The organism is Cupriavidus sp. UGS-1, from assembly GCF_021213615.1.
In the GTDB taxonomy this organism is placed as follows: domain Bacteria; phylum Pseudomonadota; class Gammaproteobacteria; order Burkholderiales; family Burkholderiaceae; genus Cupriavidus.
The window spans coordinates 1-56,279 of record NZ_JAJQJF010000006.1; the positions used below are offsets into that span (position 1 = coordinate 1).

Consider the following 56,279-nt stretch of genomic DNA (forward strand, 5'->3'; position numbering starts at 1 on the left):
GACCGCCGCGGCGCGCGCCGCCGGATCGACCGTCTGCACCGTCATGCCTTCGCGCAGCCGGTCGGCGCCGTCGACCACGACGCGCTGGCCGGCCTGCACGCCGCGCAGCACCGCGGTCTGCTCGCCGTCGCTCGGTCCCAGCGCGACGGTCTGCACCTTGACCTTGTTCTGCTGGTCGACCACATAGACGAAGGTGCCCTGCTGACCGCGCTGGATCGCCGCGACCGGCACCACGGTGGCGCCGGCCAGCGTATCGACCCGCATCCGCACATTGACGAACTGGTTCGGGAACAGCATGCCGTCGTCGTTGCGGAACACCGCCTTGAGCCGCACGGTCCCGGTGGTGGTATCGATCTGGTTGTCGGTGGTCAGCAGCGTGCCGTCGGCCAGCTTGTTGCGCGCCTGCCGGTCCCAGGCCTGTACCGGCAGCGTCTGGCCGGCGTTCAGCTGCCTGAGCACGCTGGGCAGGTTGTCCTCCGGGATCGAGAACAGCACGGCGATCGGCTGGATCTGCGTGATCAGCGCGATGCCGTTGGCGTCCGAGGTGCTGACGATATTGCCCGGGTCGACCTGGCGCAGGCCGATGCGGCCCGAGGTCGGCGCCTTGATGCGCGTGTAGCCCAGCTGCAGGCGCGCGTTGTCGACGTTGGCCTGGTCGGTCTTGACCACGCCCTCGTACTGGCGCACCAGCGCGTCCTGCGTGTCGACCTGCTGCTTGGCGATCGAATCCTGCGCCAGCAGCGTGCGATAGCGCTGCTGGTCAATGCGCGCGTTCTGCAGCAGCGCCTGGTCGCGTGCCAGTTGCCCCAGCGCCTGGTCGAGCGCGGCCTGGAACGGACGCGGATCGATCTCGGCCAGCAGGTCGCCGGCCTTGACCATCTGGCCCTCCTTGAACAGCACGCGCAGCAGTGGGCCCGAAACCTGCGCGCGCACCGTGACGTTGGCGACCGGGGTCACGTTGCCCAGGCCATTGAGCACCACGTCCATATCGCGCTGCACGACCGGGCTGACCACCACCGGCGCGGCCGGGCCGCTCATGCCGCGGCCGCCCGGGCCGCCGGGTCCGCCCGGGATGCGTCCGCCAGGTCCGGGCTGGCCCGCCTGGCCGGCATCGGACGCACCGCGCTGGCTGTACCAGTACCAGCCGCCGCCGGCCAGCAGCAGCACCAGCAGGCCCGCGATCCAGGCGCCGCGCCGGCCTCGCGAAGGGGCGAGCGCGGCGGGCGGAATGGGGCCGGGGCGGCGGTCCGGGCCGGACTCTGGCCGGTCAGCGGGCCGGCCGGCGGGTGCCTCGGTGGAGGCATCGATCGGGTGATCCTCGCCGTGAGTCGTGGGTTTGGCGGGCGGATTGGAGTCGGGATTGGCCATGCAATGGGTCCTGATGCGGTCCTGATGCGGTCCGGAAACGGTCCTGGAGCGGGGCCTGCGCACGCAACGGGTGCGCGGCCCTTCTGTTCGATGGAAAGACGCAGAAGTATGCCGCAACGGTCAGGGCCGGCTCCGGATGCGGAGCGGGGCCCACCTGCGGCGACGTGGCAAGGATACGGCGTGAGGCGGGGCAGACCTATGTCGGCACGGAAAGGCTTTATTACAGATAATTACCAGCGCCCCCGGTGTAACTTGCCGAAACAACATTGCGGCGGCCCGGCCGGCGTGCCTGTTTATCATCCGGCTATGCGATCCAATCAGCCCACCCAGATCCTGGTCGTCGACGACGATCCCGACTTGCGCGACCTGCTGCGCGAATACCTGACCCAGCAAGGCTTCGCCGTTTCCGTGCTGCACGACGGCGACGGACTGCAGGCCCGCCTCGAGCGCGAGCGTCCCGCGCTGATCGTGCTCGACCTGATGATGCCCAAGGTCGATGGCCTGACCGCGCTGCGCAAGCTGCGCGCCCGCAACGACGATATCCCGGTGATCCTGCTGACCGCGCGCAGCGACGAGATCGACCGCATCGTCGGCCTCGAGATCGGCGCCGACGACTACCTGGGCAAGCCGTTCTCGCCGCGCGAGCTGCTGGCCCGCATCAACGCGGTGCTGCGCCGCAAGCTGGCGCGTCCGGCGGCGGCGCCCGAGGACCGTGACAGCGTGACCTTCGGCCCGTTCAAGGTCGATTTCCGCCAGCGCACGCTGGTGCGGTCCGGCCAGGCGCTGCCGATCAGCGACACCGAATTCGCGCTGCTGAAGCTGCTGCTGATGCATCCGCTCGAGGTGCTGTCGCGCGAGCGCATCGTCGAACTGATGTATGGCGCGGCCAGCGGCGTCAGCGACCGCGGCATCGACGTGCAGATCTGGCGCCTGCGCCGGCTGCTCGACGAGGACGCGCAGCGGCCGCGTTATATCCAGACGGTGCGCGGGCGCGGCTATACCTTCGTGCCGGACGAAGCGGTCCAGGCCGACCTGGACGCCTGATGAAGCTGCGCATCGACACCCTGTTCGGCCGCATGGCGCTGCTGATCGCCGCGGTGCTGGTGATCAGCCATTTCTCGTGGCTGGCGATCCTGCGCATGGACCGGCGCGAACAGCGCATGGAATATTCGGTCGAGCAGATGCTGTTCCAGCTCGACAGCATCCAGCGCGCGCTCGACGCCAGGCCGCCGGCGAAGCTGCCGAGCCTGGTCGAAGTCGCCGGCGAGGCCAGCGCCGAGGAACATGCGCGCGCGCCGACCGACCGCTCGCGCCGGCTGGTCGAGCGTTTCTCCGGCCGGCTGCCGCCCGGCACCCAGGTGCGCATCGAGGACGAGGACACGCCCCGCATCTGGATCAAGCTGCCGACGCGCCAGGACTGGATCGCGATGCCGATCCTGTGGGTCCATAACCCGCCGCTGGACAACCGCCTGATTCCCGGCGCGATGCTGGTGGTCAGCGTGGCAATCGTGTTCGCGCTGCTGATCGCCTGGCAGATCCAGCGGCCGGTGCGCGAGATGGCCAATGCGGCCGGGCAGCTGTCGCGCCAGCAGCCGGTGACGCCGCTGCGCGAGCGCGGCCCGCTGGAGCTGCGCCAGCTGATCGAGCGCTTCAACAAGATGGTGGCGGACCTGGCGCGCATCGACCAGGAGCGCAACACGATGCTGGCCGGCATCGCGCACGACCTGAAGACGCCGCTGGCGCGGCTGCGGCTGCGCGCCGAGATGCTGGCCGATCCGAAGGCGGCGGCGGGCGTCACCCGCGACGTGGAGTCGATGTCGGCGATCGTCGAGCAGTTCCTGGCGTTCGCGCAGAGCGCCGAGCCGACCGCGCGGCCGGTGCCGGTCGATCGCCGCATGGCGGAACTGGCGGCGTCGCTGGCCGAGCAGGAGCGGCCGGTCGACCTGTCTCTGGAGGCCGGCGAGGGCTTCCGGATGATCGCCACGCAGCTCGATCGCATCGTCGGCAACCTGGTCGACAATGCCTACCACTACGGCGCGCCGCCGGTCAGCATCCGCACCGCGCGCGTCGCGGACGGCTGGCAGCTGGTGGTCGAGGACGCGGGCAGCGGCATTCCGGAGGATGCCTTCGACAAGGTCACGCTGCCATTCGTGCGGCTGGACCCGGCGCGCGGCGGCAATGCGCATTCGGGCCTGGGGCTGGCGATCGTCGACCGGCTGGTGCGCCAGTCCGGTGGGCGCCTGACGCTGGGCAACCGGCCCGAGGGCGGTCTGCGCGTCGAGATGGTGTTCCCGTTCGCGCAGCTGGCCAAGGCGGCTTAAGACGTGCTGTCGGGCTGAATACCCCGTCGTCCCCGCCTGCGCGGGGGCGACAAGCAAAGGCCGCAGCTTACTGCTGCGGCTTTTTCTTTTCGCCGATGCGGCTTTCCTGGCCCGACAGCAGCTTGGCGATGTTCTGGCGATGGCGCAGGATCAGCAGCGCGCTGATCGCGACGATCGCGGCAGCCATCACGTCGGCGCCGAACATCAGCACGTAGAAGAACGGCGCGAAGATGGCCGACACCAGCGCGGCCAGCGACGAGTAGCGGAAGAAGAAGGCGATGATCAGCCAGGTCGCCAGCGTGCCCAGGCCCAGCCACGGATGGATCGCGAACAGGATGCCGGCCGCGGTCGCCACGCCCTTGCCGCCCGCGAAACGGTGGAACACCGGAAACAGGTGACCGAGGAATACCGCCACCGCGACCAGCGCGATGCCGGTCTGGTCGACGCCGTAGTCGGGCCCGAAGCGCTGCGCCAGCCAGACCGCCAGCCAGCCCTTGAGCCCGTCGCCGAGCAGCGTCAGCAGCGCCGCCTTCTTGTTGCCGGTGCGCAGCACGTTGGTCGCGCCCGGGTTGCCGGAGCCGTAGGAATGCGGATCGGGCAGCCCCATCGTCTTGCTGACCACGACAGCGAAGGAGACCGAACCGATCAGATAGGCGAGCAGGGCAAAGACGAGATTGGCGAGATTGGCCATGGGCGGGGTTCGAAAAGGCAGCGGAAAGGCGGGGAGAACCGGAACGGTCGCAAAAAACTGGCGCGATTGTAGCGCGCCGGCGTGACGCTCACGACCGTGATTACCCGGGGCATGAACCAGCGCACAGGCCAGGGCACAGGCCAGGGCACAGGCCAGGGCACGGAAGAGGGCACCGCGGTGTTCAGCCCTCCGCCAGCCCGCATTGCACCGGCCTGGCGCCCAGCAGCGCGGTCAGCACGGCCGGCTCGATGCTGACCAGATAGCCGCGCCGGCCGCCATTGATATAGATGCGCTCGAGCGCCAGCACGCCTTCCTCGACATAGACCGGCATGCGCTTGCGCGTGCCGAACGGCGAGGTGCCGCCGACCAGGTAGCCGCTGTGGCGCTGCGCAACCTCGGGCTTGCACGGCTGCACGCTCTTGCAGCCGATCTGCCGCGCCAGGTTCTTGGTCGACACGGTGCGGTCGCCATGCATCAGCACGATCAGCGGCTGTGCCTTGTCGTCTTCCATCACCAGCGTCTTGACCACGTGATGCTCGTCGACGCCGAGCTGCTTCGCCGATTCCTCGGTGCCGCCGTGCTCGACATAGTCGTATGGGTGCTCGCCGAAGGCGACGCCATGCTGGCGCAGCATCTGCGTGGCCGGCGTTTCGGAGATATGTCTGGTCTTTGCCATGGAGTTCGCTCGCGCGGTCAGCCGCGCGGATGATGCTGCTGATGCAGGACGCGCAGCCGTTCGCGCGCGACGTGCGTGTAGATCTGCGTGGTCGAGATGTCGGCATGGCCAAGCAGCAACTGCACCACGCGCAGGTCGGCGCCGTGGTTCAGCAGGTGCGTGGCAAACGCATGGCGCAGCGTATGCGGCGACAGCGGGGCGTGGATCTCGGCCTGCCGGGCATAGCGCTTGATCAGGTACCAGAAGGCCTGGCGCGTCATCGCCTCGCCGCGCTGCGTCACGAACAGCGCGTCGCTGCCGCGCTGGCCGAGCAGCGCGGGACGGGCGCTGGCCAGATAGCGGCGCAGCCAGACGCCGGCCTCGGCGCCGAACGGCACCAGCCGTTCCTTGTTGCCCTTGCCGCTGACCACGCGCGCCACGCCTTCGTTCAGGCCGATCTCGACGGTCTTCATCTGCGTCAGCTCGGACACGCGCAGGCCGCTGGCGTACATCAGCTCCAGCATCGTGCGGTCGCGCAGGCCGAGCGGCGTGTCGATGTCCGGCGCGCGCAGCAGCGCCTCGACCTGGGCCTCGCTCAACGTCTTCGGAAAGCGCGGCGGCTGCTTGGCGGCGCGCAGCAGCAGGCAGGGATCGGCCTGGATCAGATGCTCGCGCAACGCCCAGCGGTAAAAGCGCCGGAATACCGCCAGCCGCCGGTTCGCCGACGAGGCCCGCGTGTCCGGATGGCGCGCGGCGAAGTAGCCGGACAGCGCGCCATCGTCGGCCGCCAGCAGCGCCACGCCGCGCTCGCCGCGCAGCCAGCGCGCCAGCAGCGCGAGATCGCGGCGGTAGGCGTCGATGGTGTTGCGCGCGAGTCCATCCTCGAGCCACAGCGCGTCGCAGAAGCGGTCGACCAGTGTCAGGTCCGCGGCGATGGCGGCTTCGACCTGCGCATCGCGATCGCCGGTCGGCGCGGGCTGTTCCGCCAGCGCCGCGGTGCTGTCGTGCCGCGCGCTCACAGCAACATCACGCGCTCATGGCGCAGCAGCCAGCGTTTGACCTCGAGGTGGAAGCCGTCCTCGCCGTGATGGGCAAAGCCGCCCAGGCCCTTGGCGCCGACCACCCGATGGCAGGGCACCACCAGCGGGAAGGGATTGTCGCCGCAGGCCTGGCCCACGGCACGCGCGGTGCCGCCGATATTGGCCGCCAGTTCGCCATAGGTCGCGGTGCGCCCGCGGCGCACCGCGCGGATCGCCTGCCAGACACGGCGCTGGAAATCGGTGCCGGTGCCGGCCAGCGGCACGTCGAGCGGCGCGTCGGGATCGGCGTAGTAGGCCTCGAGCTGGACCGCCAGCAGCTGGATCGGAAGCAGGTCGGAGCCGCGCGGGGCGAAACGCTCGGGCAGGAAGTGGATCGCGTGGACGCACTGCGCGTCCGCCCGCACGCCGACGCGGCCGAACGGCGCGGCGAGGATGGCATCGAAGCGGGCGGCAAGCCTCGCGTCGCGATCGGGTTGGGGCGAGGCCGGTGGAGAATCCGTCGACGGATTCGGATGGGGATGCATGGGCGGGACAACGGTCGATCCGGATACCGGATTCTAGTGCGTCGGGCGCGCCGGGCGAAAAAAAACCGCGACGAGTGCGCGGCTGCGATTGCGGATGCTTTTTTGGGGTGCTCCCTCTCGCGCTGGCGGGAGAGGGCCGGGGAGAGGGTGAGGGCTCGCGGAAGCGGCGACGGCACATCGACGGCCTTGCCCTCTCCCCCAACCCCTCTCCCGCAAGCGGGAGAGGGGAGTACTAGGGCGACGGCAGATCGACCTCTCCCCCAACCCCTCTCCCGCAAGCGGGAGAAGGGAGTACTCCCAGAGGAAAACTACCGCACCATCACTGTTCGAGCTTGATGTTCTGCACCTTGACCAGGTTGCGCATCTTGTCGAACTCCTTCTTGATCTCGGCGGCGTGCTGCGCCGGCGAGTTGCCCGACGGCTCGGCGCCGGCGGCGATCAGGCGTTCGCGGAAGCCCTTGTCCTGCAGCGCCTTGACGGCGGCCTCGTTCAGCTTCTTGATGATGTCGTCGGGCGTGCCGGCCGGCGCCACCAGGCCGTACCAGGCCGGATCGTTCGGCTCCTTCAGGCCCATTTCGCCGAAGGTGGGCACGTTGGGCAGCGAGTCCAGGCGCTTCTCGGCGGCCACCACGATCGGGCGCAGCTTGCCGGCCTTGATGTGCGGCATCGACGAGGGCAGGTTGTCGACCATGATCGGCACCTGGCCGGCCAGCACGTCGTTCAGCGCCGGGCCCGCGCCGCGGTAGGGGATATGGACCATGAAGGTCTTGGTCGATACCTTGAACTGCTCGCCCAGCATGTGGCCGAAGCCGCAGGTGCCCGACGACGCGTACGAGTACTTGCCCGGGTTGGCCTTCAGCGTGGCCAGGAATTCCTTGTAGTCCTTGGCCGGGAAGTTCGGGTTGACCGCGATCACGTTGGCGACGTTGGCCAGGTTCGTGATGGGCTTGAAGTCCTTGATCGGGTCGTACGACAGCTTCGGATTGCAGGCCGGGTTGACCGCCATCGTCGACACCGTCGAGATGCCGATCGTGTAGCCGTCCGGCGCCGCCTTGGCGATCGCGTCGGCGCCGATCGAGCCGCCGCCACCGGCGCGGTTCTCGACCACCACCGGCTGGCCCAGGATCTTGCTCATCTGGTCGGCCGCGCCGCGGCCGACGATGTCGGTGGTGCCGCCCGGGGCGAACGGAATGATCAGCTTGATCGGCTTGGTCGGATAGTTGCTCTGTGCCTGTGCCAGCGAGGCGAAGGCGGCCAGACCCAGGGCCAGGGCAATGTGCTTGCGTTGCATGAGATCGTGTCTCCCGTCGTGAAGCCGGACGGAGAGTGTCCGTCCAGAACTGAAAATGCCGGCCAGGGACCCGGTAGGGCCCGCCGCGCCGGCGCGATGCATCGGCGGCCCGTCAGCCGCCGAGCAGGCCGCGCTTCAGATCGCGATCGACCGGGCGTTCGCCCAGGAAGATGCGCAGCACGGCCTGGTAGAAATCCTCGCCGGGGATCGGTTTGCCGCGCGGCGTGCCGTTGACGGCGATCACCGTGCCGCTGTCCGGCGTGTAGTCGAAGTCGATCACGTCGCCCTTGCGCGCGGTGCCGACCTGGTTCATCGCCTGTTCCAGCTGGTGCAGGCGATCGGCGAACTTCTCCAGCTGCGCCTCGTTGTGGTTCTCGCGCATGCCTTCGTTCAGCGCCTTGACGAAGGTGCTCGATTCCACCTCGCGCAGCGGCCGGATCTGCAGACGCTTCGGCCCCTTGGCGCCCAGCACCACGGCGGCGTTGCGCACCTTCTCGGGCAGGTACAGCGCGGCCACATAGCCCTTGACGATGAAGACCGAACGCAGGCCCGCGCCGTTCAGCTGCAGCTCCTTGCCGCCCAGGCGCGTCGCCTCGTCCAGCCGCACGCCCTCGATCTCCATCGCGCTCGCCGCCATCGGCAGCGCGCCGGCCACGGCCACGCAGCAGATCGCCAGCCACTGACGCAGGCGGCGTGCGGTCCGTGCGGTCCGGTCGAGCGGAGCGCGGGCGGAAGGGCGGCGGGGGGCAGGCATGGCGGGGCGGTACATCGAGGACGGAATGGGAAGCGGAATGAGATCGACGGAAATGCCGGAGCGTGCCATCTTCCGGGTTTTCTGAAACAATACCAATCCGTATCTGCCCTAGGGCGCACTCCGAGCCGCCTCGACACGCTGCTGGAACGCGGTCCGCGCGGGCTGTGGCCATCGTTCCTGCCACCTTCCTGACATCCTCCGACGCGCCCCCCGCGTCCCGACAACAACAAGACGCCGATGTCGCCTGCCCTGCTGATGGTGCCCGATTTCAGCCTGATCCTGATCGGCTGGCTGCTGGTGCGCTATACCTCGTTCGATCGCGGCTTCTGGTCCGGCGTCGAACGGCTGGTCTACTTCGTGCTGTTCCCCGCGCTGCTGCTGCAGGCGACCAACAGCGCGGTATTCGATTTCTCGACCACGTCGGCGATGCTCGGGCTGGCGGTGCTGACCACGGTGTTCGGCATGGCCGCCGGCTACGCGGTCAAATGGGTGCTGCGGCCCGATCCGGTCGATTTCGCCTCGGGCCTGCAGACCGCGTTCCGCTTCAATTCGTATATCGCGCTGGCGCTGGCATCGCGCCTCGGCGGCAGCGAAGGGTTGGCGATGATGGCGGTGATCGTCGGCTGCGTGGTGCCGATGTGCAATGTGGCCGCGGTGTGGGCGCTGGCGCGGCACGGCGAGGCGCGGCTGTGGCGCGAGCTGGCGCGCAATCCGCTGATCCTGGCCACCGCCGGCGGGCTGATCACCAACCTGCTCGGGCTGCATCCGCCCGAGGTCCTCGGCATGACGCTGGCCCGGCTGGGCTCGGCCTCGACCGCGCTGGGTTTGATGACCGTAGGCGCCGGCCTGCAGATGCGCGGCGCCGTCGGCACGGTCGGGCCGGTGGCCTGGTGGAGCGGGGTCAAGCTGCTGGCGATGCCGGCCTTCGCCTGGGCCGTCGGCAGGCATCTGCCGCTGTCGCCGCTGCAATTGCAGATCGCGGTGCTCTATGCCGCGATGCCGACCGCGTCGAGCGCCTATATCCTCGCGGTGCGCATGGGCGGCAACGGCCCGATGGTGGCCGCCGCGATTTCCGTGATGACGGTGGCGGCCATCTTCACCGCGCCGCTGTGGCTGGCGCTGGTCAGCTAGGTTGGCTGCTGCTGTTGTTACTGCTGCTGCTGCTGCTGCTGCTGCGCGAGCGCCCAGGCGACGTGCTCGCGCACCAGCGCCGACGGATGTTCGGCGCGCGCCAGCAAGGCCGCGCGGATGCGCTCGGCCTGCGCCGGCGCGCCGGCCCCGCGCAGCGCATTGCCCAGCCCCACGGCCAGATTGCGCAGCCAGCGCTCGTGGCCGATGCGCCGGATCGGGCTGCCTTCGAGACGCCGATTGAATTCTTCCTCGCTCCAGCCGAACAGCTCCACCATGTCGGGTGCGTCGAAGCCGTTGCGCACGGCGAAGTCGGGCAGCGTCGCGCGGTGCGCGAACTTGTTCCACGGGCAGGCCAGCTGGCAGTCGTCGCAGCCGTAGACCCGATTGCCCATCGGCGCGCGCAGTTCCTCGGGAATCGCGCCCTTGTGCTCGATGGTGAGGTACGAGATGCAGCGGCGCGCATCGAGCCGGTACGGGCCGACGATGGCCTGGGTCGGGCAGATGTCGATGCAGCGGCGGCACTGGCCGCAATGCGCGGAGGCGGGCGGGTCGACCGGCAGCGGCAGATCGACCAGGATCTCGCCGAGGAAGAACATCGAGCCGCCGTCGCGGTCCAGCAGCAGCGTGTGTTTGCCGCGCCAGCCCAGGCCGCCCTGGCCGGCCAGCGCGACTTCCATCACCGGCGCCGAGTCGGTGAAGACGCGATAGCCGAACGGGCCGATCGCGCTCTCGATGCGGCCTGCCAGCTGCTGCAGGCGCGTGCGCAGGACCTTGTGATAGTCGCGGCCGCGGGCGTACAGCGAGATCGTGGCCGCGGTGCCGCCGTCCTCGACCTGCGCCAGCCGCGCGAACTCGCGCTCGCGCCAGTCGTTGGCATCGCCATCTCCATCGCCGTCGTCTTCGTCATGGGTGGAAGCGGGCAGATAAGGCATGCGCGCGACGATCGCGCGCACCGTGCCGGGCACCAGTTCGGCCGGCCGCGCGCGCTTGAGCCCATGGTTCGCCATATAATCCATGTCGCCATGGCAACCCTGCGCCAGCCATTCGAGCAGACCCGCTTCGGCATGGCCCAGGTCCACGTCGGCGACGCGCACGTCGTCGAAGCCGAGCGCCGCGCCCCAGGCGCGAATCTGCGCGACCAGCGCATGCGGATCCGCGCCGGTGGCGTGCTGCGCCGCTGGCGTCCCGCTGAGAACGGCGTCAGGCGCCTGTGCTGCTCGGTCGATCATCCCTGAATTGTACGCAATGCCCCTGCTCGAACAACGCACCGTGATCCTGCCCGACGAAGCGGCCACCGACCGCCTCGGCGCGGCGCTCGCCGGCGCGGTGCGCGCCTTGCCGCCGCAGACGGTGCATGTTCAGCTGTCGGGCGATCTCGGCGCGGGCAAGACCACGCTGTCGCGCGCGGTGCTGCGCGCGCTCGGCCATGCGGGCAAGGTCCGCAGCCCGACCTACACGCTGTGCGAGCCGTACCAGGTCGCGCGCGCCGACGGTTCGCCGCTGACCGTCTATCACTTCGATCTCTATCGCTTCGCCGATCCCGAGGAATGGCTCGACGCGGGATTTCGCGACTGTTTTGCCGAGCCCGCCTTCAATCTGGTCGAGTGGCCGGAGAAGGCGGCGTCGCTGCTTGGGGAACCCGACCTGCACCTGTTGCTCCAATCGGACACCTCGCCCAGCGATGAGGCCGCCGATCGGCGAGTCGCGATCCTGCGGGCCTATACTCCAACCGGACTTCTCCTGCTGCACGCATGCTGATCAAGCGCCTCGCCACCGACCGCCCCGACGAACTGCTGCTCGCCCGCCGCAAATGGCTGGCGCAATGCCTCAAAGCCGGCGCCGGAACGGTCGTGCTGACGCTGGCGGGTCCGCAGATCGCGGCCGGCGCCGGCATCGTCGCGGTACGGGTCTGGCCGGCCGAGGACTATACGCGCGTGACCATCGAATCGGACGAGCGCCTCGCCGCGGTCCACACGATGGTGCGCAATCCCGATCGGCTGGTCGTCGATATCGATGGCCTGGACCTGTCGCCGACGCTGCGCGAGCTGGTCGCCAAGATTACGCCCAACGATCCCTATATCCAGTCGGTCCGCGTCGGCCAGAACCGGCCGCGCGTGGTCCGGCTGGTGTTCGACCTGAAGGAAGACATCTCGCCGCAGGTCTTCACGCTGGGGCCGATCGGCCAGTACCGCAACCGGCTGGTGTTCGACCTGTATCCGGTCAATCCGCCCGATCCGCTGTGGAAGCTGGTGCGCGAGACCGAGGACAAGCAGCGCCGCTTCGCGTCGACGCCGGCTACCGAGAGCGCCGACAGCGTGGCCGGCGCCCCGTCGAGCAGCGAAGAGGATGCGATCGCGGCGCTGGTGCGCCAGTTCGAGGACCAGGCGAAGACGCCGGCCACGCCGCCGCTGCCCGCCAATCCGCCGGTGGCCGCTGCCAAACCGAAGCCGCCCGCCGGCTCGCCGACAACCCAGCCGCCGCAGCCGCAGGCGCCGCTGGCGCAGGACAAGCCCGGCAAGAACGATCCGGCCGACGATCCCGCGCCGTCGCGCTTCAAGATGCGCCGGCTGCTGACGGTGGCGATCGATCCCGGCCATGGCGGCGAGGACCCGGGCGCGATCGGCGCCGCCGGTTCGCGCGAGAAGGACGTGGTGCTGCAGATCGCCAAGCGCCTGCGCGCCAAGATCGATGCGCAGCCCAATATGCGGGCGATGATGACGCGCGACGCCGACTTCTTCGTGCCGCTGAACGTGCGCGTGCAGAAGGCGCGCCGGGTCAAGGCCGACCTGTTCGTGTCGATCCACGCCGACGCCTTCGTCAAGCCGGAGGCGCGCGGCGCCTCGGTGTTCGCGCTGTCCGAGCGGGGCGCGTCGAGCTCGGCCGCGCGCTGGCTGGCCAACAAGGAGAACGCGGCCGACCTGATCGGCGGCGCCAACATGAACAACAAGGACGCGCAGGTCGCGCGCGTGCTGCTGGATCTGTCGACCACCGCGCAGATCAACGACAGCCTGCGTGTCGGCAAGGCGGTGCTGTCCGAGATCGGCGGCATGCACCAGCTGCACAAGGCCCATGTCGAGCAGGCCGGCTTCGCCGTGCTGAAGGCCCCCGACATCCCGTCGATCCTGATCGAGACCGCCTTCATCAGCAACCCGGAAGAGGAGCGCAAGCTCAACGACGAGGCGCACCAGGAGCAGCTGGCCAACGCGATCCTGCGCGGCATTCGCGGCTATTTCGCGCGCAATCCGCCGCTGTCGCGCAGCCCGTCGGTGTAACGGCCGGCAGTCAGCAACGAGAAAGGCCGGCAAATCGCCGGCCTTTTCTTCATCGGCGCGAGACCTGGATGCCAGGTCTCGCGGTCACGCCATCACGCGCGGGCGACCGCGCCTTCGATCTGCTCGCGGTTGGCATAGCGCGAGGCCATCACCGAGCAGACGATCAGCTGCAGCTGGTGGTAGACCATCAGCGGCAGCACCAGCAGGCCCAGCGCAGGATGGCCGGCGAACAGGATCTTGGCCATCGGGATGCCGTTGGCCAGGCTCTTCTTCGAGCCGCAGAACACCGCCGTGATCTCGTCCTCGATCGCGAAGCCCAGCCGCCGTGCGACGAAGGTCGTGGTGGCGAGGATCGCAAACAGCAGCACCGCGGCCAGCCCCATCACGGCGGCGATGGTCTGCCAGCTGTACTGGTGCCACAGGCCCTCGGCGGTGGCGTCGCAGAACGACGAGTAGACGATCAGCACGATCACGCCACGGTCGATCTTGCTGGTGATGGCCTTGTGCCGGCCCAGCCAGCCGCCGATCACCGGGCGCGCCAGCTGGCCCAGCGCGAACGGCAGCAGCAGCTGCAGCGCCACGCCGGTCAACGCCTTGCCCAGCGGCATCGATGCGCCGCTGGCGCTGATCACCAGGCCCATCAGCAGCGGGGTCAGCGCCATGCCGATCAGCCCGGAGATGGTCGCGTTGAAGATCGCGCCGGGCACGTTGCCGCGCGCCATCGACGTCATCGCCACCGACGACGAGACCGTCGACGGCAGCGCGCACAGGAAGAACACACCCAGCAGCAGGTCGGCCGGCAGCTGGTCGCGCAGCCCGAACATCAGCGCCGCGCCGATCAGCGGAAACACCACGTAGGTGAAGACCTGCACGAAGGTATGCAGGCGCCAGTGCTTCGCGCCGGCGACCAGCTTGTCGCGCGACAGCGCGGCACCGTGCAGGAAGAACACCAGCGCGACGCCGAGGCTGGTCACCAGCCCGAGATGCAGCGGACCGTCGCCGGTGCCGAGCTCCGGCGCGGCCAGCGCCACAGCGATCGCGGTCAGCATGATCAGCACGAAGCCGTCGATCAAATCGTAGAGTTTCTTGAAGGGATTCAGCAGGAAGGACATGACTGCGTGGACTGAAGCGCACCGGAGCGGCGCGCCGGGACGAATGGGTTAAAGAAAGGGGTTAAAAGAACAAGGAATAGCCAGAAAACGGTGGAATCAGGGTTAACGCTGGTATTGGACGATAGTCCTGTCTAGAATGCAAATTCATTTGTCGTATTCATTGATATGGTTGACGCATGAATTACACGTTGCGGCAGTTGCGGGTCTTCCTGGCGGTGGCCTCGCACGGCAGTTTCAGCCGCGCCGCCGACGCGGTCGGACTGACCCAGCCGGCGGTCAGCCGGGGCGTGGCCGAGCTGGAGGAGGCGCTCGGATTGCGGCTGCTGGACCGCACCACGCGCGAGGTGGTGCTGACCGATGCCGGTCAGGCACTGGTGCCCGCGCTGGAACGGCTGCTCGGCCAGCTTGACGACACGCTGGAGGAGACGCGGCAGCTGGGCGAGCGCTACCGCGGCAGGGTCGTGATCGCCAGCGCGCCGACGATTTCGGCGCGGCTGATGCCGCTCTATGTGGCCGCCTGCGCGCGGCAATATCCGGAGGTCCGGCTGTCGGTGCGCGACAACGTGCAGGCGGACGGGCTCGAGCAGATCCGCGCCGGCGCGGTCGATTTCGGCGTGCTGATCGACCCGCTGGCCAGCGAAGGGCTGGAAACGGTGCCGCTGGGCACCGATCCGTTCTGCTTTGTCTGCCGCGACGACGATCCGTTGGCAAAACGCGACACGGTGTCGTGGTCCGCGCTCGATGGCGTACCGCTGGTGCTGCTGGATTTCGCCTCCGGCAGCCGCCCGCTGATCGACCGCGTATTCGCGATGCACGGCGTGACGCCGCGCGTCGTGCAGGAGCTGGGCCACTCGGCCAGCGTGTTCGGCATGGTGCAGGCGGGCATCGGCGCGTCGGTGCTGCCGTCGTTCTCGCTGCCGCTGCCGGCCGCGTCGAACCTGGTGTGGCGGCCGCTGGTGCCGCAGGAGCAGCGGCGCATCGTGATGGTCCGCCGCGAGGACCGCTCGCTGTCGCCGGCGGCGGCGGCGGTGTGGGAGATGGTCAGGACGATGCCGATTCCGGTGGCTTGAGGTTTGCTGGCGGGCGGCGGGAAACCACCCCCTCTCCCCAGCCCTCTCCCCCCGAGGGGGAGAGGGAGAACACAATCGGGGACGGCTGGCGACGCTGGTTTTCTCCCCTCTCCCGCGTGCGGGAGAGGGGCGGGGGAGAGGGCAGCGGCGGCCGTCATGCCACCGCCGCCGCCATCGCCCTCAATCCTCCTCAATCCCCCATCGCGACCCCTTCTCGCCGCGGATCGGCGCCGCCGAACCACATCGGCTTGCCGTTGACGCGCACGCGCATGATGCCCTGCAGGCCCGAGGTCTGGTCCATCACGCGCACGTCATGCCCGCGCGCCTTCAGCCCTTCGACCAAGGCGTCCGACACGCGCCCCTTCTCCAGCTCGGTCGGGCCGTTGCGCGAACCGACGTTGGGCAGCGAGATCGCCTGCTGCACGTTCAGCCCCCAGTCGAGCGTGCCGACCAGCGTCTTGGCCACGTAGTTGATGATGGCCGAGCCGCCGGGCGAGCCGGCCGTCATCACGAGTTCGCGGGTTTGGCGATCGAACACCAGCGTCGGCGCCATCGAAGAGCGCGGCCGCTTGCCCGGCTGCACGCGGTTGGCCACCGGCTTGCCGTCCTCCTCGGCGGCGAAGGAAAAGTCGGTCAGCTGATTGTTCAGCAGGAAGCCGCGCACCATCTGGCGCGAGCCGAACTGGTCCTCGATCGTCGTCGTCATCGACAGCGCATTGCCGTAGCGGTCGACCACCGAGATGTGCGAGGTCGACGGAAACTCCGGCGCGCGCCCGCGGCCCAGCGCGACCGTGGCGCCGGCCGGCGTGCCCGCGCTGGCCTTGCCCATGCTTCGCTCGCCGATCTGCGCGGCGCGGCCGGCCAGATAGCGCGGATCGACCAGGCTGCGCCAGTCGCCGCCGGGCAGCGGCACGAAGTCGGTATCGGCGACGTACTGATTGCGGTCGGCGTAGGCCAGCCGGCCGGCCTCGGCGAACAGATGCGCGCCCTCGACCGACGGCTCCAGTCCGACGTCATTGCGCTGAGGCCTGGCCGCCGCGATCTGCCGCGCCGGCGGCAGCGCCTGCAGGATGCCCAGCATCTGCGCGACGGCGATGCCGCCCGACGACGGCGGCGGCATGCCGCAGACGGTCCATTGGCGATAGTCGGTGCAGATCGGTTGCCGCACCTTCGGGCGGTAGTTGGCGATGTCCCTGGCGGTCAGCACGCCGGGATTGGTCGGATGCGAGCGGACCTTGGCGGCGATATCGCGGGCGACATCGCCCTGGTAGAAGGCATCGGCACCGCGTGCCGCGACACTGCGCAGCACCGCCGCCAGCTCGGGATTGCGCAGCACGGTGCCGGCCGCCTTCGGCGTGCCGTCGGCGTTGTAGAAGTAGGCGCGCGCGGCCGGATCCTTCATCAGGTCCTGGTCCTGCGCGATGATCGTCGCCAGCCGCGGGCTGATCGCGAAGCCCTGTTCGGCCAGCCGGATCGCCGGCGCGAACAGCCGCCGCCAGGGCAGCTTGCCGTGCTGCCGATGCGCGAGCTCGAGCATCCGCAGCACGCCGGGCGCGCCGACCGAGCGCCCGCCGACCAGCCCCTGGCGGAACGGCATCACCTTGCCGTCCGGGCCGTAGAACAGCCGCTCGGTGGCGGCCGCGGGCGCGGTCTCGCGGCCGTCGTAGGCCTGCACCTGCTTGCCGTCGAAATGCATCAGGAAGGCGCCGCCGCCGATGCCGGAGGAATTCGGTTCCACCAGATTGAGCACCATCTGCGTGGCGATCGCCGCGTCGATCGCGGTGCCGCCGGCCTTCAGCATGTCGTAGCCGGCCTGGGTGGCGAGCGGATTGGCGGCGGCCACCATGAAGGAGCTGGCGGTCCAGCCCGGCTTGTCGGTCCAGCCGGAGGCGCCTTCGGGCGCCGGGGGCAGGGCGGCGGTGCTCGGGGCCGGGGCGCTGGCGGCGGGAATTGCCGGGGCCGGCGCCGCCGTGGCGGCGGCGTCCTTGCCGGCCTGCGGGGCAGCGCAGCCCGCCAGCAGCAGCGCGGCCAGCGTGCCGGCCAGCATGGCCGTCGGTGGCGGTCGCTTGACGGCGGCGGTGGAAAGGAACGGCGGAACCGGCGAACGTGGCGGCATGCTGCACTCCCTTTGAGGCCTATGAGGTACAGCGATTGTAGTCAGTGCGGCCCATCGCCGTGCCATGCACAGCACAATCGGCCTCGCAGCAGCGTTCCTCGGCGGCCGTCAACGGCCGCCACGCCGCCGTTCCGCGGAGAGTACCGGCTTACTTCGGCTGCATCCGGATCGCGCCATCCAGGCGGATCACCTCGCCGTTGAGCATGGTGTTGCCGATGATCGCCTGCACCAGTTGCGCGTACTCTGCCGGGCGGCCCAGCCGCGGCGGGAACGGCACCATCTTGCCGAGCGCGTCCTGCACCTCCTGCGGCATGCCCAGCAGCATCGGCGTCTCGAAGATGCCGGGGGCGATCGTCATGCAGCGCACGCCATCGCGTGACAGGTCGCGTGCCACCGCCAGCGTCATGCCCACCACGCCGCCCTTCGACGCGGCATAGGCGGCCTGGCCGATCTGGCCGTCGAAGGCGGCGACCGAGGCGGTGTTGACGATGATGCCGCGCTCGCCGCCGTCATCCGGGGTGTTCTGCACCATCGCCGCGGCGGCCAGCCGGATCATGTTGAAGGTGCCGATCAGGTTGATGCGGATGGTCTTCTCGAAGGCGTCCAGCGGGTGCGGACCGTTTTTGCCGACGGTCTTGTTGGCGGTCGCGATGCCGGCGCAGTTCATCAGCCCGGCCAGCCGTCCCAGCCCCACCGCGGCGTCGACGACGGCCTGGCCATCGGTTTCCGAGGTGACGTCGCAGCGGACGAAGCGGCCGCTCAGTTCTTCGGCCAGCGCGGTGCCGGCGGCCTCGTTCAGGTCGGCGATGACGACCTTGCCGCCCTGCTCGGCGAGCATGCGGGCCGTGCCCGCGCCCAGGCCGGAGGCGCCGCCGGTGACGATGAATACGTTGTCTCGGATCTGCATCGATTGTCTCCTCGGGGATTGGCAGCGCCGGCCGACACCGGGCCGGCGCCTGAAGATGAAGAACGAACGGCGAATATAACGTTTACGTAAACGTCAAGCATCGCGCCGTATTGTAAAGGCCCGCGCGGCGCGCCGATAGCGCTCACGAGAATCGTAAGCCCGCAACCATTCGCGCCAGATGTCAGGACCCCATCTGGCTAGAGTGCGCTCACGTCACACCTCGGGAGTCCCGCCGTGAGCGATTTCCATGCTGGCTGGATGCGCAGCCGCCCATCGACGCCAACGCTGGATTGGGCCGAGACTGGGCTCCAGTGTGGGCCCCACTACGGGCTCCACTGTGGGCCCCACCGCGGGCCCCACCGCGGGCTGCACTGCGCCCGGAAGGCGGCGCACTCGACGGCGGGCGCCGGTGCCATCCAACTTGATCTGGCCGAGCCGCAGGGAACATTCGGCGCCGTGCGGCAGTTCATCCGCGATCTGCGCGTGGGCCGGCCAACCTTGCGGCTGGATACGACGGGCATCTCGCTGATGTCGTCCGCCGTGCAGGAGGCCGAGCCGCTGTTCGAGGCGGCCGACGCGATTTCTCCGGACCTGGTCCAGGCCAGCGACGTACTGCCGGCGGGCGACGCGGTCCTTGGCGTGGTCGACCTGGTCAGGACGGCCGCTGGCAAGGTCCGGACCGCGCAACAGCTCCGCGCCTCGGAGCCGGGCTACCGCCGCGCGGTCGCCGCGCTGGCCCGAACGCGGCTGCCGGAACATGTCGAGCGGCGCAAGACCGCGCTGAAGGCGGCGCGCCATTGGATCAGCGCCTGCCTGACGACCCCGGCCCGGCACGATGGCACGCCGGCACCGGCCCTTGCCGCACACCGGCTGCCGCGGCACGGCGCCGCCTATCTTCCCGACACGTTCCGCCAGGCGCTGGCCACCGGCAACGGCGACGCCGCTGCGCTGGGCAAGGCGGCCATGGGCGTGATCGACCGCGAACTCGCCTTGATCGACGGGCAACGCGACGCCATGCTGCGGCAGCATGGCGCCGAACTTCTCGGCCACGACGCCGTCGCCCGCAACGATCGCCGGGCCACGCGGCGGCTGCGCGGCAGCGCCATTGCCTGCCTGCGAGACAGCAGCCTGCAGGCGCTGCGCGCCGGCTACGAAACCAGTCCGATCGCGGTGTCCGGATGGGACGCCCCGCTGGACCTCGGGCTGGTTCCCGGCGGCATGCTGTCGCTTGGCCTCGGCGCGGCGATTGGCCTGGCCCACGTCGGTTGCGGCATCGGCGAACTGGCAGAGGCCCGGCGGCATGAGGCAACGCTGCGCGAGGTCAACGAGGCGATCCGCGACAATCTGCGCCGGCTGTCGGCCGATCCCGCACGGCGCAGGCGGCTGCAATCGCCCGCCGCGACCGAGGGGCTGCATTGGTTCGCCGGCGGACAGCGCCGCTGGCGCGAGCGTGCCCGCGCGCTGGGGCGCTGGGCCACTGTCCGTATCGCCTATGGCGTCGGCACCGTGCTGATGTCGGGCGCCGGCATGGCAACGATGGTGCTAGCTGGCACGGCCGCACTGGCGACCCCGGCGGCCCCGCTGCTGGTGGCGGTCGGCGGTGTGCTCGGCGGCGCCTGGTTCCTGTTCACGTTGATCCGGATCGCGATGCGGTTCGCGCGCAGCCGTGCCGATACGCGCGAGCGCGAACAGCTGGCGCACGCGGTCCGCAGCGGCGCGGCGCGTGGCCTGTGCGCCGACACGCTGTCGCAATGCAGCCTGGCGCAGCTCGAGTCCTTGCGACACGAAAGCGCGGCGCTGTCCGGCAATCGTCATTGGCAGGCCGCGATGCTGACGCGACGGCTGCTGATCGACGATCCGGCCGACAAGAACGCCGGCAAGACCGCCCGGCTCGAGGCCTCGGCCCTGCTGCAGGCACTGGGCATGTCGAAGATGTCCACCACGCTGCTGAAACACGCCGGCTTCGAGCTCGCCTATCGGACGATCTTCCATCATCTGCATGGCGATGGCGCGCAGACCGCCTGGCATGACGGGACCTTCCATCGCGTGCCGGCGTCCGCCGCACCGCGCACGCCGGCGCACGGCGGCTAACCTCGCGCAACGGCAATGAAAAAGGCGGCCAACGGCCGCCTTCGCGCTTTCCCTGGGGCAGGGCTTCGGCGGCTTACTTCAGCGCCTCGAACACGCGTGCCGTGATCTCGTCGACCGAACCGACGCCGCTGATCTTGCGATACTGCGGCGGCGCGACGCTCGCGCCAGGCGCGCCGTTGGCGGCCCAGTCCGAGTAGTAGTCGACCAGCGGGCGGGTTTGCTGCGCGTAGACATCGAGACGTTTGCGCACGGTCTCTTCCTTGTCGTCGTCGCGCTGGATCAGCGGCTCGCCGGTTTCGTCGTCGACGCCGGCGGTCCTGGGCGGGTTGTACTTCAGATGGTAGGTGCGGCCCGAGGCGGCATGCACGCGGCGGCCGCTCATCCGTTCGATGATCGCGTCGAACGGCACGTCGATTTCCAGCACGTAGTCGATCGCCACGCCGGCTTCCTTCATCGCCTCGGCTTGCGGGATCGTGCGCGGAAAGCCGTCGAACAGATAGCCGTTGCGGCAATCGTCCTGCTTCAGGCGGTCCTTGACCAGGCCGATGATGATGTCGTCGGAGACCAGACCGCCCGCGTCCATCACCTTCTTCGCCTCGATGCCCAGCGGGGTGCCGGCCTTGACCGCGGCGCGCAGCATGTCGCCTGTGGAGATCTGCGGGATGCCGAACTTCTCGCAGATGAACTTGGCTTGCGTGCCTTTGCCGGCGCCGGGGGCGCCCAACAGGATCAAACGCATTTACGGGTCCTCAGAGTTTTGAATCCGGTATGGCGGGGAATGGAAGGAGGGTAACGCCGAAACTTGACGTGTGGCTTACCGCGCGATGGTCAGGCACGCAGGCGCAGCCATGGCTGGTGACCGGCGCGGTCCGCATGCGGTTGGCATGGGCGCAAGCCGGACGGCTCATTCTTCATCTCCCCACCGAGCCTGCGTCGTCGCCCGCATTGACGGCGACAGCGGCTCTTTATTGGCGTGCATTATGCCACGAGGCAGCCGGGAATCGGCCTGCCGCGGCGGTCAACGGTGTGTAAACCGGAGCGGGCGAATGGCCCGCCCCGTGCGGGATTGCGCCGGTTTGCGCTCAGCCGCCGATGGCTGCGGAGGCCTCGGACCACAGCGCGCGCACGCGCTCCAGATCGGCGGGGGTATCGACGCCGGGCGCCGGCGCGGCGTCGGTGGCAAGCACCGCGATGCGTTCGCCATGCCACATCGCACGCAGTTGTTCGAGCGCTTCGGTCTGCTCGAGCGGCGCGACGGGTAGCGTCGGAAAGCGGCGCAGGAAACCGGCGCGATAGGCGTACAGGCCGATGTGGCGCAGCACCGGCATGTCGGGCAGCGGCACCTGCGCGCTCGCGGCCGGGGCCGACGGCACGCCCGACCAGGCATCGCGGGCCCAGGGAATCGGCGCGCGCGAGAAGTACAGCGCGCGGCCGGCGCTGTCGCAGACCACCTTGACCACGTTCGGATTGAAGACCTCGCCGATCTCGTGCAACGGATGGGCGGCGGTGGCGATCGCGCAGTCGGGATGCGCGGCCAGATGCTCGGCCACTGCGTCGATCAGCGCCGGCGCGATCAGCGGCTCGTCGCCTTGCACATTGACCACGATCGCATCGTCGTCCAGCGACAGCAGCGTGGCGACCTCGGCCAGCCGGTCGGTGCCGGTGGCATGGTCGGCGCGCGTCAGTACCGCTTCGATGCCGTGCTCGGCGCAGGCGGCGCGCACGGTTTCCGCGTCGGTGGCGACCACGGTGCGGCCCGCCGACGAGGCGCGGGCGCGCTCGGCGACGCGCACGATCATCGGCTTGCCGGCAATATCGGCCAGCGGCTTGTTCGGCAGGCGCGTCGACGCGAGCCGAGCGGGAATGACGACGGTGAAATCGGCGAGCGACATCGAGCCAGGCCTCAGGTCGGATCGATGGCGCGGCCCGGTACCGACTGGCGGGCCTCGTCGGCCAGCATCACCGGAATGCCGTCGCGAATCGGATAGGCCAGCTTGTCGGCATGGCAGATCAGTTCCTGCGCGGCGCGGTCGTATTCGAGCTTGCCCTTGCACAGCGGGCAAACCAGGATTTCAAGCAGCCGGTTGTCCATCTTGGTGTTCCTTGGTGTGGCTGGCCGCGGCGGCGGCGGCGCCGGTGGCCGCGGTCGGCGCTGCCTGGCAGCGCGCGATGACCGTGCGGCGAATTCGATCGATCAGACCCGGATCGATCACGGGCCTGGTGGGGACGACCCAGATGCGTGGGTCGAGCGGCTCGCGAAGCCGGTCGCATTTTACGGCATCCTTCTCGGTGATCAGGATCGCCTCGGCGGCCTGCGCGGCCGGATGGTCGACGAACGGGTCCTCGGCGAAATCGTAGTGGTCCGGCAGCGGCAGCGTATCGGGCTGCAGGCCCGCGCCGCGCAGGCTGGCGAAGAAGCGCTCGGGGTTGCCGATGCCGGCCGCGGCCAGCACGCGCCGTCCCGCGAAGGTCGACAGCGGCCGCACCATGGTCGGATCGGCGAGCTGCCAGGCCTGCTCGAGCTCGAGCCGCATGCCGTAGACCTCGGGCCGGTCCGGCGTCGCGCGGAAATACGGATCGTTGATCAGCGTGGCATCGCGGCGGCGCGACAGCGGCTCGCGCAGCGGGCCGGCCGGCAGCAGCCAGCCGTTGCCGCCCATGCGGCCGTCGAACATCACGATCTCGAAGTCGCGCTGCAGCCGGTAGTGCTGCAGGCCATCGTCGAGCAACAGCACATTGATGCCCGGATGCGAGACCAGCATCGCCTGTGCGCAGGCGACGCGGTCGGGAAAGACCCAGACCGGCACGTCGGTCGAGCGCGCGATCAGCAGCGGTTCGTCGCCGACGTCCTCCGCCTTCGAGGTCGCCTTGACGCGGCGCGGCCGCTCCAGCTTGACGCCATAGCCGCGCGACACCACGCCGGGACGCAGGCCCGCCTCGCACAGCGCATCGGCCAGCGCGATCACTGCCGGCGTCTTGCCGGTGCCGCCGACGGTCACGTTGCCGACCACCACCACCGGCATCGGCAGCCGCGTCGACTTGAACCAGCCGCGCCGATACGCCAGCCGCCGCATGGCGCTGATCGCACCGAACAGGCCGGCGAACGGCAGCATCAGCCAGGCAAACCAGCCGCGGCGTTGCCACTGGCGGGTAACGAAGTCGGACAGCAGATGACGGGCAGCGGGCATGGGTAGAAGGAGAGCGATTTTCGCCAGAGTCTATCGTGTCGCGGTGGGGCGGCATGGTAGTGCTCCCCTGTCCCGCTTGCGGGACAGGGGTTGGGGGAGAGGGCAAGCGGCGTGCGCCATGTCGTCGCCGCTTGAAACCACCCCCTCTCCCCAACCCTCTCCCCTGAGGGGAAGAGGGAGAACAGAAGCGGCCAAGGAACCTTGGTGCAATGTCTGCGGCGAGCAACCCTACCGCGTCCCGCCGCTCTGCGTCGCGAACGTCAGCCGCGACAGCCCGGCGACCCGCGCGGCTTCCATCACGTTGACCACCGACTGGTGGCTGGCCTGCGCATCGGCGCTGACGATCAGCACCGGCGCCTGCGCCGCCGCGGTGCCGGCCAGCGCGCGCAGCCGCTCGGCCAGGCCTGCGACATCGCGCACGCCGATGCGCTCCTTGTCGAGCGCGTATTCGCCATTGGCCGACACCGACACCACGATCTCGCGCGGCCGCTGCTGGGCCGTTTCCGCCTCGGCGGTCGGCAACTGGATGCGCAGCTCGGTGTAGCGCGAATAGGTGGTCGTGATCATCAGGAAGATCAGGATCACGAGCAGCACGTCGATCAGCGGGATCAGATTGATCTCGGGCTCGTCGCGCCTGGCACGGGTACGGAATCGCATGGCCTACATCCGCCTCAAGCGCGCCGCTGCGGCAGGATCGCATCGAGGAAGGTGGCCGCGCGCGATTCCAGTTCGGCCACATAGTCGTCGACGCGCCGGCGGAAGTAGCGCCAGAAGATCAGCGCCGGGATCGCGACCATCAGGCCAAAGGCGGTGTTATACAGCGCCACCGAGATGCCGTGCGCCAGTTGTTCGGGATTCGCGCCGGTGCCGCCCTGGCTGCCGAAGATCTCGATCATGCCGATCACCGTGCCGAGCAGGCCCATCAGCGGCGCGACCGACGCGATCGTGCCCAGCGCGTTCAGGTAGCGCTCGAGCTCGTGCGCGACCGCGCGGCCGGCTTCCTCGACCGCATCCTTGGCCGCGTCGCGCGACGTGTCCGGCTGGGCGATCACGTGCCGCAGTCCGGCGGCCAGCACGCGGCCCAGCGGCGAATCGCGTTCGAGCGAGTCGACCACGTCCGGCGTCGCGCGCCGTTGCCGCGCGACCGTCAGCGCCTGGTCGTACAGCTTGGCCGGCAGCACCTTGCTGCGCTTCAGGCTCAGCGAACGTTCGACGATCAAGGCCAGCGCAATGACAGAGGCCAGCAGCAACGGCCAGATCGGCCAACCGGCCGCTTCAATGATGGAAAACACAAGGACACCCCGAGTCGCCGGCGCGAAGGGAAGGGACTGCGGCAGGCCGGCGTAAAAAAACAGGCGCCACTCTAACGCGCGGTCCCCGGCGGGGCAAGCCGCCAGGGCTGGTGCGATCCACTTTCAGACATGTCCACACCCGGCAGGGACAGTGCTGTGGATCGATTGTGGAAAGCGGGCGGACAGGCGCGCTAAGTCCTTGATCGTAAAGGGCGTCCACCGCTCTGCTTAAAAAATGGGCAGACGAGCCAGCAAGCCCGGCAGGGGGGGCGGGCGCCACGGTAACGGCGCATCGCCCCCATTGCGCCCTGCGGCTTTCCACACGGCAGCGGGACAGGATTGTGGAACAAGTGTGGACAGGCGCCTGACAAGCGTGCCAAGTCCTTGATCCATATGGGATTATGCGGGCTTGCTCAAAAATTGTGCAACCATGCCAAAAAGGCCCGCCGCGTCGACGATCGGCAACGGAAATCCAAAAGTCGACCTCTTTCCACATCCCAGCGGGACAGTGTTGTGGAGCGCCTGTGGATAAGCGCGGGAGAAGCCGGGCAAGGGCTTGATCGGTAAGGTATTTCTTCGGGTTGCCTAAAAAAGTGGCAATGCCGGGAGCCGGGAGCGGCGTCGCTTTCTTCTTCACGTGGTTTGCATATCGGTGCGCGAGCGACGTTTCATCCACCAGGCTCCGTGTGCGCCCGCACAGTCGGTGTTACCGCTCTGTAGTTGTCCAGAGTTCCTGTGGATAACTTTGTGAACAAGCTGGTGTGGACAAATGGTAAGTGATTGACGCGTAAGAGAAATTCTTACATTGCTTAAAAAGTGATGTCGTGGAAAGTCATTAAGAATCAATGGCTTGTGTCAAGCCCCTCGGAGCACGGGCCGTTTCAGGCACCCTACAGCGAAGGGCTTGACAGAGCGGTTATGCTGTGGACATGTCCATCTGACGCCGCTTCGGAGGCGATTTGCCATGTCTGAACCATTCTCGTTTCCGCCTTCGCCAGTCTCCCGGACGGCACCCGGCGGGCGCGAAGTGATCCCGGTCGGCGAACTGAACCATGCGATCGCATCGGTACTCGAACGCAACTTTCCGCTGGCCTGGGTGCGTGGAGAAATTTCCAATCTGACGCGGGCCTCGAGCGGACACTGGTATTTCTCGCTGAAGGATGCGCGTGCGCAGATCCGTTGCGTGATGTTTCGCGGACGAAACCAGCATGTCGACTTTCCGGTGCGCGAAGGCGAGGCTGTCGAAGTGCGCGCGCTGGTGTCGATGTACGAGGCGCGCGGCGAGTTGCAGCTCAATGTCGAAGCGATGCGGCGCGCGGGCGTCGGCAATCTGTACGAGGCCTTTCTGCGGCTGAAGGACAAGCTCGCGCGCGATGGTCTGTTCGATCCCGCACGCAAGCGCCCGATTCCGTCCCATCCGCACACGATCGGCGTGGTCACGTCGCTGCAGGCCGCCGCGCTGCGCGACGTGCTGACGACGCTGCGGCGGCGCGCGCCGCATATCCAGGTGCTGGTCTATCCGGTGCCGGTGCAGGGCGCGGGCGCCGCCGACAAGATCGCGGCGATGCTCGACACCGTCAGCGCGCGCGCCGAGTGCGACGTCGTGATCCTGTGCCGCGGCGGCGGTAGCATCGAGGACCTGTGGTCGTTCAACGAGGAGGTGGTCGCCCATGCGGTCGCGCGCTGCACGCTGCCGGTGGTCTGCGGCGTCGGCCACGAAACGGACTTCACCATCGCCGACTTCGTTGCCGATGTGCGGGCGCCGACGCCGACCGGCGCGGCGGAACTGGTCAGCCCGGATCGCGCGCATCTGCTGGCGCAGGCGGCGCGGGCGCGCGACGCGCTCGGGCAATGCATGCGGCGCCAGCTGGAGCGGCGCGCCCAACATCTGGACTGGCTCGCGCGCCGCGTGCGCAGCCCACAGTCGCAATTGCAGGAGCGGCGCGGACAGCTCGACAATCTCGCGCGGCATCTGCGCGCGGCATGGCGCGACAACCTGGTGGCGCGACGCCATCGGCTGCAGCTGTGGTCGATGCGCTGGCGCGCGCAACGTCCCGATGCCAGCGCGGGGCAAGCGGAACTCGCCCGACTGGTGGTCCGCATGCAGGCCGCCAGCGAGCGTCAGCAGGAACGCGCGGCGCAGCGCCTGCATCGCGCCGCCGGCGCGCTGGAACTGCTGGCGCCGCAGCGCACGCTCGAGCGCGGTTATGCGGTGCTGCTCGATCCGCGCGGCAAGGCCTTGCGGGCGCCGTCGGAGCTGCGCGCCGGCGGCCGCGTCGAGGTCCATCTGGCCGAGGGCGTGGCCGATGTCGGCATCGCCAGCGTGCAGGCCAAACTGCTCGATCTGTAGGGCTCTCGAGGGCTCTCGATGGGACCTGTCGATGGGCCCGCGGCCGCATACTGCCGCGCCCTGAAGGGGCTTTGCCGCTGGTTTGCGCCACTATGGCAAGTCACCTACAATCGGTGTCTCCCGTCCCACAACCCACAGAGACAGAACAATGGAACATACTCTCCCCCCGCTGCCGTACCCCCATGATGCGCTGGCCCCGCATATGTCCAAGGAGACCTTGGAGTTCCATCACGACAAGCATCATCAGACGTACGTCACCAATCTGAACAATCTGATCAAGGGTACGGAATTCGAGAACGCGACCCTCGAAGAGATCGTCAAGAAGTCCTCCGGCGGCATCTTCAACAACGCCGCCCAGGTGTGGAACCACACCTTCTTCTGGAACTGCCTGAAGCCGCAAGGCGGCGGTCAACCGACCGGTGCGCTGGCCGACGCGATCAACGCCAAGTGGGGCTCGTTCGACAAGTTCAAGGAAGAGTTCACCAAGACCGCGGTCGGTACCTTCGGTTCGGGCTGGGCCTGGCTGGTCAAGAAGGCCGACGGTTCGCTGGACCTGGTGTCGACCTCGAACGCCGCCACCCCGCTGACCACCGACGCCAAGCCGCTGCTGACCTGCGACGTGTGGGAACACGCCTACTACATCGACTACCGCAACGCCCGTCCGAAGTTCGTCGAGGCCTTCTGGAACGTCGTGAACTGGGACTTCGTCAGCAAGAACTTCGCTGGCTGATCGACGGCAGCGCGACTGTCCTTCGACGAAACAAGGCCCTCCAACTGGAGGGCCTTGTTTTTTTTGGCCGCCTTCGATGACCCTGCTGTCTTTCCCGCGAAAGCGGGAATCCAGCGTCTTCCAAAGCCACTGGGTCCCCGCCTTCGCGGGGACATCCGCGGGTCAGTTCAGGCTCGCGCCCGACTGCTTGACGATGCGCGCATGCTTGTCCAGCTCGCTCTGGAAGAACGGCGCGGCCTGTTCCGGCGTGCTGCCGACGATCACCAGGCCCTGCGCGGCCAGAGTCTGCTGCACCGGCTTTTCATCGAGCGCGGCCTTGATCTTCGTCTGCAGATCGGCGGCCTTGTCCTTGCCCAATCCGGCCGGGCCGACGATCGCCAGCCAGGCGTCGAAGCTGTAGCGCGGCAAGCCGGACTCGGCCAGCGACGGCACGTCGGGCAGCATCGGGATGCGTTTCGGCGTCGAGACCGCGATGGCCTTGAGCTTGCCGGCCTTCAGCTGCGGCAGCACGGCCGGCACCGTCAGGAAACCCATCTGCACCTGTCCGCCGAGCAGGTCGGTGGTGTAGTTGCCGGCGCCCTTGTACGGCACGTGGCGGACCTGGACCCTGGCCTCGCTGGCGAACAGTTCGGCGGCCAGATGCAGCACGGTGCCGTTGCCAGAGGAGCCGTAGTTCAGCTGGTCGGGCTTGCTCCTGAGCAGCGCGATCAGTTCCTGCACGTTGCTGGCCGGCACCGACGGATTGACCACCAGCACCAGCGGCAGCGTGCCGATCACCGTGATCGGCGTGATGTCGCGCAGCGAGTCGAACGGCATCGCGCGGTAGATCGCGGGATTGATCACGTGGTTCGACGACACCAGGCCCAGCGTCAGCCCGTCCTTGGGCGCGCGCACGATCTGCTGCGTGCCCGGGATGCCGCCGGCGCCGGCGATGTTCTCGATCACGATCGGATGGCCGACCTGGCGGCCCATCGATTCGCTGAGCGCACGCGCCACCGCGTCGGCCTGCGAGCCCGGCTGGGTCGGCACGATCAGCCGCAGCGGCTTGCCGTCGGTCGATTGCGCGTGGGCCGCGGGCGGGACCGCGAAGGCAGCGGCAACTGTCAGTGCAGAAGTCAGGGCAACCGTCAGCGCAGCGGCGCGGCGAAGGGGGCGAAGGGGGCGAAGGGCACGGCGCAGGCGGCCGACGGTGCAAAGGATGGGGGGCATGCTGTCTCCGTTGTCGCTTGGCGGGAACCTGTCGACGGTTCCTCTGCGCGCCAGTCTAGAGCGGTCAGCCTGCGGGAAAGAAATGCTGTTGCGTCGGACCGGCTATCGCGTTCCGCGATATCGGTCCACTGAACGTCATCGGTTTCGCCGGACGCGGACCTCAGCCGCTCTCGGACGGCCCCGCCGGCGGCTCTGCCCGCAACGCCGCGATCAGCGCTTCCACCGCCCGCAGCCGCGGCGTCTTGCGCGGCGCGTAGACGCGCAGTTCGCGTTGCTGCCACGGCTCGTCCAGCGGCACGCGCACGAACCGGCGCGTACCGGCGTAGGCCGTGGTCGCGCTGCGCGGGATCACGGCCAGGCCCAGCCCCGCCTCGACCATCCGGCAGGCGGCCTCGAAGCTCGACACCGCCACGCTTTGCCGCATCGGCAGGCCCGCTTTGGCGGCGCGATCGCGCAGCTCGGTATCGAGCGCGCCGCCTTGCTGCACGATCACCAGCGGATACTGCAGGACATCGGCGTAGCGCAGTCCCGTGCGCCCCGCCAGCACATGGCCGGCCGGCAGCAGCACCATCAGCGGGTCCTGCGCGAAGTGCCACGATTCCAGCCCACGCGCACCGTCGACCGCTACGCCCACGCCGACGTCGGCATGATCGTCGAGGCAGGCGCGCAGCGTCTCGCTGGTGGAGCGCTCGTGCAACGCGATATCGACGTGCGGATGGCTCGCGCGGAAGGCGTGCAGCCGCTCGGGCAGGAAGCCGACGATCGACGAGGGGCTGGCCGACAGCCGCACGGTGCCGGCCACCTGGTCGCCCAGGTCCTGCACCTCGCGGGCGAACGCGGCGATGTCCTCGTTCAGCTTGCGGCCCAGTTCGAGTGCACGCACGCCGGCCTCGGTCAGCGCCACGCCGGTCGGCGAGCGCACCAGCAGCGTCACGCCCAGGCTGCGCTCGAGGTCGGCGATCCGGCGGCTCAGCGCCGATTGCGCGATGTGTTCGGTTTCCGCGGCGCGCTTGATGGAGCCTTCCCGCGCGGCGGCGAGAAAGAGCTGGATGCTGACGGGATCGATGCGGTGCATGGGCGGTGTATGGAAGCGGGGCTTCGTATCGGACGGCCGGCGCAAGTGTCCCGCAAAACGGCCGCGTGGGACAAGGTCGCCCGACCGTGCAGGCCATGGACGCAGGACCGACCGCAGGTTTACCCGGATATCTCTGCCACAGATAGCCCCGATGCCGCATCGGCGCTTTGCCGTCGCACGGCGCCGCGCGTAGATTCGGTGATTTTCGGCACTACGTACTGTGCTGGTGCTTACCGACAAGACCGGAGAAGACCCCGATGGACCGCCTGCAGATCGATGGCCGCATTCTGTTTCTTGCCGATTGCCCGCGGACCATCGAACGGCAGTTGCGCGGCGAGGCGCTGACGCTGGAGCAGGCCGGCGCGCTGCGCGACGATGTCTCGACCGACGAGATCACGCCGGTACCGATCCTGACCCATTTCGACGACCAGCTCGGGCGCTATCCCTATACCGGCTTCCGCGCGGGCGGCGCCCAGCCGATCGGCGTCGACGCGATCCGGCAGGGCGGCTTTGCCGTGACCGTCGCCGGCAACCGCTACGGCAAGGGCTCGTCGCGCGAGCACAGCCCGGCGGCCGAGAAACTGGCCGGCATCCGGCTGGTGATTGCCCGCAGCTTCGAGCGGATCTACCGGCAGAACGCCGACAATATCGGCCTGCTGACGTCGACCGACTTCGGCCTGATTCCCCGGCTGCTGGCGGGCGAGGCGATTCCCCTCGAGGAACTGCTGGCCGGCCGCGATGCACTGGCGGCGCAGATCCTGCGCGAGGGCGGCCTGCTGCGCTTCGGCCAGCGACATCTGCGCGGCCTCGCCGGAGACGGGGCGCCAGCGGTGCAGCGCACGCAGCCGGCCGCGGATCGGCCGCGCACGCTGTTCGAGAAGATCGTCGCCCGCCATGCGATCGCGACCGAAGTCACGCCGGCCGATCCCGCACCGGGCGACGGCATCTTCGTGCGCGCCGATTGGCGCTTCATCCACGAGTACTACACCGGCATGGCCGCCCATATGCTGCATGCCGCGCTGGGCCGGCCGCTGGCCTTGCACGCGCCCGAGCGCGTCGTCGTGTTCGAGGACCACACCTCGTATGTCGAGCAAAGTCCGGCCCATCTGCGCGGCGGCCTGGTGCGGAACGTCGTGCAGATGCGCGACGCCCAGCGGCGTTTCGTCGCGGACTACGCGCTGCGCGTCCATCGGACGTTGACCGAGGACGAGGCGCTGCGCGACGACGGCAGCAATGTCGCCGGCATCTCGCACGCGATGATGGCCGAGCATTACGCGCTGCCGGGGCAGCTGGTGGTCGGTACCGACTCGCACACGCCGCACAGCGGCGCGCTCGGCTGCGTGGCGTTCGGCGTGGGCACGACCGACATGGCCAACGCCTTCGTGACCGGCGCGGTGCGCATGACGTTGCCCGCGTCGTTGCGGATCGTGCTGGACGGTGCGTTGCCGGCCGGCGTGACGGCCAAGGACGTGGTGCTGCATCTGCTGGCCTTGCCGGCGATCCGTGGCGGCACGGGCGTTGGCAAGGTATTCGAGTTCACCGGTCCGGTGGTGTCGGCGCTGTCGACCGACGAACGCGCGACGCTGACCAATATGTGCGCCGAGCTCGGCGGCTTCACCGGCATCGTCGCGCCCGACGCGGAGACGGTGCGCTTCCTGAAGGACCGGCGCGGCATCGATTTCACGGTCGAGCCGTGGATGCACAGCGACGCAGGCGCCGACTATGCCGCGACGATCCACGTCGATTGCAGCGGCCTGGCGCCGATGGTGGCGCGGCCAGGCGATCCCGGCAACGGCCTGGCGCTGTCCGATCTGAACGAGCCGGTACGGATCGACATCGCCTACGGCGGCTCGTGCACGGCCGGCAAGCGCGAGGACTTCGACCACTATCATGCGGTCCTGCGCTGGGCCGCCGAGCGCGGGCTGCGGGTGCCTGCCGGCGTCACGCTGTACCTGCAGTTCGGCACGACGGCGGTGCGCGACTACTGCATCGCGCAGGGCTATCTGGAGGCATTCGACGCGGTCGGCGCGACGATCCTGCAGCCTTCCTGCGGCGCCTGCGCGAACTGCGGGCCGGGTTCGTCGACGGCGGCCGAGCAGGTCACCGTCAGCTCGATCAATCGCAATTTCCCCGGCCGCTCGGGGCCGGGGCAGGTGTGGCTGGCAAGCCCGCCGACGGTGGCGGCCAGCGCGATTGCGGGGCGGCTGCTGTCGTTCGACGATCTGCGGGCGCAGTTCGGCTAGCCGCGGCGCGCGGCGTAACAGGCCGCTTCCCATCGCCGACAAACACGGTCGTCCCCGCGAAGGCGGGGACCCAGTGGCGTTGAAAGACGCTGGGTTCCCGCGTTCGCGGGAACGACCATCCTGGGCCTCAGGGCATCCGCATCAGGCCGCCACGCGCTGGCCGTCGGCAACAACGCCACCGCGATAACGCGCCACCAGCTCGGCCCGGCGCTCGGCCGCCTTGCGCATGCTCGCTTCCTTGACCGGCCCGAAGCCGCGGATATCGTCGGGCAGGTTGGCAAGGGCCAGGGCGGTGTCGAAACGATCGGCATCCAGGCTGCGCGCGAACTCTTCGACCATCGCCAGATACTCGTCCACCAGCCGCCGTTCCTCGCGGCGTTCCGCCGTGCGGCCGAACGGATCGAGCGGCGTGCCGCGCAGTCCTTTCAGCCTGGCGAGCAGCCGGAACAGCGTCATCGTGCGCGGGCCGAAGCGGCGCTTGGTGGGGCGCTTGAGCGGCCGGCCGTTGCGCGTCTCGCGGGACAGCAGCGGCGGCGCCAGCCAGAAGTTCAGCTGGTAGTCGCGGCCGGGCTCGCCGTCGAACTGCGCGCGCAGCTTGTCGAGGAAGGCTGGATCGGCGTACAGCCGCGCGACCTCGTATTCGTCCTTGTAGGCCATCAGCTTGGCCAGGTTGCGCGCGACCGCCTCGGTCAGCGGCAGCTTGCGGTCGGCACCGAGCGCCAGCTCGGCTTGCCGCACCTTGTCGACCGCGGCCAGATAGCGCGCGGCATAGGCGTCGTTCTGGTAGGCGCGCAGCAGCGCGGCGCGGTCCTGGATCAGGCGGTCAAGCGTCTGCGGGAGCGGCAGCACCTGTGTCGATGCGGCCCCATTCGGGCGTGAAGCCGGACTCATGCCATCGAGCGCCGCGCGTACCGCCGTCTCGCCGCGATGCGCCAGCGCACGGCCCCAGGCAAACGCCAGCAGGTTCTTCTGCACCGCGACGCCGTTCAGCGTGATCGCGCGCGTCAGCGCCGCCAGCGACAGCGGCACCCAGCCGCGCTGCCACGCGAAGCCCAGCAGCAGCGGGTTGGCAAAGATCGCGTCGCCCAGCAGCCTGACGGCCCATGCGTTCGCATCGAGGAAGGCGCACGCCTCGCCGACGTTGTCGCGCAGGTCCTGCTCGGCCGACGCGCCGGGAAAGCGCCATTTCGGGTTGGTGATCAGCTCGGCGGTCGGCGTGCGTGCGCTGTTGATGGCCGCGGCGGTCACGTCGCGCCGGACCTTGGACAGCACCTCGGCCGAGGCCGACACGATCGCATCGCAACCGATCACCAGCCGCGCCTCGCCGGTGGCGACGCGCGTGGCATGCAGCGCTTGCGGCGTCGCGGCGATCTGCACGTGGCTGAGCACCGCGCCGCCCTTCTGCGCGAGGCCTGCCATGTCGAGCACCGTGACGCCCTTGCCTTCGAGATGCGCGGCCATGCCGAGGATGCCGCCGACCGTCACCACGCCGGTGCCGCCGACGCCGGTCACGACGATGCCGTAGGCCCGTTCCAGCGCCGGCAGCGTCGGCAAGGGCAGGGCGTCCAGATCGATCGCGTCCGATTTTCCACCCGGCGTTCCGGCGGCCGCGGGCTTGCGCACCTGCGCACCCTCGGCCGTCACGAAGCTCGGACAGAAGCCGTTCAGGCACGAGAAGTCCTTGTTGCACGACGACTGGTTGATCTTGCGCTTGGTGCCGAGCTCGGTTTCCAGCGGTTCGACCGACAGGCAGTTCGACTGCACCGAGCAGTCGCCGCAGCCTTCGCAGACCGCGTCGTGGATGAAGGCGCGCCGCGCCGGATCGGGATAGTCGCCGCGCTTGCGCCGGCGGCGCTTCTCGGTCGCGCAGGTCTGGTCGTAGATCAGCACGGTGACGCCCGGCGTGTCGCGCAGGTGCCGCTGCACGTCGTCGAGCTGGTCGCGGTGATGCACGGCGATGCCGACTGGCAGCCCGCCGCCGCCGGCGTACTTGTCGGGTTCGTCGGTGACGACGACGATCTCGCGCGCGCCTTCGGCCAGCACCTGATGCGCGATGCGCGGCACGGTCAGCACGCCGTCGACCGGCTGGCCGCCGGTCATCGCCACCGCGTCGTTGAACAGCACCTTGTAGGTGATATTGGCCTTCGCCGCGATCGCCGCGCGGATCGCCAGCAGGCCCGAATGGAAGTAGGTGCCGTCGCCCAGATTGACGAACACGTGCTTTTCATCGGTGAAGTGCATCTGGCCGGTCCACGCCACGCCTTCGCCGCCCATCTGGCTGAAGGTGTCGGTATTGCGGTCCATCCACATCGCCATGTAGTGGCAGCCGATGCCGGCCAGCGCGCGCGAGCCCTCGGGCACGCGCGTCGACGTGTTGTGCGGGCAGCCCGAGCAGAACCACGGCTTGCGCTCGACCGACAGCCGCGGACGGGCCGCGTCGCGTTCCTTGGCCTCGATCAGCGCGACGCGCGCGGCGATGCGCGCGCGCACGTCGTCGGGCAGATCGGCCTTGTCGAGCCGGCGCGCGATCGCCTTGGCGATGATCGCCGGCGACAGTTCGTAGTGCGCGGGCAAAAGCCAGCTGCCGCGCGGCACCGACCATTCGCCGCCCTCGTTGTCGCGTTCGTCGAACTTGCCGAACACGCGCGGGCGCACGTCGTCGCGCCAGTTGTACAGCTCTTCCTTCAACGCGTATTCGAGGATCTGCCGCTTTTCCTCGACCACCAGGATCTCGTCGAGGCCGGTGGCGAACTCGCGCGCGTCCTGCGCGTCGAGCGGCCACACGCAGCCGACCTTCATCACGCGGATGCCGATACGCGTGCAGGTATCGTCGTCCAGGCCCAGGTCGGCCAGCGCCTGCCGCACATCGAGATAGGCCTTGCCGGCGGTCATGATGCCGAAGCGCGCCCGCGGCGAATCGACGACCACGCGGTTCAGCCTGTTGGCGCGCACATAGGCCAGCGCCGCGTACCACTTGTGGTCCAGCAGCCGTGCCTCCTGCGCCAGCGGCGGATCGGGCCAGCGGATATTGAGCCCGCCCTCGGGCATCGTGAAGTCCTGCGGCAGCACGACCTGGACGCGGTCCGGATCGATGTCGACCGAGGCACTCGACTCGACCACGTCGGTGACGCACTTCATCGCCACCCACAGCCCCGAATAGCGGCTCATCGCCCAACCGTGCAGGCCGTAGTCGAGGTATTCCTGCACGGTGGACGGGTACAGCACCGGAATGCCGGCGGCGATCAGCACGTGCTCGGACTGGTGTGCGACCGACGAGGACTTGGCGGCGTGGTCGTCGCCGGCCAGCAGCAGCACGCCGCCATGGGGCGCGGAGCCGGCGGAGTTGGCGTGCTTGAGCACATCGATCGAGCGGTCGACGCCCGGGCCCTTGCCGTACCACATCGAGAACACGCCGTCGCGCTGCGCACCGGGGAACAGGTTGACCTGCTGCGTGCCCCAGACCGCGGTGGCCGCCAGGTCTTCGTTCAGCCCGGGCTGGAACACCACGTCGCTGCCCGCCAGATGGGTCTTGGCCTGCCACAGCGCCTGGTCGAGCCCGCCCAGCGGCGAGCCGCGGTAACCGGACACATAGCCGGCGGTATTGAGCCCGGCGGCGCGGTCGCGCGCTTTCTGCAGCATCGGCAGGCGCACCAGCGCCTGGGTGCCGCTCAGATAGACGCGGCCTTTCTCCACGGTGTACTTGTCGTCGAGGCTGACGTTGGCCAGCGCGTCGGCGAGGGCCTGTTGCTGCGCGGGCGAGAGCGGGCTGTTCATGGGGGGGTGTCTCCGGCTGATGGCGATATCTCGCCGGCAAGGCCGGGCGGTATCGTTGGTATGCGGTTCGGTGCGCGCATTCGATCTGCGGATCTGCGCGTTCTGGTATGCCAAACGAGTGTAGGAAAGCGCTTCGCTATCGTAAAATCACAAATTCAGAGTGCTGATATTTGGAAATCGCATGGCTGCCCGACCCCCCTCTCCCTCGCTTCCGACCGCCGTGACCGGCGGTGCGTCCCGCGACGCCAAGACGCGTCCGGCGCCGCTGGCGCGCGACATCACGCTGCGGCAGCTGCGCTATTTCCAGGCTGCCGCCGAGACCGGCCAGTTCTCGATGGCGGCCACGCGCGAGCACGTGTCGCAGTCCGCCATCACCAATGCGGTGCTGGCGTTGGAGCAGCGCCTGGCCGTGCGGCTGTTCGACCGGCTGCCGCACGGTGTCGCGCTGACCGCCGAAGGGCACCGGCTGCTGCAGCGGGTCGCGGGCATTCTCGATTCGGTCGAGGACATGCTGCGCGAACCGTCTCTGCAGGGCCCCAGCCAGCAGGGAACGGTGTCGTTCGCCGCTTCTTACACGGTGCTGGGCTATCTGCTGCCGGCCTTGCTGGCGCGCTTTCGCTCGCACTATCCGGACATCGTCTTCGACCTGCGCGACCTCGACCGCGTCGAGATCGAGGAGGCGGTCTTGTCCGGCGAGATCGAGCTCGGCGTGGTGCTGCTGTCGAACGTCGCGCGCCCGCAGCGCTTCGCGCACCGCACGCTGATCCGCTCGCGCCGGCAGCTGTGGGCCGCGCCGGGCCATCCGCTGATGCAGGGCGGCGCGCCGACGCTGAAGGAGGTGGCCGCCCACCCGTACATCCTGCTGACCGTCGACGAGGGCGAGACCTCGACGCTGCGCTACTGGAAGGGCAAACGGCTGTCGCCCGACATCGCGTTCCGCACCACGTCGATGGAGGCGCTGCGCGGGCTGGTGGCGCACGGCTTCGGCGTCACGGTGCTGTCGGACATGGTGTTCCGGCCGTGGTCGCTGGAAGGCAAGGAGATCGAGGCCAGGCCGCTGGCCGACGCCGTGCCCGACATGGAGGTCGGCCTGATCTGGCGCCGCGACGAGCCGCTGAGCGAGCCGGCGCAGCTTCTGCGGGACTTTCTGGTCTACGCTTGTGGAACGCCGTGATGTCGCTTCGTGCCGCGCGTTGATCCCGGTGACTTCACGGCGCTGGCTTTTCACGGCACTGACATACCGGCAAGCTACGCTGGCGAGCCGCCCGGCCACGGGCGAGGTCCGGCTGGCGTGTTGGCGCAGCGTCGTGAAGCGTGTAGCAGCGTGAAGGAGCGTGAGATGACCCCGAGCGAAGAAGAACTGGTACGCCGCATCCACCGCGAGGTGGCGGACCACTACGATGAGGAATTCGAGCTCGCGCTCGAGGACGGCGACGCGCAGGCGCTGCTGAACTCGGACTCGCTGCCCGGCGGCGCGGTCGACCGGGAATCGCGCCGGCACTATTTCAGCGAGCTGTTCCGCCTGCAGGGCGAGCTGGTCAAGCTGCAGAGCTGGGTGGTCGCCACCGGCCAGAAGATCGTCATCGTGTTCGAGGGTCGCGATGCCGCCGGCAAGGGTGGCGTGATCAAGCGCATCACGCAGCGGCTCAATCCGCGCGTGTGCCGCGTCGCCGCGCTGCCCGCGCCGAACGACCGCGAACGCACCCAGTGGTACTTCCAGCGCTATGTCTCGCATCTGCCGGCGGCCGGCGAGATCGTGCTGTTCGATCGCAGCTGGTACAACCGCGCGGGCGTCGAGCGCGTGATGGGCTTCTGCACCGACGACCAGTACGAGGAGTTCTTCCGCTCCGTGCCTGAGTTCGAGAAGATGCTGGTGCGCTCGGGCATCCGGTTGATCAAGTACTGGTTCTCGATTTCGGACGAGGAACAGGAGTTGCGCTTCCTGTCGCGCATTCACGATCCGCTGAAGCAGTGGAAGCTCAGCCCGATGGACCTCGAATCGCGCCGCCGCTGGGAGGCCTATACCAAGGCCAAGGAAATCATGCTGGCGCGCACGCATATCCCCGAGGCGCGCTGGTGGGTCGTGCATGCCGACGACAAGAAGGTCGCGCGGCTGAACTGCATCCACCATCTGCTGACGCTGATTCCCTATCGCGAGATCGAGCAGCCGGAAATCGTGCTGCCCGAGCGCCAGCGCAGCCAGGGCTACGCACGCCAGCCGGTGCCCGACGAGATGTGGGTGCCGCAGGTCTACGGTTCGCTGGGTTGAGCGCTGGGTCGGGCGCCGGCTTGACCGGCGGCTCGATCGCTAGCGCGGACGCTGCAGCCCGGGAAAGGCCTGCGGCAGCGTCAGCACGGTGCCGGTCAGCGTCGCGTCGTAGCCGGGCAGCGCATCGACCCGTTCGCGAAAGCCGCCGCTGGTCAGCGCGGCCACCGCATCGGCCAGCATCGGACTGCGCAGCCGTTCGCGTTCGATCGCGAAGAAATAGCGTTCCTTGAGCACCGGCACGAAGTCGAGTCCGAAGCGGCGCGCCGCCGTTTCGACGCCGAAGCCGACGTCGGCCATGCCGCTGCCGATATACGCGGCCACCGCGGCATGGGTGAATTCGCCGTTGCTGTAGCCGTCGATCCGCGCGGGGTCGATGCCGCGCGCGCGCAGGATCAGGTCGAGCAGCAGGCGGGTGCCCGAACCGACCTGGCGGTTGACAAAGCGCACGTCGGGCCGCAGCAGGTCGTCCAGCCGCGTGATCGCCTTCGGATTGCCGCGCGCGACGAACAGCCCCTGCGTGCGCACCGCCAGATGGATCAGGCAATGCCGCTCGGGGTGCAGCCAGAGCGCGAAGCGCTCGAACGTCTCCGCCTCGAACTCGCCGATCGGCACATGAAAGCCCGCGATATCGCAGTCGCCGGCGGCCAGCGCCGCCACCGCTTCCAGGCTGCCGCAGTACTTCAGGTCATGGCGGACCTTGTGCTCGTCGAGAAAGTCCCGCAGCGCGGCGACCGCGAAGCCGTGGCTGGCGTGCAGCCGCAGCGCGCTGACCGAGGCGTCGAGCACCTTCTTCAGTTCGATCTCCAGTTCCGATGCGAGGCTCTCCAGCGTCGGCGACAGCCGTGCGCCGATGCGCTTGCTGGCCCAGACCAGCTGCTGCGACAGCGGCGTCAGCACGCTGCCGCGGCCGCGGCGCTTGTCGATCAACGGGCCGCCGAACAGCGACTGCGCATCTTCGAGCAGACCCCAGGCATAGCGGTACGACAGCCCGATCGCCTCGCACGATTGGCGGATGCTGCCGGTGCGTTCGATCTGGGCAAGCAGCGTCACCAGCCGCGAGACATCGAGTGGCGCGGCCCCGTTGCTGTCGTCGCGCACCTGCAGGTGCGGCTGGATGGCAATTCTCAACATAGGCTAAAAATAGCATATTGCCGCTCGCGTGCACGCTGCCTATAGTCCCGGCATGGCAAAAAACCCGGGAATTCGGCGCCGATGGGCGCGCGAGGCGGCCGGGATGGAGTCCCGACAATATGCAAAAAATAGCCTATTTGGAAGGCAAGCCGTCCGGCAGCACGGCTTCGAAGGCGCCGGACGCCGATGGCGCGCCGCGCATCGCGGCGATCCTGCGCGCCCGCCAGCACCAGCCCGGCGCCTTGCTGCCGATCCTGCACGACGTCCAGGACGCCCTCGGCTTCGTCCCCCCGGATGCGGTGCCCGTGATCGCGCAGGCGTTGAACCTGTCCCGCGCCGAAGTCCACGGCGTGATCAGCTTCTACCACCATTTCCGCGACCGGCCCGCGGGACGGCACGTGCTGCAGCTGTGCCGCGCCGAGGCCTGCCAGGCGGTCGGCGCCGATGCGCTGGCCGAGCACGCGCAGCGCGAACTCGGCTGCGGCTGGCACCAGACCAGCGCCGATGGCGCGGTCACGCTCGAGCCGGTCTATTGCCTGGGCCAGTGCGCGGTGGGACCGGCGCTGATGGCCGGCACCGAACTGCATGGCGGCGTGACACCGGCGCGGCTCGACGCCTTGCTGACCGCGCTGCGGCAGCGCGATGCGCGGCACGACGACGTCAGGGATGGCGATGTGCTGCAAGACGGGACCGCCCCCATGTCCCACAACGAGGTGAGCCGATGAGCGCGACACGCAACCCAATGGCCGCCGCACCCGTGACGGTGTTCGTCCCGCGCGACTCGACCGCGCTCGCCATGGGCGCCGAAGCGGTGGCGCGCGCGATCGCCAGCGAAGCCGCGGCACGCGGCGACGCTGTACGCATCGTGCGCAACGGCTCGCGCGGGATGTTCTGGCTCGAACCGCTGGTCGAGGTACAGACGCCGGCCGGGCGCATCGCCTACGGCCCGGTCAGCGCCGCCGACGTGCCCGCGCTGTTCGATGCCGGCTTGCTGCGCGGCGGCAACCATCCGTTGTGTCACGGCATGACCGAATCGATTCCGTTCCTGCGCGAGCAGGAGCGGCTGACGTTCGCCCGCATGGGCATCACCGATCCGCTGTCGCTCGACGACTATCTCGCGCACGGCGGCTATCGCGGCCTGACGCGTGCGCTGGCGATGGGCGGCGCCGATATCGTGCACGAGGTCACCGAGTCGGGCCTGCGCGGCCGCGGCGGCGCGGCCTTTCCAACCGGCATCAAGTGGAACACGGTGCTGAAGGCGGACAGCGACGTCAAATACGTGGTCTGCAATGCCGACGAGGGCGACTCGGGCACGTTCTCCGACCGCATGGTGATGGAGGGCGATCCGTTCATGCTGATCGAGGGCATGACGATTGGCGGGCTTGCGGTCGGTGCCGAACAGGGCTACGTCTACGTGCGTTCGGAATATCCGCACGCGATCGCGGTGCTCGAACGTGCGATCGCCATCGCCACCTCGGCGGGCTGGCTGGGCGACGATATCCGCGGCAGCGGCCGCCGTTTTGCGCTGGAGCTGCGCAAGGGCGCGGGCGCCTATGTCTGCGGCGAGGAAACCGCGCTGCTCGAAAGCCTGGAAGGGCGCCGCGGCATGGTGCGCGCCAAGCCGCCGTTGCCGGCGATCCAGGGCCTGTTCGGCCGTCCCACCATCATCAACAACGTGATCTCGCTGGCGACCGTGCCGGTGATCCTGGCCGAGGGCGCGCAGCATTATCGCGATTTCGGCATGGGCCGCTCGCGCGGCACGCTGCCGTTCCAGCTGGCCGGCAATATCGCGCGCGGCGGCCTGGTCGAGAAGGCGTTCGGCGTCACGCTGCGCGAGCTGCTGTACGACTACGGCGGCGGCGCGCGCAGCGGCCGGCCATTGCGCGCGGTACAGGTCGGCGGTCCGCTTGGCGCCTATCTGAACGAAGCGCGCTGGGACGTACCGCTCGACTACGAGGCCTATGCCGCGTTCGGCGGCGTGGTCGGCCACGGCGGCATCGTTGCCTTCGACGACACCGTCGACATGGCGCGGCAGGCGCGCTATGCGATGGAATTCTGCGCGGTCGAGTCCTGCGGCAAGTGCACGCCGTGCCGGATCGGCTCGACCCGCGGCGTCGAGGTCATCGACAGGCTGATGGCCCAGCCCGATCCCGCCCGGCGCACGCAGCAGTTGCGGCTGGTGCGCGATCTGTGCGACACGATGCTGCACGGCTCGCTTTGCGCGATGGGCGGTATGACGCCGTATCCGGTGCTGTCGGCGCTCGACGGCTTTCCCGAGGACTTCGGCCTGCCGCCGCTGCCGGCGCGGGCCGCGTGAAGACGCACGCAGCTGCACTGCTTTGCATCGCTGCAGCTTGAAGACACTGGGCCCCCGCCTGCGCGGGGGCGACAGGAAAAAGCCTCGCTCCATACACGACCCTGCGGAGTTCGACCTTGCACCCCCACCACGATATCGATTACGGCACGCCGCGGCGCGAGGCCGAACAAATCGTCACGCTGGAAATCGACGGCGTCGCCGTCACCGTGCCCGCCGGCACCTCGGTGATGCGCGCCGCGGTCGAGGCCGGCGTCCATGTGCCCAAGCTGTGCGCCACCGACAGCCTCGAGCCGTTCGGCTCGTGCCGGCTGTGCCTGGTCGAGATCGAGGGGCGGCGCGGCTATCCCGCGTCATGCACCACGCCCGCCGAGCCGGGCATGAAGGTGCGCACGCAGACCGGCAAGCTCGCCGAGATCCGTCGCGGCGTGATGGAGCTGTATATCTCGGACCATCCGCTCGATTGCCTGACGTGCCCGACCAATGGCAACTGCGAACTGCAGGACATGGCCGGCGCGGTCGGGCTGCGCGAGGTCCGCTACGGCGACGATGGCGCCAGCCATCTCGATGCGGTCAAGGACCAGTCGAACCCGTACTTCGAGTACGACCCGTCGAAATGCATCGTCTGCAACCGCTGCGTGCGCGCCTGCGAGGAAACGCAGGGCACCTTCGCGCTGACGATCAGCGGGCGCGGCTTCGATTCGCGCGTGACGGCGGGGCAGGGCGAGTCCTTCATGGAGTCGGACTGCGTGTCGTGCGGCGCCTGCGTGCAGGCCTGTCCGACCGCGACGCTGACCGAGACCTCGCTGATCCGCATGGGCCAGCCCGAGCACAGCGTGGTGACCACCTGTGCCTACTGCGGCGTCGGCTGCGCCTTCAAGGCCGAGATGAAGGGCAACGAGGTGGTGCGCATGGTGCCGTACAAGGGCGGCCAGGCCAACGAGGGCCATGCCTGCGTCAAGGGCCGCTTTGCCTGGGGCTACGCCACGCACCAGGACCGCATCCTGAAGCCGATGATCCGCGCCAGCATCCAGGACCCGTGGCGCGAGGTGTCGTGGGAGGAGGCGATCGGCTACGCCGCCGCGCAGTTCCGCCGCATCCAGCAAAAGCATGGCCGCGACGCGGTCGGCGGCATCGTGTCGTCGCGCTGTACCAACGAGGAAGGCTATCTGGTGCAGAAGCTGGTGCGCGCGGCCTTCGGCAACAACAACGTCGACACCTGCGCGCGCGTCTGCCACTCGCCCACCGGCTACGGCCTGAAGCAGACGCTCGGCGAGTCGGCCGGCACGCAGACCTTCCGTTCGGTCGAGCGCTCGGACGTGATCCTGGTGATCGGCGCCAATCCGACCGACGGCCATCCGGTATTCGGCTCGCGGCTGAAGAAGCGGCTGCGCGCCGGCGCCCGCCTGATCGTCATCGATCCGCGCCGCATCGATCTGGTCCGGTCGCCGCACGTGCGTGCCGACTACCATCTGCAGCTGCGCCCCGGCAGCAATGTCGCGGTGCTGACCGCGATGGCCCATGTGATCGTCACCGAAGGGCTGCTGGCCGAGGACTTCATCGCCGAGCGTTGCGAGTCGAGGGCGTTCGGCCTGTGGCGCGAGTTCGTCGCGCGGCCCGAGAACTCGCCGGAGGCGATGGCCGAGGTCACCGGCGTGCCGGCCGAGCAGCTGCGCGGCGCCGCGCGCCTGTACGCGACCGGCGGCAATGCCGCGATCTATTACGGGCTGGGCGTCACCGAGCACGCGCAAGGTTCGACCGCGGTGATGGCGATCGCCAACCTGGCGATGGCGACCGGCAACATCGGCCGCGAGGGCGTCGGCGTCAATCCGCTGCGCGGGCAGAACAATGTGCAGGGGTCCTGCGATATCGGCTCGTTCCCGCACGAGCTGCCGGGCTACCGGCATGTCTCCGATTCGACCACGCGCGGCCTGTTCGAGCAGGCGTGGAACGTCGAGATCAGCCCCGAGCCGGGCCTGCGCATTCCCAATATGTTCGAGGCCGCGCTGGGCGGCAGCTTCAAGGGCCTGTACTGCCAGGGCGAGGACATCGTGCAGTCCGATCCGAACACGCAGCACGTGGCCGAGGCGCTGTCGTCGATGGAATGCATCGTGGTGCAGGACATTTTCCTGAACGAGACCGCCAAGTACGCGCACGTGTTCCTGCCCGGCTCGTCCTTCCTCGAGAAGGACGGCACCTTCACCAACGCCGAGCGCCGCATCTCCCGCGTGCGCAAGGTGATGCCGCCCAGGGCCGGCTATGCCGACTGGGAGGTCACGATGCTACTGTCCAACGCGCTCGGCTATCCGATGGACTATCGCCATCCGTCCGAGATCATGGACGAGATCGCGCGGCTGACGCCGACGTTCGCCGGCGTCAGCTACGCGAAGCTCGACGAGCTCGGCAGCATCCAGTGGCCGTGCAATGCGCAGGCGCCGGCCGGCACGCCGATCATGCACGTCGACACCTTCGTGCGCGGCAAGGGCAAGTTCATCATCACGCAGTTCGTGCCGACCGAGGAAAAGGTCAACCGGCGCTTCCCGCTGATCCTGACCACCGGCCGCATCCTGTCGCAGTACAACGTCGGCGCGCAGACGCGGCGCACCGACAACGTGCGCTGGCACGACGAGGACCGGCTCGAGATCCATCCGCACGATGCGCAGGAGCGCGGCATCGCCGACGGCGACTGGGTCGGCATCGTCAGCCGCGCCGGCGAGACGGTGCTGCGCGCGCTGGTCAGCGAGCGCATGCAGCCGGGCGTGGTCTACACGACGTTCCACTTCCCCGAGTCGGGCGCCAACGTGATCACCACCGACAACTCGGACTGGGCCACCAACTGCCCCGAATACAAGGTCACCGCGGTGCAGGTGCTGCCGGTCGCGCAGCCGTCCGAATGGCAGCGGCGCTATCGGGACTTCCATGACGAGCAGTTGCGGCTGTTGCGGGCGGCGAATGCGGTGGCGCAGGACGAGAAGGCGGAGGCCGGCCATGCTGGTCTGTGAGCGCGGCGTGGTCGCGCGCGATGAGTCCGGTCCGTATCGCGCCGATCGGTACGAGGCCGATCCAAACGAGGCCTGTCCATACGAGCGCGACGGCGATCCGCCGATGCCGTACGCCACGGTCGAGGTCGCGCGCTGCGAAGGCGAGGGCGGCGACATGGCGCTCGCCTTCGACGATGTCGCCGAAGAAGTTCCTGTCGCGCTCGAATACAACGGCATCTCGCACGCGGTGATGCTGGCCACGCCGGCCGATCTCGAGGATTTCGCCGTTGGCTTCAGCCTGACCGAAGGCATCGTCGCGAACGCGCGCGACGTGTTCGAGATCGACACGCAGGTCGGCGAGCAAGGGGTCGCGGTGCAGTTGCGCATTGCCGGCGATGCCTTCGCGCGGATGAAGACGCGGCGTCGCGCGATGACGGGCCGCACCGGCTGCGGGCTGTGCGGCGTCGAATCGCTGTCGCAGGTGGCGCGCATGCCGGCGCCGGTCGCGAGCGCCGCGCGCTTCGATGGCGCGAGCCTGCATGCCGGTTTTGCCGAGCTGCAGCAGCGCCAGGCGCTGCTGCGCCATACCGGCGCGACTCACGCGGCCGGCTGGCTGCGCGCCGATGGCACCGTGGCCTTCGTGCGCGAGGACGTCGGCCGCCACAACGCGCTCGACAAGCTGATCGGCGCGCTGGCGCGCAGCGGCGAGCCGGTCGCCGACGGCGCGGCGCTGGTCACCAGCCGCGCCAGCTACGAGATGGTGCTCAAGGCCGCCAGCGCCGGCATCGGGATACTGGCCGCCGTCTCGGGACCCACCGCGATGGCGGTCCGGCTGGCCGAACAGGCCGGCGTCACGCTGGCCGGGTTTGTCCGTCCCGGCCGCCATGTCGTCTACACCCATTCCGCGCGGCTGCTGCCGCCACGCTGCTGATCATGAACCTCGACAACCTGGTCAAGATGGCCAACCAGATCGGAACCTTCTTCGCCGCGATGCCCGACCGCGACGAGGCGCTGGCGGACATCGCCACCCACCTGCGCCGCTTCTGGGCACCACCGATGCGCCGAGCCTTGCTCGAGGGCGTCGACAACGGCCAGGCGGAGGCGGTCGCGCCAATCGTGCGCGCGGCGCTGGAGCGGCATCGGGAGCGGCTGTAAGGCGTTGCCCCGCGCGGTGCACCGGGATTGCGGTCAGCCGATCCAGCGCGAGGCCGCTACGCCGCCTTGGCCTTGCGCGGCGCGACTTCGGAGCGAATGGCGTCGCCGACCTGCTGTTCGGCGGTCTTGAGATCGTAGGCCTGCTGAAGGTTCAACCAGGTTTCGGCGTCACCACCAAAATAGCGCGCCAAACGCAGAGCGATCTCGCTGGCCACGCCGGCATCGCCGCGGACGATCGCGTCGATCTGCGCGGTGCCGACATGCAATTCCTTCGCCAGTTCCGCGATCGATAGATCGAGCGGCACCAGATACTCCTCGCGCAGGATCTCGCCCGGATGAACCGGACGCATGCCGTTGTGGAAACGAGCCATAGCGCGCTCCTCGCCTGGTCGCGGATCGATGGCCCGCATGGTAGTGTGTCTTGGCGGCGCGCAGGCACGAACTACTTGATCCGCTGCAGAATCTCCAAAATCACCAGCGTAAAAATCGTAGCGAGCAGCGCGGTCGCTTCGCGGCCCATGCCGGCGGCGACGCCGATGGCGGACACCATCCAGATGCTGGCGGCGGTGGTCAGGCCCTTGATGCTTTCCTCGCTATTGAGCTTGATGATGGCGCCGGCGCCGAGGAAGCCGATGCCCGAGGCGATGCCCTGCAGTACGCGGCTCATGTCGGCCAGCGGCACGCCGGCCTGCAGCGGCACCAGCACGAACATCGCGGAGCCCAGCGCGACCAGCATATGGGTGCGCAAGCCGGCGGCCTTGCCGGCGGCTTCGCGTTCGTAGCCGATCATCGCGCCGAGCAGCATCGCCATGCCGAGCCGGACCACGACCCGGGTCGCTTCCTCGATGTCGGGAATGTCGGCGAACTCCGTCCGCAGCGCGCCCAGCATGTCTGACCAGATGCCATCCATCGTTGCCTCCCCGAGAGTCCGCCGTCGTGGCGTGGTGAGCGGGTTCGGCGCAGGCGGAACCCGGCTGCCTGCAGGCTAGCATGGAGACGCGGGGCGGGGCAGTCGGTTCGGCACTGACATGGCCCGGCCGAACGGGGCCTGTCGATGGGGGGCTAACGCAGCCGCAGCGGTTCGAGCAGCGCGGCGTCGTACTGGTGCCGGTCGATGCGGCCCAATTCCAGCATCCGCAGCAGGATATAGGCTTGCCGCTGGCGCGCGCGGCGGGGATTGACGACCGGGTTGTTGGCCGACGGCGCCTTCGGCAGGCCGGCCAGCATCGCGGACTCGGCCAGCGTCAGCTCGGCCAGCGGCTTGCCGAAATAGGTGCGCGCGGCCTGCGCGAAGCCGTACGCCCCTTCGCCGAGATAGACCTTGTTCATGTACAGCTCGAGGATCTCGTCCTTGCTGAACGCGCCCTCGATGCGGTAGGCCAGCAGCGCCTCGTACAGCTTGCGGGTATAGGTCTTCTCACGCGACAGGAAGAAGTTACGCGCGACCTGCATCGTGATGGTCGACGCGCCCTGCGACAGGTCGTCCGACAGATTGGCCAGGCCCGCGCGGATCACGCCGACGTAGTCGATGCCGTCATGCACGTAGAAGCGTTCGTCCTCGATGGCGACCACCGCCTGCGTCAGCGCGGGCGGCATCCTGTCCAGCGGCACGTAGCCGGCCGAATGGCGGAACGCGGCGATGGCGTCGAGCGGTGGCAGCTGGCGGCCGGCGACCACCACGGCGAGCGTGGCCAGCAGCGCGCAGGTTGCCAGCACGAGGACGAACAAGCCGAGGAGGTGCGACCAGAGACGATTCATGGGCCGCTATTTTGCCAGTGTTGGGTGGCAGAGCCGTGATGGCGGGATTGGGCCGTATCGGTGAGGGGCACGCCGTTTGCCCTCTCGCCCAGCCGCTCTCCCGCGAGCGGGAGACGGGAGCGGATGCCGCAATCGCTGTGGCGCCCGCTTGCCGGTGGTGTTCTCCCTCTGCCGCTTGCAGGAGAGCGGAGCGTGTCGTCGCGGATTGGAGCGACGACGTGTGGAGCTTGCCCGTGGTGTTCTCCTCTCCCGCCTGCGGGAGAGGGCCGGGGAGAGGGCCGGGGAGACGGCACACAGCTGCCGATCGCCCCGTCACCGCTTCAACAACGCGGCCAGCAGGTCCGACTGCGTGATCAGCCCGAGCAGTCGCCGTTGCTCGTCGACCACCGGCATCAGGTGCCAGCCGCCGTCGGACATCGCGCCCGCCAGCTCGACGATGGGCTGGTCGGGGCGCGCGGTCGGCAGCTCGGTCAGCATCGCGTCGCGCACCAGGCCATCGGGACGGCGTTGACCCTTGGCGGGGTCGCCGGCGAACAGGTCCGGCAGCGCGACCAGGCCGACCAGCCGGCGCTGGCGCGGCGATACCACCGGCAGCGCCTGCAGCCGGTGGCGGGTCAGCAGGGTCCAGGCCTCGCTGAGGCGCTGGTCGGCGTGGACCGCCACCACATCGCGCGACATGATGTCGCCGCAGCGGATGTCGCCGAAGCGGCGTCCGAACGCGCGCAGCTCGGCCGCGACCAGGATCTCTTCGAGGTCGTCGCGGTCGACGTCGAGGAATTCGCCGCGCGCGGCCAGCACTTCGTCAAGGTCTGCACGGGTGAAGCCGACGCGCTGGCCCGGAGGCGGATCGCTGGTGCCATGTCCCGGCACCGGGGGCGGCGGCCGATGCGGATAGCGGCGCCCGGCCAGGTTGTTGAACGACAGCGCGATCAGCAGCATCAGCATCGAATTGAGCGCGACCGGGAACAGCACGAAGGCATAGCCGAGCTTGGCGACCGCCGGGCCGCCGAACACCGCGGTGATGGCGACCGCGCCGGCCGGCGGATGCACGCAATGCAGATGGAACATCAGGCCGATCGCCACCGCGACCGCGACGGCGGCCGCCAGACCCGGGTCCGGAATCCAGCGTGCGCAGGTCACGCCCACCAACGCCGCCAGCAGATTGCCGCCGATCACCGACCAAGGCTGCGCCAACGGACTCGACGGCACGGCGAACAGCAGCACCGCCGAGGCGCCCATCGGCGCGATGAACCAGGGGTTGTGCCCGCCCAGCATATGCCGGCTGATCCACTCGGTGCAGGCCAGCGCGAACAGCGCGCCGAGGCAGCTCTTGATCCGCTCGCGGCTGCTTGCCGTCACCGGCATCGGGACGAAGGCGGCCAGCCAGCCGCGCCAGCGCAAGCGGATTTCGCCGGCCAGGGCAAGGAGGGGAGAGGATCGGGAGAACATGAAGGCGCCAGCGCGTGCCGCGACGCAGCAAAAAAAAGCGTCGCGCAAAAAAGCCGTCAATGTATCACGTGATGACATACCTTGCCGGTGGCCCGCCGCGGCAGGGCTTGGGCGAGCGGGCCGGCGCGGTAACATAGCGCCGTTCCGATACCGATACGCCGCCCTGTGGCGGCGCCATGCCTCATGCTCGAACTTCAGGGCGCGATCTGGTTTCGCGCCGGCAGCCAGGACCTCGGCGGCAAGGACCGCATCGCGCTGCTCGCCGCGATCGCCGAACACGGTTCGATCACGGCGGCCGCCAAGGCGGTCGGGCTCAGCTACAAGGCGGCGTGGGACGCGGTCGACGCGATGAACAACAGCGCCGGCGAGCCGCTGGTGGTGCGCGCCGCCGGCGGCAAGGGCGGCGGCGGCACGATGCTGACGCCGCGCGGCGAAGGGCTGGTGCGCACCTATCGCGCGCTCGAGGCCGAGCACCGCGCCTTCGTCGCGCAGCTGTCGCGCGTCAGCGAGCAGCTCGACGCGACGGCCGCCGACGCGCTGCAACACGATATCCATCTGATCCGGCGACTGATGATCAAGACCAGTGCACGAAACCGGCTGTTCGGCACCGTGACCCGGGTGCGGACCGGCGCGGTAAACGATGAGATCACGCTGGCGCTGGCCGGCGGGCAACAGGTGGTTGCCACGGTCACGCACGAGAGCGTCGAGACGCTGGGCCTGGCGCCGGGCAGCGAGGCGTTCGCGCTGGTCAAGGCCTCATCGGTGATGATCGGCGTGCCGTCGCCCGGCCTGCGGCTGTCCGCGCGCAATCAGCTGCCGGGCACGGTGGCGCGCATCGTGCCGGGGGCCGTCAATGCCGAGGTCGTGCTGGCGCTCGATGGCGGCGCCACCATCGCGGCGATCGTCACGCATGCCGGGCTCGACGAGCTGGGCCTGGCCGAGGGCGCGCCGGCGCTGGCGATCTTCAAGGCGTCGAGCGTGATCCTGGGGACGATGGACTGAGGTCCACGGGTTTGCTCCCCTCTCCCGCTTGCGGGAGAGGGGCGGGGGAGAGCGCAGTGGGCGGACGTTATGCCGTCGCGGTTTGAAACCACCCCCTCTCCCCGACCCTCTCCCCCGTGAGGGGGAGAGGGAGAACACCGCGCGGCGTGGTCAAGCGCGGGGCACGCCGATTTGACCCGGCTCGCTATCGTCCCGCCTCCGCCCCATAAATCCGCCCATCGCGGATCTCCATCACATGGTCCGCCAGCGCCGCGACATCGTCCGGATCGTGCGAGATCACCAGCATCGGCACTTCCAGGCTGGTCTGCAGCGCACGCAGCTCGGCCCGCATGCGCGCGCGCAGCGCCGGGTCGAGGGCCGAGAATGGTTCGTCGAGCAGCACGATATCGGGCCGGGTCGCCAGCGCCCGGGCCAGCGCCACGCGCTGCTTCTGGCCCCCGGAAATCTCGGCCGGATAGTGCCCGCGAACCTCCTGCAGGCCGAAGGCGTCGAGCCAGCGCTCCGCATCGTCGTGGCTCTTGCCGCGCGGCGGATTGCGCCAGCCGCGCGCCAGCCCGAAGGCCACGTTCTGCGCGACAGTCAGGTGCGGAAACAGCGCATAGTCCTGGAACAGATAGGCGACGCGCCGCTGCTGCGGCCGCACGTCGATCCCCGCCGCTTCGTCGAACAGCGTGCGCTCGCCGAGCACGATGCGTCCGTGGTCGGGCCGCAGCAGCCCGGCGATCGCGCGCAGCGTCAGCGTCTTGCCGGCGCCCGACGGGCCGAACAGCGCGATGCGGCGGCTGGCGGACGAAAAGCCGATATCCAGCGCGAAATGCCGGTCGGCGGTATCGAGCCGCTTGCTGACCTGGACCTGCAGCGTCATGGCGTTCGTACCGGCGACAGGCGGGCTCGCAGAAGGATTGACAGCCGGGGGCGCAGGCAGCGGGACTGGCATGGCGTCGTCCATTCGGCGATTCAGCGCACCGGCTGCCGCGTGCTCGGCACCAGGCGGCCGGCGATCACCAGCAGCAGCACGCAGGTCAGCGAGGTGACCAGCACCAGCAGGTTGGCGGTATTGTCGTCGCCGGCCTGCACCGCCTCGTAGATTGCCACCGACAGCGTCTGCGTGCGGCCGGGCAGGTTGCCCGCGACCATCAGCGTCGCGCCGAACTCGCCCAGCGCGCGAGCGAAGGCCAGCAGCACGCCGGCGGCGATGCCGCGCACCGCCAGCGGCAGCGTCACGCGAAACACGATGCCGGCCTCGCTGACGCCGAGCACGCGCGCGGCATGCTCGAGCTGCGGATCGACGCCCTCGATCGCCGCGCGGGCGGACTTGAGCACCAGCGGAAAGGCGACGATGGTCGCGGCCAGCACCGCGCCCTGCCAGGTGAAGACCAGCTCGATGCCCAGCGACGACAGCCATTCGCCGAACACGCCGCGGCGTCCGACCAGCACCAGCAGGTAGTAACCGAGCACGGTCGGCGGCAACACCAGCGGCAGCGTCAGCACCGCGTCGACCAGATCGCGCAGCGGCGAGCGCCAGCGCGACAGCGCCACCGCGGCGGCAACGCCGAGCACCGCATTGATCGCGGTGGCCCAGCCGGCCACCTTCAGCGACAGCGCCAGCGGGACCCAGACCGATTCCATCGGTGTCATCGAAGGACGGCGGGCGTTCAGCGCGTCCGGAAGCCGTGGCGCGCCAGCAGCGCCTGGCCTTCGGCGGACAGCACGAAGTCGACGAAGCGGGCCGCCTCGTCCTTCTGGCGGGAGCGGGCGGTCACGGCGATCGGATAGGTGACCGCGGTGCGCGTCGGTACCTGCGCGACGATGCGGACCCTCGACGGCATCGCAGCCGCGTCGGTGGCGAAGACGAAGCCCGCATCGACTTCGCCGCGCGCGACATAGTCGAGCGCCTGCCGGACGTTCTGCGCCGGCACGCCCTTGGCGGAGACGGCCTGCCACAGCCGCGCATCCTCCAGCGCGTCGCGGGTGTAGCGGCCGACGGGCACCGAGGCCGGATTGCCGTAGGCGACGCGCCGCACGTCGTCGCGCAACAGGTCGCGCGGCGCGCCGAGCTTCAGCGCGCTGTCGGCCGGCTCGATCATCACCAGCGCATTGGCGGCGAAATCGCGGCGCGAGCCCGGCACGATCATGTGTTCGGCCTGCGCCTTGTCCATCGCCTGCTGGTCGGCCGAGGCGAACACGTCGGCCGGCGCGCCCTGGACGATCTGCTGCATCAGCACGTCGGACGCGCCGAAGTTGAGGACCAGCTTCGTACCCGGATGCGCCTGCTCATAGGCGATCGCGACCGCGCGGAAGGCATTGGTCAGGCTGGCCGCGGCCGAGACCACCAGTTCGGCGGCCGCCGCCGGCCCGGCTGGCAGCAACGCCAGCGTGGCAAGCGCCGCCGCGGCGATAGCGCCGGACAGGCGCGAGCGCGTGCGGACCGGCGCGGTGGCGAGGGCGGGAGAACGGCTAGCACGCATGGCAGCTTGTCCGGGTTGACGGATTGGGTCGGGGAACGGGCGGGGCCATCAGAGGCGCCGTGCCGCAGCGAAGGGGCGCCGCTGGGGGACACCCGAGTCACATCGAGCGCAATATACGGCGGTATATAACGACGCGTCAATGCACCCGGACGCAGTGCAGCCGATACCGGCAATCTCCGCGAACGGCAATATCGGCGATACCCGCTCAGGGCACTTCGGGCACCAGCAGGTCTTCGAGAAAGTAGGCCGCCAGTTCGTGCCGGCCGCGCAGGCCGGCCTTGGCGTAGATGTTGGTCGCGTGCTGGCGCACAGTCTTCGGCTTGCTGTCGCGCACGCCGGCGATCTCTTCCAGCGACAGCCCCTTGATCAACAGGTAGGCGACCTCGCGCTCGCTGGTGGTCAGGTTCCAGCGGTCGAACTGGCTGCTGATCGCATGCCGCATCTGCAGGCCTGCCTGATGCGCGGCCGCGTCGCGTTGCGCGAGCGTCCGCTCGGCCTCGCCCAGCGAGGCGCGCAACTGGCGGATCTCCTGATCGGTGCGCAGCCGCTCGCGCGCCAGCACGAACACGCCGGCCAGCGTGATCGAGGTGCCGATGGCATCGATGATGACGTGCTGCAGCCCTTCGGCCTCGTTGTAGTCGAACACCAGGTCGAAGCAGGCGTACAGCGCGATGAAGACGAACAGGTAGAGAAAATGCCGTGGCATGGCTGTCACGAGGGCAGGGCGTGGTAACGGAAATCGCGCGGCGCGACGTTCGCGAGGAACGCCGCGCCGCGGCATGGGATGGGGCAGGCTCGCCGGGGAGACTTACACGATGGGCGTCAGCACCTTGCCGGTATCGAGGAAGGCGCGCAGATTGTCGAGCATCAGCGCCTGCATCGCGCCGCGCGTCTCGACCGTGCCGCTGGCCATATGCGGGGCCAGCACGACGTTGTCCAGTTCGGTCAGCACGGGCGGCACGCGTGGCTCGTCGCGGAACACGTCGAGCCCGGCGGCGCCGAGGCGGCCATCGCGCAGCGCTTCGACCATCGCGTCCTCGTCGATCACGCTGCCGCGCGCGACATTGACCAGCACGCCCTTCGGCCCGAGCGCCTCGATGACCTGGCGCGACACCAGCCCTTCGGTTTCCGGGCCGCCGACGCAGGTCACGACCAGGAAGTCCGCCCACGCGGCCAGTGCCAGCAGGTCGGGCTCATGGCGCCACGGCGCGCCCTCGCGCGGACGCCGGTTGTTGTAGGCGACTTCCATGTCGAAGCCCTGCGCGCGCCGCGCGACCTTCTCGCCGATGCGGCCCAGGCCAAGGATGCCCAGGCGCTTGCCCGACACGCGGCTGGTCAGCGGAAACGGCCCCTGATGCCAGCGGCCGGCGCGCACGAAGCGGTCGCCGTGCGAGATGCCGCGGGCGGCATCGATCATCAGGCCGAAGGCGAGGTCGGCGACGCAGTCGTTGAGCACGTCGGGCGTGTTGCTGACCTGGATGCCGCGCGCGCGGGCCGCATCGAGCGCGATGCTGTCGTAGCCGACGCCGAAGCTGACGATCGCTGCCAGTTGCGGCAGGGCGTCGATGACCGCGGCGCTGCAGCCGTGCCGGGCCGAGGTCACGACCACGCGTGCCTGTGCGCCGTGCTCGCGCAGCCAGGCGGGCCAGTCGTCCTGCTCCCACAGCGCGGCCGCGCCGTGTTGTTGCTGCAGCGTGGCGTTCAGGTGCGGCGCGAGCGGGCCGATCTGGATCAGGTCGATGGCGGGCATGATGTCAGCTTCTTGTTGAGGGCAAGGCGGGGAAAAGACAGCAGAGTGTATCCTGCCGGACGGCGTCTTGTCCGTGCCGGCGGTCGCTGGGCACGGCCACGATGTCGTTCCCGCGAAGGCGGGAACCCAGCGTCTTCAAGCGCCACTGGGTCCCCGCGTTCGCGGGAACGACGATGTTTTTTCACCTCGCCAATCTGGAATCCGAACACCATGCCCACCGTCTACCTCGCCGGCCCCGACGTGTTTCGTCCCGATGCGATGGCCCATGGCCAGGCGCTGAAGGCACTGTGCGCGCAGCACGGCTTTACCGGCCTGTTTCCGCTGGACCACCAGCTGCCGGCCGGCCTGGCCGGGGAGGCCGCGGCGCGCTGGATCTACCAGGCCAATGCCGCGCTGATCCGCCGCGCCGACCTGGTGATGGCCAATCTGGACGACTTTCGCGGGCCGGGAGAGCCGGATTCCGGCACGGCCTTCGAGGTGGGCTTCGCGGTCGCGCTGGGCAAGCCGGTGTGGGCCTATACCGGCGATCGCGGCACCATCGTCGAGCGGGCCACGGCGGGCCATGACGCGGAAGGCAGGCCGCTCGACGCGCGCGGCTTTCATGTCGAGGACTTCGGGCTCGGCAAGAACCTGATGCTGGCCTGCTCGGTGCAGTTGGTGCAGGGCGGGCCCGCGCAGTGCCTGGAGGCGATGGCGATGGCGATGGCGGCGGCGGGCGCCGGCGCCCAGGACTGAAGGCGCGGACGTCTCAAGGCCGGCGGCTGGCCGTCGCCGGCTCGGCCTGCAGCGACGCCACGCCGGCCGCGATCTGCGTGGCGGTATCGGCCACCACCTGCCGCATCGCCGCGACCACGCCGGCGACGTCGTCGCCGCTGCCGGTGGCGGGCAGTTCCGCCTGCGTGCGGCCGGCCAGCGTGCGGCCATCGGGCAGGCGGCGCACGGTCCAGTTGACTGTCGCGCCGACGCGCGCGCCCGGCTGCGCATCGAGGCGCACCACCTCGGTGGTGATCCGGTACAGCGGCTGCACGCCGCTCAATCCCTGCTGATAGACGTCGACGGCGCCCAGCACGATCTGCAGGCGCTGCGACAGCGCATCGCGCCACTCGTCGGGCAGCGGCGCCGACCAGCGCGCCATGTCCAGCGGCGTCACCCGGCCGTCCGCGCCGCCGATGACGATCTGCTGGCGGTTCAGCCGCTCGGGCACGCGCGCCGGCGCGACCTCGATCCACAGCGGCTGGCTGGTGGAGGTGGCCGCTGCGGGCAAGGCGGCAGCGCCTGGCACCGCGGTGGCGGGCAGTGCGGCGCCCGCCTCGGCGCCATGCGCCAGCGTGTAATAGCGCGGCTCCGACGACGACGCGCAGCCGCCCAGCAGCAGCGTGCCGGCGCAGGCCGTGGCGAACATCGCGGCGCGCAGCTGGCGGGACAGGATTAGCGGGCCCTTCATCGTTGAGTCTCCGTCTTGCCGCGCAGCAGCGCTTCGGGATGGCGTTCGAGATAGTCGGTCAGCGTGCGCAGCGAGACCGCGGTGCGCGTCAGCTCCTGCAGCATGCGGCGCGTGTCCTGCTGCAGCGGCGCGTCGGACGACAGCGTGCCGTTGGCCGACTGGATCGTGCGGCGCGCATCCTGCAGCGCCGCCAGCACTTCCGGCGCGACGTCGCCCTGCAGCTGCGCGACCAGCTTGTCGGCGCTGGCCAGCGTGGTGTTCAGCTGCGCGACGGTCTTGCGCAGATCCTGGCCGATCTGGTCGAACGGCACCTTCTCGATCTTGCCGACGATGCTGCCCAGCTTGGCCTGCAGT

51 protein-coding genes (1 of these 51 running past the window's edge) are annotated in these 56,279 nt (G+C 69.3%); 19 read left to right on the forward strand and 32 right to left on the reverse strand.

All coding sequences use genetic code 11. The features are described 5' to 3' along the window. Positions 1–1,368, reverse strand: a 1,368-nt coding sequence (locus LRR16_RS10145) for an MdtA/MuxA family multidrug efflux RND transporter periplasmic adaptor subunit (RefSeq protein WP_232205779.1), incomplete at its 3' end; no start/stop codon positions are given. 306 nt (positions 1,369–1,674) lie between these two features. Here LRR16_RS10145 and LRR16_RS10150 point away from each other — a divergent pair. Beyond that, the gene (locus LRR16_RS10150) at positions 1,675–2,412 is read left to right on the forward strand and encodes a response regulator (RefSeq protein WP_006579145.1); all 738 of its coding nucleotides are present in this window, start codon (positions 1,675–1,677) and stop codon (positions 2,410–2,412) included. Further along, the gene (locus LRR16_RS10155; protein WP_006579146.1) at positions 2,412–3,689 is read left to right on the forward strand and encodes an ATP-binding protein; all 1,278 of its coding nucleotides are present in this window, start codon (positions 2,412–2,414) and stop codon (positions 3,687–3,689) included. The genes LRR16_RS10150 and LRR16_RS10155 overlap by 1 nt, the downstream gene beginning before the upstream one ends. 67 nt (positions 3,690–3,756) lie before the next feature. On the opposite strand, the gene plsY is transcribed toward LRR16_RS10155, so the two are convergent. The 6 genes from plsY to LRR16_RS10185 all read right to left on the reverse strand — a co-directional run bounded on the left by plsY (position 3,757) and on the right by LRR16_RS10185 (position 8,644). Continuing rightward, positions 3,757–4,380: a glycerol-3-phosphate 1-O-acyltransferase PlsY gene (gene plsY / locus LRR16_RS10160; RefSeq protein WP_232205780.1), complete on the reverse strand. Its 624-nt coding sequence runs from the start codon at positions 4,378–4,380 to the stop codon at positions 3,757–3,759. 181 nt (positions 4,381–4,561) lie between these two features. Continuing rightward, positions 4,562–5,056, reverse strand: a complete 495-nt coding sequence (gene ybaK, locus LRR16_RS10165; protein ID WP_064577442.1) for a Cys-tRNA(Pro) deacylase — start codon at positions 5,054–5,056, stop codon at positions 4,562–4,564. Between the two features lie 17 nt (positions 5,057–5,073). Further along, a complete protein-coding gene (xerD, locus tag LRR16_RS10170; protein WP_043436975.1) occupies positions 5,074–5,970 on the reverse strand; it encodes a site-specific tyrosine recombinase XerD in 897 nt (298 codons plus the stop codon). Between the two features lie 80 nt (positions 5,971–6,050). After that, positions 6,051–6,599 carry a methylated-DNA--[protein]-cysteine S-methyltransferase gene (locus LRR16_RS10175; RefSeq protein ID WP_232205781.1) on the reverse strand — a complete coding sequence of 183 codons (549 nt, stop codon included), beginning with the start codon at positions 6,597–6,599 and terminating at the stop codon, positions 6,051–6,053. Positions 6,600–6,918: 319 nt separating this feature from the next. After that, positions 6,919–7,890, reverse strand: coding sequence for a tripartite tricarboxylate transporter substrate binding protein BugE (locus tag LRR16_RS10180; RefSeq protein ID WP_006579151.1), 972 nt, complete (start codon positions 7,888–7,890; stop codon positions 6,919–6,921). A gap of 112 nt (positions 7,891–8,002) precedes the next feature. Next, positions 8,003–8,644, reverse strand: coding sequence for a chalcone isomerase family protein (locus tag LRR16_RS10185; RefSeq protein WP_023263414.1), 642 nt, complete (start codon positions 8,642–8,644; stop codon positions 8,003–8,005). A gap of 237 nt (positions 8,645–8,881) precedes the next feature. On the opposite strand from LRR16_RS10185, the gene LRR16_RS10190 reads away from it, so the two are divergent. Next, positions 8,882–9,775: an AEC family transporter gene (locus tag LRR16_RS10190; RefSeq protein ID WP_006579005.1), complete on the forward strand. Its 894-nt coding sequence runs from the start codon at positions 8,882–8,884 to the stop codon at positions 9,773–9,775. A 17-nt stretch (positions 9,776–9,792) separates the two neighbouring features. Here LRR16_RS10190 and queG read toward each other — a convergent pair whose 3' ends face one another. Continuing rightward, positions 9,793–11,004, reverse strand: coding sequence for a tRNA epoxyqueuosine(34) reductase QueG (gene queG / locus LRR16_RS10195; RefSeq protein ID WP_232205782.1), 1,212 nt, complete (start codon positions 11,002–11,004; stop codon positions 9,793–9,795). Positions 11,005–11,020: 16 nt separating this feature from the next. On the opposite strand from queG, the gene tsaE reads away from it, so the two are divergent. Together tsaE and LRR16_RS10205 are read left to right on the forward strand one after the other, a co-directional pair. Then, positions 11,021–11,533 (forward strand): tRNA (adenosine(37)-N6)-threonylcarbamoyltransferase complex ATPase subunit type 1 TsaE, encoded by a 513-nt coding sequence (gene tsaE / locus LRR16_RS10200; RefSeq protein ID WP_006579007.1) that lies wholly within the window; start codon positions 11,021–11,023, stop codon positions 11,531–11,533. Then, positions 11,527–13,047 carry an N-acetylmuramoyl-L-alanine amidase gene (locus LRR16_RS10205; protein WP_232205783.1) on the forward strand — a complete coding sequence of 507 codons (1,521 nt, stop codon included), beginning with the start codon at positions 11,527–11,529 and terminating at the stop codon, positions 13,045–13,047. The genes tsaE and LRR16_RS10205 overlap by 7 nt, the downstream gene beginning before the upstream one ends. 92 nt (positions 13,048–13,139) lie before the next feature. Here the strand turns inward: LRR16_RS10205 and LRR16_RS10210 are convergent, their stop codons facing one another. Continuing rightward, positions 13,140–14,159: a bile acid:sodium symporter family protein gene (locus tag LRR16_RS10210; protein WP_064577430.1), complete on the reverse strand. Its 1,020-nt coding sequence runs from the start codon at positions 14,157–14,159 to the stop codon at positions 13,140–13,142. A 176-nt stretch (positions 14,160–14,335) separates the two neighbouring features. On the opposite strand from LRR16_RS10210, the gene LRR16_RS10215 reads away from it, so the two are divergent. Next, entirely contained in the window at positions 14,336–15,229 is an 894-nt protein-coding gene (locus LRR16_RS10215; protein WP_064577425.1) for a LysR family transcriptional regulator, read from the forward strand. Positions 15,230–15,419: 190 nt separating this feature from the next. Here LRR16_RS10215 and ggt read toward each other — a convergent pair whose 3' ends face one another. Both ggt and LRR16_RS10225 read right to left on the reverse strand, forming a co-directional pair. Next, positions 15,420–17,345, reverse strand: coding sequence for a gamma-glutamyltransferase (gene ggt / locus LRR16_RS10220; RefSeq protein ID WP_232205784.1), 1,926 nt, complete (start codon positions 17,343–17,345; stop codon positions 15,420–15,422). Between the two features lie 148 nt (positions 17,346–17,493). Continuing rightward, a complete protein-coding gene (locus LRR16_RS10225; RefSeq protein ID WP_232205785.1) occupies positions 17,494–18,252 on the reverse strand; it encodes a 3-hydroxyacyl-CoA dehydrogenase in 759 nt (252 codons plus the stop codon). 456 nt (positions 18,253–18,708) lie between these two features. On the opposite strand from LRR16_RS10225, the gene LRR16_RS10230 reads away from it, so the two are divergent. Beyond that, a complete protein-coding gene (locus LRR16_RS10230) occupies positions 18,709–20,343 on the forward strand; it encodes a hypothetical protein (RefSeq protein WP_232205786.1) in 1,635 nt (544 codons plus the stop codon). 73 nt (positions 20,344–20,416) lie between these two features. Here LRR16_RS10230 and adk read toward each other — a convergent pair whose 3' ends face one another. The 6 genes from adk to LRR16_RS10260 all read right to left on the reverse strand — a co-directional run bounded on the left by adk (position 20,417) and on the right by LRR16_RS10260 (position 24,823). Continuing rightward, positions 20,417–21,082: an adenylate kinase gene (gene adk / locus LRR16_RS10235; RefSeq protein ID WP_006579102.1), complete on the reverse strand. Its 666-nt coding sequence runs from the start codon at positions 21,080–21,082 to the stop codon at positions 20,417–20,419. A gap of 343 nt (positions 21,083–21,425) precedes the next feature. Further along, entirely contained in the window at positions 21,426–22,235 is an 810-nt protein-coding gene (kdsB, locus tag LRR16_RS10240) for a 3-deoxy-manno-octulosonate cytidylyltransferase (RefSeq protein ID WP_232205787.1), read from the reverse strand. An 11-nt stretch (positions 22,236–22,246) separates the two neighbouring features. After that, positions 22,247–22,435, reverse strand: coding sequence for a Trm112 family protein (locus tag LRR16_RS10245; protein ID WP_006579104.1), 189 nt, complete (start codon positions 22,433–22,435; stop codon positions 22,247–22,249). After that, positions 22,416–23,531 (reverse strand): tetraacyldisaccharide 4'-kinase, encoded by a 1,116-nt coding sequence (lpxK, locus tag LRR16_RS10250; RefSeq protein ID WP_232205788.1) that lies wholly within the window; start codon positions 23,529–23,531, stop codon positions 22,416–22,418. Before lpxK ends, LRR16_RS10245 begins: the two co-directional genes overlap by 20 nt. A gap of 228 nt (positions 23,532–23,759) precedes the next feature. Further along, positions 23,760–24,188: a biopolymer transporter ExbD gene (locus LRR16_RS10255; RefSeq protein ID WP_043438712.1), complete on the reverse strand. Its 429-nt coding sequence runs from the start codon at positions 24,186–24,188 to the stop codon at positions 23,760–23,762. 14 nt (positions 24,189–24,202) lie between these two features. Next, a complete protein-coding gene (locus LRR16_RS10260; protein WP_232205789.1) occupies positions 24,203–24,823 on the reverse strand; it encodes a MotA/TolQ/ExbB proton channel family protein in 621 nt (206 codons plus the stop codon). A 964-nt stretch (positions 24,824–25,787) separates the two neighbouring features. Between LRR16_RS10260 and xseA the strand changes: the two genes are divergently transcribed. Further along, positions 25,788–27,173, forward strand: coding sequence for an exodeoxyribonuclease VII large subunit (gene xseA / locus LRR16_RS10265; RefSeq protein WP_232205790.1), 1,386 nt, complete (start codon positions 25,788–25,790; stop codon positions 27,171–27,173). A gap of 148 nt (positions 27,174–27,321) precedes the next feature. Beyond that, positions 27,322–27,903 carry a superoxide dismutase gene (locus tag LRR16_RS10270; RefSeq protein WP_006576536.1) on the forward strand — a complete coding sequence of 194 codons (582 nt, stop codon included), beginning with the start codon at positions 27,322–27,324 and terminating at the stop codon, positions 27,901–27,903. Positions 27,904–28,065: 162 nt separating this feature from the next. Here LRR16_RS10270 and LRR16_RS10275 read toward each other — a convergent pair whose 3' ends face one another. Together LRR16_RS10275 and LRR16_RS10280 are read right to left on the reverse strand one after the other, a co-directional pair. After that, positions 28,066–29,112: a tripartite tricarboxylate transporter substrate binding protein gene (locus LRR16_RS10275; protein ID WP_232205791.1), complete on the reverse strand. Its 1,047-nt coding sequence runs from the start codon at positions 29,110–29,112 to the stop codon at positions 28,066–28,068. A 160-nt stretch (positions 29,113–29,272) separates the two neighbouring features. After that, positions 29,273–30,187: a LysR family transcriptional regulator gene (locus LRR16_RS10280; protein WP_232205792.1), complete on the reverse strand. Its 915-nt coding sequence runs from the start codon at positions 30,185–30,187 to the stop codon at positions 29,273–29,275. Between the two features lie 257 nt (positions 30,188–30,444). Here LRR16_RS10280 and LRR16_RS10285 point away from each other — a divergent pair, with 257 nt between their 5' ends. Further along, entirely contained in the window at positions 30,445–32,430 is a 1,986-nt protein-coding gene (locus LRR16_RS10285; RefSeq protein ID WP_232205793.1) for an aconitase family protein, read from the forward strand. A gap of 141 nt (positions 32,431–32,571) precedes the next feature. On the opposite strand, the gene LRR16_RS10290 is transcribed toward LRR16_RS10285, so the two are convergent. Continuing rightward, positions 32,572–36,204 carry an indolepyruvate ferredoxin oxidoreductase family protein gene (locus tag LRR16_RS10290; protein ID WP_232205794.1) on the reverse strand — a complete coding sequence of 1,211 codons (3,633 nt, stop codon included), beginning with the start codon at positions 36,202–36,204 and terminating at the stop codon, positions 32,572–32,574. A gap of 265 nt (positions 36,205–36,469) precedes the next feature. On the opposite strand from LRR16_RS10290, the gene LRR16_RS10295 reads away from it, so the two are divergent. Further along, positions 36,470–37,378: a LysR substrate-binding domain-containing protein gene (locus LRR16_RS10295; protein WP_043438718.1), complete on the forward strand. Its 909-nt coding sequence runs from the start codon at positions 36,470–36,472 to the stop codon at positions 37,376–37,378. Positions 37,379–37,543: 165 nt separating this feature from the next. Beyond that, on the forward strand, positions 37,544–38,473 hold the full coding sequence (ppk2, locus tag LRR16_RS10300; RefSeq protein ID WP_232205795.1) for a polyphosphate kinase 2: 930 nt from the start codon (positions 37,544–37,546) through the stop codon (positions 38,471–38,473). A gap of 39 nt (positions 38,474–38,512) precedes the next feature. Here the strand turns inward: ppk2 and LRR16_RS10305 are convergent, their stop codons facing one another. Next, a complete protein-coding gene (locus LRR16_RS10305; protein ID WP_064575743.1) occupies positions 38,513–39,604 on the reverse strand; it encodes a substrate-binding domain-containing protein in 1,092 nt (363 codons plus the stop codon). Between the two features lie 119 nt (positions 39,605–39,723). Between LRR16_RS10305 and LRR16_RS10310 the strand changes: the two genes are divergently transcribed. The 5 genes from LRR16_RS10310 (at position 39,724) to LRR16_RS10330 (ending at position 46,054) form a co-directional block, all read left to right on the forward strand. Next, positions 39,724–40,329, forward strand: a complete 606-nt coding sequence (locus LRR16_RS10310; RefSeq protein WP_232205796.1) for a formate dehydrogenase subunit gamma — start codon at positions 39,724–39,726, stop codon at positions 40,327–40,329. A 17-nt stretch (positions 40,330–40,346) separates the two neighbouring features. Then, entirely contained in the window at positions 40,347–41,921 is a 1,575-nt protein-coding gene (locus LRR16_RS10315) for an NADH-quinone oxidoreductase subunit NuoF (RefSeq protein ID WP_232205797.1), read from the forward strand. 116 nt (positions 41,922–42,037) lie between these two features. Beyond that, positions 42,038–44,920: a formate dehydrogenase subunit alpha gene (fdhF, locus tag LRR16_RS10320; RefSeq protein ID WP_232205798.1), complete on the forward strand. Its 2,883-nt coding sequence runs from the start codon at positions 42,038–42,040 to the stop codon at positions 44,918–44,920. A 103-nt stretch (positions 44,921–45,023) separates the two neighbouring features. Continuing rightward, a complete protein-coding gene (gene fdhD / locus LRR16_RS10325) occupies positions 45,024–45,830 on the forward strand; it encodes a formate dehydrogenase accessory sulfurtransferase FdhD (protein WP_232205885.1) in 807 nt (268 codons plus the stop codon). Positions 45,831–45,832: 2 nt separating this feature from the next. After that, complete coding sequence (locus LRR16_RS10330) at positions 45,833–46,054, forward strand: formate dehydrogenase subunit delta (protein ID WP_053822308.1); 222 nt, start codon at positions 45,833–45,835, stop codon at positions 46,052–46,054. 56 nt (positions 46,055–46,110) lie between these two features. Here LRR16_RS10330 and LRR16_RS10335 read toward each other — a convergent pair whose 3' ends face one another. The 4 genes from LRR16_RS10335 to LRR16_RS10350 all read right to left on the reverse strand — a co-directional run bounded on the left by LRR16_RS10335 (position 46,111) and on the right by LRR16_RS10350 (position 49,261). Then, complete coding sequence (locus LRR16_RS10335) at positions 46,111–46,464, reverse strand: HigA family addiction module antitoxin (protein ID WP_304524537.1); 354 nt, start codon at positions 46,462–46,464, stop codon at positions 46,111–46,113. 32 nt (positions 46,465–46,496) lie between these two features. Beyond that, positions 46,497–46,964, reverse strand: a complete 468-nt coding sequence (locus LRR16_RS10340; RefSeq protein ID WP_023264044.1) for an MgtC/SapB family protein — start codon at positions 46,962–46,964, stop codon at positions 46,497–46,499. A gap of 152 nt (positions 46,965–47,116) precedes the next feature. Continuing rightward, on the reverse strand, positions 47,117–47,812 hold the full coding sequence (locus LRR16_RS10345; protein WP_006579194.1) for a transglycosylase domain-containing protein: 696 nt from the start codon (positions 47,810–47,812) through the stop codon (positions 47,117–47,119). 312 nt (positions 47,813–48,124) lie between these two features. Next, positions 48,125–49,261 carry an HPP family protein gene (locus tag LRR16_RS10350; protein WP_232205799.1) on the reverse strand — a complete coding sequence of 379 codons (1,137 nt, stop codon included), beginning with the start codon at positions 49,259–49,261 and terminating at the stop codon, positions 48,125–48,127. 183 nt (positions 49,262–49,444) lie between these two features. Here LRR16_RS10350 and LRR16_RS10355 point away from each other — a divergent pair, with 183 nt between their 5' ends. Next, positions 49,445–50,263: a TOBE domain-containing protein gene (locus LRR16_RS10355; protein ID WP_064575755.1), complete on the forward strand. Its 819-nt coding sequence runs from the start codon at positions 49,445–49,447 to the stop codon at positions 50,261–50,263. A 184-nt stretch (positions 50,264–50,447) separates the two neighbouring features. Here the strand turns inward: LRR16_RS10355 and LRR16_RS10360 are convergent, their stop codons facing one another. From LRR16_RS10360 to LRR16_RS10380, 5 genes are all read right to left on the reverse strand, one after another. Further along, positions 50,448–51,128 (reverse strand): sulfate/molybdate ABC transporter ATP-binding protein, encoded by a 681-nt coding sequence (locus LRR16_RS10360; protein ID WP_064575757.1) that lies wholly within the window; start codon positions 51,126–51,128, stop codon positions 50,448–50,450. A gap of 92 nt (positions 51,129–51,220) precedes the next feature. Further along, positions 51,221–51,892, reverse strand: coding sequence for a molybdate ABC transporter permease subunit (modB, locus tag LRR16_RS10365; RefSeq protein ID WP_006579124.1), 672 nt, complete (start codon positions 51,890–51,892; stop codon positions 51,221–51,223). A gap of 26 nt (positions 51,893–51,918) precedes the next feature. Next, complete coding sequence (gene modA / locus LRR16_RS10370) at positions 51,919–52,731, reverse strand: molybdate ABC transporter substrate-binding protein (RefSeq protein ID WP_232205800.1); 813 nt, start codon at positions 52,729–52,731, stop codon at positions 51,919–51,921. A gap of 205 nt (positions 52,732–52,936) precedes the next feature. Further along, a complete protein-coding gene (locus LRR16_RS10375; protein ID WP_006579122.1) occupies positions 52,937–53,437 on the reverse strand; it encodes a helix-turn-helix transcriptional regulator in 501 nt (166 codons plus the stop codon). Between the two features lie 102 nt (positions 53,438–53,539). After that, on the reverse strand, positions 53,540–54,481 hold the full coding sequence (locus LRR16_RS10380) for a 2-hydroxyacid dehydrogenase (RefSeq protein WP_023264046.1): 942 nt from the start codon (positions 54,479–54,481) through the stop codon (positions 53,540–53,542). 210 nt (positions 54,482–54,691) lie between these two features. Here LRR16_RS10380 and LRR16_RS10385 point away from each other — a divergent pair, with 210 nt between their 5' ends. Further along, positions 54,692–55,216: a nucleoside 2-deoxyribosyltransferase gene (locus LRR16_RS10385; RefSeq protein WP_023264047.1), complete on the forward strand. Its 525-nt coding sequence runs from the start codon at positions 54,692–54,694 to the stop codon at positions 55,214–55,216. Positions 55,217–55,229: 13 nt separating this feature from the next. Here the strand turns inward: LRR16_RS10385 and LRR16_RS10390 are convergent, their stop codons facing one another. Both LRR16_RS10390 and LRR16_RS10395 read right to left on the reverse strand, forming a co-directional pair. Further along, the gene (locus tag LRR16_RS10390) at positions 55,230–55,925 is read right to left on the reverse strand and encodes a membrane integrity-associated transporter subunit PqiC (RefSeq protein ID WP_370646784.1); all 696 of its coding nucleotides are present in this window, start codon (positions 55,923–55,925) and stop codon (positions 55,230–55,232) included. Beyond that, positions 55,922–56,279 carry the final stretch of an intermembrane transport protein PqiB gene (locus LRR16_RS10395; RefSeq protein ID WP_006577949.1) on the reverse strand. Its footprint extends 1,292 nt past the window's final position, so only the last 358 of its 1,650 coding nucleotides appear in the window; the start codon falls outside the window, past its right edge; the stop codon is at positions 55,922–55,924. The genes LRR16_RS10390 and LRR16_RS10395 overlap by 4 nt, the downstream gene beginning before the upstream one ends.

Bases quoted from the DNA above. Each gene is read 5' to 3' on its own strand.
- fdhD (WP_232205885.1), top strand. From the start codon at position 45,024: ATGCCGTACGCCACGGTCGAGGTCGCGCGCTGCGAAGGCGAGGGCGGC.
- tsaE (WP_006579007.1), top strand. From the start codon at position 11,021: ATGCCCCTGCTCGAACAACGCACCGTGATCCTGCCCGACGAAGCGGCC.
- LRR16_RS10385 (WP_023264047.1), top strand. From the start codon at position 54,692: ATGCCCACCGTCTACCTCGCCGGCCCCGACGTGTTTCGTCCCGATGCG.
- ybaK (WP_064577442.1), bottom strand. From the start codon at position 5,056: ATGGCAAAGACCAGACATATCTCCGAAACGCCGGCCACGCAGATGCTG.
- LRR16_RS10345 (WP_006579194.1), bottom strand. From the start codon at position 47,812: ATGAATCGTCTCTGGTCGCACCTCCTCGGCTTGTTCGTCCTCGTGCTG.
- modA (WP_232205800.1), bottom strand. From the start codon at position 52,731: ATGCGTGCTAGCCGTTCTCCCGCCCTCGCCACCGCGCCGGTCCGCACG.
- LRR16_RS10290 (WP_232205794.1), bottom strand. From the start codon at position 36,204: ATGAACAGCCCGCTCTCGCCCGCGCAGCAACAGGCCCTCGCCGACGCG.
- LRR16_RS10210 (WP_064577430.1), bottom strand. From the start codon at position 14,159: ATGTCCTTCCTGCTGAATCCCTTCAAGAAACTCTACGATTTGATCGAC.
- LRR16_RS10225 (WP_232205785.1), bottom strand. From the start codon at position 18,252: ATGCAGATCCGAGACAACGTATTCATCGTCACCGGCGGCGCCTCCGGC.
- LRR16_RS10375 (WP_006579122.1), bottom strand. From the start codon at position 53,437: ATGCCACGGCATTTTCTCTACCTGTTCGTCTTCATCGCGCTGTACGCC.
- LRR16_RS10380 (WP_023264046.1), bottom strand. From the start codon at position 54,481: ATGCCCGCCATCGACCTGATCCAGATCGGCCCGCTCGCGCCGCACCTG.
- LRR16_RS10280 (WP_232205792.1), bottom strand. From the start codon at position 30,187: ATGCACCGCATCGATCCCGTCAGCATCCAGCTCTTTCTCGCCGCCGCG.
- LRR16_RS10275 (WP_232205791.1), bottom strand. From the start codon at position 29,112: ATGCCCCCCATCCTTTGCACCGTCGGCCGCCTGCGCCGTGCCCTTCGC.
- LRR16_RS10245 (WP_006579104.1), bottom strand. From the start codon at position 22,435: ATGGACAACCGGCTGCTTGAAATCCTGGTTTGCCCGCTGTGCAAGGGC.
- ppk2 (WP_232205795.1), top strand. From the start codon at position 37,544: ATGACCCCGAGCGAAGAAGAACTGGTACGCCGCATCCACCGCGAGGTG.
- lpxK (WP_232205788.1), bottom strand. From the start codon at position 23,531: ATGCCCGCTGCCCGTCATCTGCTGTCCGACTTCGTTACCCGCCAGTGG.
- LRR16_RS10360 (WP_064575757.1), bottom strand. From the start codon at position 51,128: ATGACGCTGCAGGTCCAGGTCAGCAAGCGGCTCGATACCGCCGACCGG.
- LRR16_RS10205 (WP_232205783.1), top strand. From the start codon at position 11,527: ATGCTGATCAAGCGCCTCGCCACCGACCGCCCCGACGAACTGCTGCTC.
- adk (WP_006579102.1), bottom strand. From the start codon at position 21,082: ATGCGTTTGATCCTGTTGGGCGCCCCCGGCGCCGGCAAAGGCACGCAA.
- LRR16_RS10190 (WP_006579005.1), top strand. From the start codon at position 8,882: ATGTCGCCTGCCCTGCTGATGGTGCCCGATTTCAGCCTGATCCTGATC.
- LRR16_RS10340 (WP_023264044.1), bottom strand. From the start codon at position 46,964: ATGGATGGCATCTGGTCAGACATGCTGGGCGCGCTGCGGACGGAGTTC.
- ggt (WP_232205784.1), bottom strand. From the start codon at position 17,345: ATGCCGCCACGTTCGCCGGTTCCGCCGTTCCTTTCCACCGCCGCCGTC.
- LRR16_RS10185 (WP_023263414.1), bottom strand. From the start codon at position 8,644: ATGCCTGCCCCCCGCCGCCCTTCCGCCCGCGCTCCGCTCGACCGGACC.
- modB (WP_006579124.1), bottom strand. From the start codon at position 51,892: ATGGAATCGGTCTGGGTCCCGCTGGCGCTGTCGCTGAAGGTGGCCGGC.
- kdsB (WP_232205787.1), bottom strand. From the start codon at position 22,235: ATGTCGCTCGCCGATTTCACCGTCGTCATTCCCGCTCGGCTCGCGTCG.
- LRR16_RS10175 (WP_232205781.1), bottom strand. From the start codon at position 6,599: ATGCATCCCCATCCGAATCCGTCGACGGATTCTCCACCGGCCTCGCCC.
- LRR16_RS10390 (WP_370646784.1), bottom strand. From the start codon at position 55,925: ATGAAGGGCCCGCTAATCCTGTCCCGCCAGCTGCGCGCCGCGATGTTC.
- LRR16_RS10355 (WP_064575755.1), top strand. From the start codon at position 49,445: ATGCTCGAACTTCAGGGCGCGATCTGGTTTCGCGCCGGCAGCCAGGAC.
- LRR16_RS10330 (WP_053822308.1), top strand. From the start codon at position 45,833: ATGAACCTCGACAACCTGGTCAAGATGGCCAACCAGATCGGAACCTTC.
- LRR16_RS10305 (WP_064575743.1), bottom strand. From the start codon at position 39,604: ATGTTGAGAATTGCCATCCAGCCGCACCTGCAGGTGCGCGACGACAGC.
- LRR16_RS10150 (WP_006579145.1), top strand. From the start codon at position 1,675: ATGCGATCCAATCAGCCCACCCAGATCCTGGTCGTCGACGACGATCCC.
- LRR16_RS10315 (WP_232205797.1), top strand. From the start codon at position 40,347: ATGGCCGCCGCACCCGTGACGGTGTTCGTCCCGCGCGACTCGACCGCG.
- LRR16_RS10335 (WP_304524537.1), bottom strand. From the start codon at position 46,464: ATGCGGGCCATCGATCCGCGACCAGGCGAGGAGCGCGCTATGGCTCGT.
- LRR16_RS10310 (WP_232205796.1), top strand. From the start codon at position 39,724: ATGCAAAAAATAGCCTATTTGGAAGGCAAGCCGTCCGGCAGCACGGCT.
- LRR16_RS10255 (WP_043438712.1), bottom strand. From the start codon at position 24,188: ATGCGATTCCGTACCCGTGCCAGGCGCGACGAGCCCGAGATCAATCTG.
- LRR16_RS10285 (WP_232205793.1), top strand. From the start codon at position 30,445: ATGGACCGCCTGCAGATCGATGGCCGCATTCTGTTTCTTGCCGATTGC.
- LRR16_RS10215 (WP_064577425.1), top strand. From the start codon at position 14,336: ATGAATTACACGTTGCGGCAGTTGCGGGTCTTCCTGGCGGTGGCCTCG.
- LRR16_RS10350 (WP_232205799.1), bottom strand. From the start codon at position 49,261: ATGTTCTCCCGATCCTCTCCCCTCCTTGCCCTGGCCGGCGAAATCCGC.
- queG (WP_232205782.1), bottom strand. From the start codon at position 11,004: ATGATCGACCGAGCAGCACAGGCGCCTGACGCCGTTCTCAGCGGGACG.
- LRR16_RS10180 (WP_006579151.1), bottom strand. From the start codon at position 7,890: ATGCAACGCAAGCACATTGCCCTGGCCCTGGGTCTGGCCGCCTTCGCC.
- xseA (WP_232205790.1), top strand. From the start codon at position 25,788: ATGTCTGAACCATTCTCGTTTCCGCCTTCGCCAGTCTCCCGGACGGCA.
- LRR16_RS10270 (WP_006576536.1), top strand. From the start codon at position 27,322: ATGGAACATACTCTCCCCCCGCTGCCGTACCCCCATGATGCGCTGGCC.
- plsY (WP_232205780.1), bottom strand. From the start codon at position 4,380: ATGGCCAATCTCGCCAATCTCGTCTTTGCCCTGCTCGCCTATCTGATC.
- LRR16_RS10155 (WP_006579146.1), top strand. From the start codon at position 2,412: ATGAAGCTGCGCATCGACACCCTGTTCGGCCGCATGGCGCTGCTGATC.